Below are 52,542 nucleotides of genomic sequence, written 5' to 3'. Positions count from 1 at the left end.
GGCCAATGTGGAGCCAGCATCGTCTATGATCCCAACAAATTATTCGTTTTGATGCCATTTTGTGAAAATCAGTCGCTTCAAACTCTATTTGATGAGATTCTTGAAGGCCTTCCCAGTTGGACGGTCCTTCGAGCTGACAAAGATTTCAGAAAGCCCGAAATCTGGTGCAAAATATGTGCCAATATCCAAGAATCACGAGCCGTAATTGCCGATTTGTCTGGGCCAAATGCTAATGTGTTTCTAGAGACTGGTCTTGCTTGGGGGTTTGGAAGACCATTCATTTTGTTGGCGCAGGATCGTGGGAAGCTGCCTTTTGATACTAAGAGCTTTCATGTAATCAAATATGAACGAGACTCGTCAAATCCCGCTCAAGTAGCTAACCCGGACAAGCTAAAAGAAGATATTTTAGAAACCTTGAATGACATTCCCGAACTCCCGCCGCTTACACGTCAGCCACTTCAGACACCCGAGGGTTATCTCAACCAAAGAATTGCTCGTGCAAGAAGCAGGGTGGTAAGGAAGTTCTGGAAGCTAATAGAAGAAGAATGGAGGATTAGGGGCGTTGAGGATGGAGGACATAGGATAGTTCTAGCTCTTTTGAGGGCTTATCCCAATACAAGGACACAAAACGAGCTAGTTGAGGAAACGGAACTAAACCAAGGCACGGTGTCTCGTATATTGAGGGGTAGAATAGGAGATTTGGACGAATATTTCACCGAATCAGAAAATCAGTGGACATTTTCGGTGAAGGGAATTTATTGGATGCTCAATGAGGGGATTCCTGAAATCTTGTCCAAGTATTCGTAGTTATCTGGTTTATACTGTTCCGATGTTGGGCAGATTCAAAACTGGGCACCCCAGTTTATTCAAAATGGGAAGCAAGCCATAATGGAGAAAGAATCCAATTTTGCGGGTCTATCTGCACACGTAGCTGCAATAATCTATGGCTTCTCCATTTTAATCCTGTGAGCTTTGCTCTTTGGACAAAACCTACAGTAAAAGAAACATTCTTCATTCGTGGGTGCGGACGCACATAAAATCTCAGCTAAATCAAACCAATGACACTTAGAATTTTCGTGGAATGGTGTCGACATAAGGCATGCCTTTCCGAAGAATTCATAGGTTATCTTGTTTTTTAACATAATATTGAGGGTTCCCACTATGAGTGAAAAAATGCAGAGACGGATAAGTGTTAAGGAGAGTAATATTGAGATTTCAGTTCAAGGATTTTCTGATTGGATAGAAGCTCTCGAAGAAGTACGAATTGGTCGCATAAAGACTAGACTTTCTAGAATCATGGATTCAACTCGTCTCTATTCTATGCTCAACGAGCTTACATTTCCTTCATGGCTTTCTCGTGCAGTTGATTTGATCACGTTTGCGATGTTAGTAGAATTCCCAAATGGTTTGACCAAGAAGGAAGCGGCTTCAATAACCGGCATGAAGGAGGACTCAGTTGCTACATATCTTACGAGCAAGGAGATAGGCCTTGCTGAACATCTTACTAAGAATGATGAGGGAAAATATCTGCTGCGAGCAAGTAGTTTGGATTGGGCAATCAATCAACTTGAGAAGCTAAAAGAAAAATAGAGTGAGATTAGTCGGTCTTCGCAAACTAGAGAATATCACATGATGTTCAGTTCAAATCAAACATTGTCATGACTCTGTCTGAATCAGGTAGTTCATTGCTATACTGAAGCAGAGACCTCAAATATGATTTGACTAAAACAAACTGAGAAATGCTGAAGATGGAGAGAGATATCCGAGTGTGCTGTAGCAGCGAAAAAGCCACAGTGTACCAACTTAGAGTTTATGATAATCAAGAATTTCAACGCCAAATGTATTCTTGATTGTAGACGAATGGCAGAGAAAATGAGCATCATTTGTGAGAAGCAGAACTCGTTTCTCACCGTTATCATTACTGTCTTTGTTAACAATAGCTTGACCAAGTAGACTAATATCATTTTGCTCAGGGAAATAGGCCTTCTGTCTTAAACCATGTTTCTTGATGCAGTCAAGTGTTTGTAGATTTCTCCAGCTTTTGTATGCTTTTTGTATTCTCTCTAGAAGATCATGAAACTTGCTGGGTGATACTCTTACACAATTGTCAGACAAAGAGTAAAGTTTGTTTAGATAGTCTTGATCGTGGAGCTGATATTTGACAATATTTCGATTCCCGGGCACCTTGCTTGCAACAAAGGCAAGGGTCTTCTTCATCTCATTGTCGGATTCCTTTATTACAGCCTTTGGGATGCAGATTTTCCAACCATTCTTATTGGCTTTAGAAAGCCAGTTGCTTAAGCGATTCCCAATCCCCTGTTTTTTTCTAAGTTTTGCGAATTCATACAGACTTGAATCTAGAAACTCTCGAGGATAGGATTTCCTGAGATCTATGACAGCACATGTATCCAAGACAACTATGGTGTTGGACACTAAGGACACTCACCCTATAGTAGGCGTCTTAGTCCAGCTCTAACTTCCTCCATCTCTTCCTCACTTGTAATATCACTCATTTTCAAAGCCGATAGAGGTTTGACAACTTCTCGTTCCGAGAGATAAGACTGAATGAACTGGAATATTTCCCTGAACTCTGAGAGAACACTGCTCTGTACCCTATTCATACTATCGGTTCGGTGTTCAAAGCCATACTGCTCCAATACATTATGCAAATCACGAGCAGATCTAAGTAGGTCACTAACCGATTCAATGAATACTTGTTTCTCCAAATCATCTGAAAGGAGTTCGATTAAATCTAAGGTCCCAATGGTCCATTCGAGTGCGGCTTGAATTTCCCATGATACAGGATAGAAATCGGATTCGTTTTGATTCCAGTTACGTAGCATTCTTTTCCCAGATTGCTTTGCTTCCCTGATTCTGTCGTCCAGTTGAAGTTCAACGGGAAGATACTTCTCATATGTATATTGGAGAAGATCGTCTAGAGGAACATCCATGAGTTCATCAATTGCCTTCTCTAGCTTTTTTCGCATCTCTTTGATTTCCGGATGCTGTTCCAATTCTCGAACTTGCTCCGTTCCCTTGTCTGTTAGTATGTAGTCGTGCCTAACATCATATGGTTTTGAAAGCTGCGTTTCAACTTCGGTCACGAAGTCAAAAGCTTGGTAATTTTGCATAGAGCTTGCAAGCTCTGATGAATATGGCCCATGACGACATGTCGTAAAACTGTAAAACTCGCCTATATGTGTTTCAACACTGCCCAAAAATACAAGTTTTTGAAGACGCGTAGACCCAAGGACTTCTCCTGCTATGTCGATGACAGCAAGAGGTAACCATGCCCGAACAACGGATTTACGAATATTATTTGCCATCGAGCCCATTCCTTCTGCCAACTAATCGTGTGTTTAATTTGATATAAACAACACGGTGATATATCCTAGCTGTACAGCATGAACTACAGGCTTCGAAATAAATATGGTGGGACTAGTGTTCTTCTCCTACCCTTCCGAAAATATCACGCATATTCTTGTCCAAACGAAGGCTATGAAAGCAAACTAACTAACTGAGATATGCTGAGGATGGAAGTACGTGTTTCTTTCGAGGGCTAATGCTAAACTATGGCAACTCCAAATACTGCATAAATCATGAAAAACGAGACAATATGAGTGCTCATGACGGTATAGTATACAGCATAGGAAATTGAGATTCTTCGTCTTTTCTTGGGTATTATTGCTATTAATACCAAGTAGCTGAATTGGCCTAATTGACGAATGCTCTATTGCGAATGTTCCAGTCGTAGCTAAATGAAAATATTAAACATATGAATCCCAAAACCAAATGCTGAAGAGTGGAAACCCATACTTTATAAGAAGTCCAGGAGGATAAGATTCTACACAGCATTGCTGTGGTATTTATTGACTTAGGACTAGTTTGTTTTTTGGGCTACTATCTAGGGAGATCCCACTTTTATGTAAATCATGGAGCCGGGCTCCCCCGTGGCGACTGCGGGATAATCAGTCGCATTCACCAAGACAGAAAGAGGTGACAAGATATGACAGACTTTGATGAACTTACAGAGGAAGAAAAGAAATGGGGCGAATCATTCATGAGAGAAATGGAGGAAGTCGCTCCCGAATGGGTTTCTGGCGAATCTTGTGATTAGAGAATCCATGATTTTGAATTAAACAAACGGCCGCTCAATTTAGTACAAGAAAGCGGTAGAAAAGAGCAAGGAGGTGACATATCAGATGCCTGACGAGGAATACGATAAGTACAAACACAAGTATTCTGATAAAAAGGTCAGATACGCCCGAGAGTACTTCGCTGAAGATGGGGAAAAACCTCTATCTCGGCGTGAAGCTGTCGATGCTCTGGAAAAGGCGGGCGTGAAAGGGCTTGAAGAAGACGAATATTATCCCATAGAATAGCGCTTTCCGGTAGAGGCCAAGGATAATTGGTCTCTATCCGTTCTTTTTTGAATCGATGTGATGTGCTAGCGTCCAAGGGGCTATATAGTATTCAGGAGTGTTCACTTTCAAATAGGAATTAGTTCCTCAGTGTTCAAGTCTTTAGAAGTGAACTCCATTTCATGCTAGAGCCTTCTTCATATTTCTTCGATAGAAAGGGCCTATATACATTAATCTCTAAAAGCCATTATATTATTTAAAATGATAGTAATATATCTATACAAGTATCATGAATAAAAAGATGATGCCTAGGATGAAAAACAAGACAATACATTCATCCGATTTTCGCCGTGGCGGTGATTTTTGTCCAAAAACCCAAGCAATCATGACGATAATCATCCCTATAACAACAAAAAAGGCAAATAACAAAACCGAATCAAATGATTGCATCACAATGGCCCTCTGACTCATCTATTCAGCATTTTCCATTATATATAAAAATATCCTGATTCTCATATCTATTTGGATTCTGAGTAAAGAACACGAAGTGCCGGAATACGATATGGACCGCAATCATTAATGGTTAACCGAGCTGAAAATTATGCCAGATATATGTCACCAAACACCAGCTCTTCTCGAAAAAAACTCTCAAGAAACAAGTGGTTGAGAATGGAGGCACTGCTTCACTGAGATTCCGACTCAAATCTTGAAAACTCTAGGTGTCGCACAAGCTATATTTTCGGTCCGCTCGCCTCGGACAGTAGTAGCGGTGAGCTGAACACCTCCCCAGAATGGCTATTTGGAACGACCGGGTCATAGTCACCCTTCATCGTTATGAAACAAGAAAGACCTATTACAGGAGTTGCAATTCGCAAGGTGGGCAGTAGCATGACGAAAAATTCAGTTGGATCTGAGACTCCTAACAAATATTCCACAAAACAACGTTCGTTAAGCCCTAGGCGAAAACGGGCGACATATGGCGTCTTAGTTATTGTTGTAGCAATTACAGTAGCATTGGCAATTCAAGCAATGTTTCCTGCACAGAAAGAAGTCGAATGGTATGAACTTCCGGACCCAGATAATACAATCCTAACAGGAATGGAATGGCAAGATACGGATTATGCGGAATCCGAAATTTATTCAAGTAGTTACGATTATTTCTTTAGGTTCGACCCATGGAAAGGGGAATTCATTAACCGGACGGAGTTTAGAGACCCAGAGGGGTATGAGATATCGGCACATGATCTGACAGTGACATCATGGATGGGTGCTTACATTGTAACATTTGCCCCGGACGGAGGAGTTCAAGTCTATGATTACCAAACGGGGGGGATATACAATTACAGCATGAACAATGTCTCTGAAGATATCTGCTTCACGGAAATAGAGTCGTATGAGACAGCAGAGGGTGCTTTCTTCTATGCTGGAAATCAGGGGAATCCATATGGTATGACTGTCTGCCATATTCCATCGCATAATTTTACTATAGTTAATACCTCAAATGGACTGGTTTCGGATTATGTCTCATATTTGAAGGTGAGAGAGCCCTATATTCTGATAGGCACAAATCAGGGATTCAGCTTTTATGATGTAGAGCTGGAGAAGGTAGTTCTTAGTCAATCTAAGGACGATGTTAATTCAACATTCAAAGTTACGGCAATGGAATACTACCCTTTGACAAAGAGAATCTATGTAGGAACAGAAGATGGGATTCTCGTATACGAGATATCTGGGGGAGAAGCACAAATTGTACGATCTAGGATTACAGAGGTAGATGGGTTGCCAGACAATCGCATTAATGCTCTTGAACGCGATGAGGATAGAAAACGCATTTACATTGGTACTAGAGAAGGAATATGCTATTTCAGCTTGGACGAAGAAGAAACAATCATTGAGCAATTAGAGGAGGATATTAATCTTGAAGGTTATTCGGTGGAAGAGATTCTGATTTCAGAACGGGATTACCTCTATCTTGGTCTCTCATGCTTCAAATACGGCGGTAGTGGGGCTATAGTCAGGCTTCCTCTGGAAGTTGCCAGACCGCCCCCCTATGCAGGACTATTAATCACATTGGGATGGGTAGGTGCCGGAGCCACATCCTTCATTGCAATTCTTTGGGCTTTGTACCCGGATGTAAAGAGGAAATTCGGTAAATCATTAGAAAGTGGCTCAGTTGTAATAGAGCCAGGTGAGAAAGCCAAGGCAACTAGGCTGATTGATAGAATAATATCTCGGGCAGAAGACTATTTGAAAGTCCGCGACAACTATCCTTCAATAGAACTGGTACGTCATCTCATGGAAGCAGATAATGAGGTAAAAATTCAGTTCCTAACAGTTATTGAACCGGCAAAGAGAAAGCGGCACGGTGACTATCATGAATATGAGCTGCTATTGAACAGCTTATCGGAGGAAAAAGAGCAAAGGAGCAATTTCCACGTAAGGTTGACACACAAAGCGAAAAGCCATCAGCGTAATCTAATAAATGAAGAAGAATGCTGGACGGCGGATATTTCGTTTAAAGATTTAGGAAATCGTAAGATGGGAACACTATCTAAACAAACGGGTTCACAAAAAGCAAAAGTTGAGAAGGATTTTGACTTTCTTTGGGAAGGAGCGAAAGAATTTCACATAGAGGATTTTGCAGACAATAGAAAGTAGTTTTGGGGGCCGATAGAGAAAAAGGGCGATTACTATGACAGAGCTGAATGACGAAGGATACAGAACATTGTCGGAATTGGATAAGCTGATTCTTCAAGCCTCTACCGTAATCATTACCTGCCTTTCGGTCCTCTATTTTGTGTACTTCAATGATTTGTTCATAGCAATATATGGAATTGGATCCTTTTTACTCGCTATATTCATTATAGGTGAAGACCCACCATCACCAATCAGAAAGGATTCCGTCATTGAAGACCCTTTGGTCGAGAGTGCAATAGTATTACTGGTTTTCTTGGATTGGACTCTCTTAGTTGCACCGAGTTTCAATCTAGCGAATATAGCGATAGTAACAGGCTCGTTGATATTCGCTTTCGCTATACCTCTTCTGTTTATGGTGGTATTCAGAGAGAACAAAATCTCTTCACTGGGATTCAATTTGTCCGATATCGAAAAGTCCTCGCCACTTACCGTTTCAATTTTGGTGTCGCTAATTATTGGGTTTATTATCAGACTTCTTCTGGGGCAAAATTCACTAGAATTTTTCGGCTCTCAAGATATTCATAGAGAGCTGTTAAGCGGAATCATTACTATGGCTGTAATTCCGGCGCTGATTGAGGAATTTATCTTCCGAGGCATAATGCAAGACCGACTCAGTTATCGGATGAGAAGCAGAGTGGGTGGAATTGTCACAACTACGATGGTCTTTGCTGCTTTGCATCTGTTCACAGTTGCTTCAGGATTCGAGCTGTATCAGGGAGGTTTGGCTTATCCTCTACTTCATGCCCTACTGACACGTCTGCCGCTGGGCTTGATTCTTGGCATGATCTGGGATAAATCTAGGAGCTTGATTCCCGTCTTTCTGATTCATTTTACAAATAATGCCGTCTATTTAATCCTTCAAACAGCCGCAACGGTATGAAACAGACTTGAATTGAAATGTACAAGACATAATACTTATAGTGAAATTGAGATAGTCATTTTTCTGTACAGAGATAGTCTCTCTGTATTTTACTGTTATCGAACCAATCTGATTTTACTGGTACTAACCTAGGGATATCCCAATTTTATGTCACTCATGGAGCCAAGCTCCCCCGTTGCGACTGCGGGATTTCAGCCGCACAAGATGAAGGTGAATATAAATGATAAAGAACAAGAATAGAAAAGAGTGCATAGACGGAACACCGAATTGTAAGTTCTCACATAACGACGACACACCAAAATGCAATTCGGGTCTTCGAGCAGCTTTCAAAGCCAAGTTCATTGCTGCAAAGATGAAAGTCGAGGCACTCAAATCAAGACTTGGCTAGTAATTTTATGATGCAGTGATATTTTTTTGGTATTGGAGATGTTGATCTCCCCTTGGCGGCTGAGGAATTTTTTAGCAGCCGCACCCAATATTATACATGGAATCCGACTAGTGTTCTTGGGAAATTAATTGGGTAGAAATAGCTCTCTTCACTTCTAGAAGAACGAGTTTGTGAAATCAAAACTAACTGAAAATAGATGCTGAGGATGGAGGTACCGTTTCTCTGAGGTTACGCTCAAATCTTGACAACTCTAGGTGTTGCACGAGCTATATTTTCGGTCTGCTCGCCTCGGACATTAGTAGCGGTGAGCTGAACACCTCGCCGGAGCTCGGTGCTTACACCCCCGCCCTATTAACCTCGTCTTCTACGAGAGTCCTCGTTTCCAGACACGCGTCACTGTCACCAGCGCCACGCTGCTCTAAAGCAATTGTCTAGTAAGTGGATGTTTCTTTTTTGGTGGGGCTTCCAGCTTAGATGCATTCAGCTGTTATCCCGTGCAGCTTAGCTACCCCACGCTGCCCTTCCGGACAATGGGTACACCATAGGCTGCGACAATGCGTTCCTCTCGTACCGGCATCATCTTGCCATCAAACATCCAACAGCGCCAATAGATAGAAACCGACCTGTCTCGCAACGGTCTAAACCCAGCTCACGATCGGTTTTAATCGGTGAGCACCCGCACCCTTCGGGCCTTATGCAACCCGAGGATACCAAGAGCCGACATCGAGGAAGCAAGCCGCGGGGTCGATATGAACTCTTGCCCGCGACAACTCTGTTACCCCTGGGGTAAGTTTTTTGTCATTTCCAGCACTTACAATTGGCTATCAGGAAGTTCGATAGGCCAGGCTTTCGCCCCGGGATCCTTTGCGTGGCGGGATCCCATCAGCCAAGCTTATGCCCTTAATCTCAACGAGACGTTTCCATCGCCTCTGAGCTTAGCATTGGTCGCGGCTGATCTGATGTCAGCCGCGTGCCGCCCCAGCCCAACTGCCTACCTGAAAGTGTCCCTAGGCACGCTTGGCCTAGGTTAGCCACCCTCGTCTACATGGTCAGTGTTACATGGTTGCATCCTCCCAACCCAGGAGTTGGGATTCAACGCTCCTGACTACGCTTTGCACATAGGCAAAGATGGCAATAACAGGTTGCGTAGTAAACCTCCGCAGGGACTTCTCTTCCCATTGGCGCTACGTACACTATTCGGTACGGTGTAGGTTCACCCAGTTCCAGTTGGGGACAGTGGGGCCCTCATTAATCCCTTCATGCACGTCGGCATTTAACCGACAAGGCGTATGGCTACCTTAAGAGACTCATAGTTAGTCCCGGCGTTGACCAGTGCTTGGACCCCTTCCGGAGCTTTAACATACTGGCACAGACCAGGAGTCACTGACTGTACTAACGCTTACGCGCTCGCAGTCAGCTATGTTTTTATTAAACAGTTGGGACCCCCTAGTAACAATAGACCTGGAGGAGCGTGAACCCCTCTAGGCACAGCATATCCCGAAGTTACGCTGCTAATTGGCCGATTTCCCTCAACTGGAGTGAACTGGATACACCTTGGCCTTCTCAGCCAGGGAACCTGTGTCAGATCTGGGTACGGACTCGGAAGATCCTTCCGGACTCGTTTTTCAAGGTCACCGGGAATAAGCCAAACAGATGTCCGACCACCTGCTATTCCAAGTTTCTCCTACGTCTCACCATTACGGTACTCGGTAGGATTATCCTGTTAAATACAGCGAGTGCTGTACAAGGCCTATCCGGATGAGTTACAAGTCCGGCTTCGCGTTACCGCGTAGAGTACTTCCGAGGTTCAGGAATATTAACCTGATTCTCTTTCGTGACACTCGAATTACGATGCCACTTAGAACCGACTAAGCTTCGGCTGACGACGCATTGCCGAAGAACCCTTTCCCTTTCGGTGGCATGGATTCTCACCATGCTTCGCTGTTACTACTACCAGGATGATCAAAACTGACGGGTCCACAGGACCTCACGGCCCTACTTCTACCCCATCAGGTCGCTCCGCTACCCGATCACGCAGTGTTACCCGCGTGCGGTATGGTCTCGGTGGCCAGATTTAGCCCCGTCCATTTTAGAGGCCGAGAGCCTCGGTCTGTGAGCTGTTACGCTTTCGTTCGGGGATAGCTGCCTCTAAGCTCACCCCCAGACTGTCTTGGGCTCTCGACGCCCTTCATTATCGCACTTATCTGGCACTTAGGGACCTTAACCACACTCTCGGTTCTCCCCATCTCGGCCTGCCGGGCTTACCCCGGGTACCCGTCTCCTGCCGTCTACGATTCATGCAACTTCGGAGTTTTCAGGACGGTGAAATCCCGCGAGGGATCCCGAGTCGTCCGAAAGTGCTCTACACCACATGATATCTCAAGCAGAGCTTGGCTGCGACCAACTTCGCGGAGAACGAGCTATCACCAGTCTAGATAAGCATTTTACCCCTAGGCCCAGTTCAACGGAACGATTTGTATATCAGAACCCTATCGGGCCTCCACCGAGCTTTCGCCCGGCTTCACCCTGACCAAGCCTAGATCGACTGGTTTCTCGTGTCATAGCTGTGACTACACGCCCTTGTAGACGTCGCCCCTCACCGGATTGCCCGGTTGCGGGCTTGTTGGTTTCCCTTCGTTTACGGTTTTGACACCTTATCCTCGCCACTTCTATGAACTCCCTGGTCCGTGGTTCAAGACGGATGATGCTGATTCGATCCACTCAGGTCCTACTAAAGGGTCTCCCCTAGTTCGTTCCCCGAGTATCTCCTCTTTTAATCAGACATCCTTTGACTAGATTGCTGGTTTCAGGTACTTTTCACCCCGCTTCCGCGGTACTTTTCAACTTTCGCTCGCGCTACTAGTCTGCTATCGGTTTGACATAGTATTTAGGCTTCGCAGATTGTACCTGCGTAATTCACACGAGACAACCGACCCATGCTACTCTGGGATCCACAGACATGCCAACGTTTTACACCTACGGGGGTGTCACCCTCTTTGCCGCGTCGTTCCAGACGACTTTGATTTGGACGTTGAGGCACTTGTCCGTGGCCCTTACACCACATCCCCCAACACTTTTCGTCTTGGGGTTCAGTTTGGCCTTTTCCCCTTTCGCTCGCTGTTACTCAGGGAATCACGACTTGTTTTCTACTCCTGCTCATACTAAGATGCTTCAGTTCTGAGCGTTCCCCTTCCCGATGTGACTCGGGAATAGCACGAGGTAATAGCCCGTGCTTGGAGGTCCTATTCGGAATCCCGCGGATCAATGGCTTCATGCGCCTACCCACGGAATATCGCCGCTTGTCGCGTCCTTCTTCGGCATGTCAACCGAGTCATCCACCAACAACCGTACAGCGAATTGCAGTCCTAATCATATAACCGGTGCAGCATTACCTGCTGCCAAGGAGTTGAGTAAACCTCATTCGTACCTCCATCCTCTGCAATCAATCCATACACTTCTGCCACGAAACTGTGTGGCGGGAGTACGACTCCAAAGCATATGCATCGACGGTCCCCCACCGGGAATGACTCCATTCGCAACGTCTGGTCCCGATGAGTCCTGTCATCAAGCGCACACAACGTGCAGCTCTCGGGAGCCTCTCGCGAGGACTTTGGACCTGTAAACACACGCACAGTCTGAGGTGTGCGCGCTCAGCCAGTCAGTTACGCTGGCGATTTAAACATTGCTATACGTCAAGCTATCAGAACTACTTCACAGCGACCTTGCTATAGCCGCCGTATAATGCGTTCCCTACTCAACGTATGCAAGCAAGCCTTATCGGGAACAGTCTCCTCATAAACATTTGGTTTCAGATGCATTTAGCTGGTTCACTATATCGCGCGGAATAATCCACATAGGGGTACTAGTCAGGGCAGAGGCTGCGCTCCTGAAATTCCATCAGCTCTTCGCAGCCCTTTGCCGCCAGATCAAGCATGTCATCCATCTGGGTTCGGTCAAAAGTTTCTCCTTCGGCTGTCCCTTGTACCTCGACAAACTCTGCATCACGCATCACGATGTTCATGTCAACATCAGCGGTAGAATCCTCGATGTAGCAGAGATCGAGCAGACATTCGCCATTGACAACACCCACACTCACAGCAGCAACGGCACCCATAAGCGGGCTTTCTGAAAGCATATCCATAGCCAACATGTAATCTATGGCATCAACAAGCGCGATGTAACCGCCAGTAATCGATGCGGTCCGGGTACCTCCATCTGCCTGGATAACATCACAATCGATGCGCAGGGTATATTCCCCCAGGGATGTCAGATCGAGAGCTGCACGCAAGGAGCGACCAATCAATCGTTGAATCTCGTAAGTACGACCACTCCGTCGATACCGGTTGATGCGGTTATCAGTAGACCGTGGGAGCATGCCATACTCCCCAGTACACCAACCCTGTCCCTTACCGTTCAGCCAACCCGGTACACCGTCTTCCACAGTGGCGGTGCAAATCACTTTCGTCTCACCAGTTGCAATAAGGACTGATCCCTCAGGATGTTTGAGATAATCACGGGTAACTTCTACCGGACGCAGCTCATCATTTTCGCGGCCATCTGAACGAACCATGAAACCAACTCTGCTTCGAGGTGAGAAGTACCGGTATTAATGACTGTCGGATTCTTCAACCTAGAGCTGGCATAGTCTTTTATTTCAATGTGCATCACAATGTACAAGCCGCGTCACGCGGTGGGATTCAATCCATATCTTGGTGAGTTGTGATGATGGATATTCGAGCCAAATTCGAGCGAGCACTCCAGGACACTGTAGACGAATGGAAGAAACAAGAGCACGTTGAAGGAATGTTTGTCTACGGTTCCTATGTGAACAAAGCCCAAACTCCAGATTCAGACCTCGATGTCTGTATAGTCTGGGACCAAGATGAAGCACCAGTTCGCCTTCTATCACGACACAAAGGCGTCCGCATTGATATGACCTTCATCACGCCAAATACCATCCAGGAAGTACTGAACCGGGAAAGTAAAAGCCCACAGCAAATCGCACAGGTCATCGAACGGGTGAAAGATTCGAAGGTGGCATATGATAAATCAGGAAGACTTGAGGAATGGAGGGAGCTTGCTGAAGACTATGTGTGGCCAGAAGATGTGGTCATCGCGGTGAAGGAACGGACGGCCGCAGAGCTGAATCAAGCAAAGAATCTGCTCGAAAAAGACAGAGTCAGCTCTATTTGCGAGCTGCGAAATGCGCTTTTTAATCTCGCACGCACGATTTTGATGAGTGATAACAGATTCAGTATCATCAGAACCGCAGACGTCCTCTCAGAGGCGAGACTGCTTAATCCTCCAATGTACAGCCTATTCCTCAGAACCTTCAAGCTGCGAAGTATGAATGAAGAACAAATCATGAATGCTCTTGAAGATGTGAAAAGCTGGCTCCGGGAAGCAGAGGACCGGCTTGAGAAAAGCGACTTGGACACGGTGGTTATCCCCTTGCTCAATCGAGCACAACGTCACTACTTCGGGGCCCTATCCTTGACCATCAACACGTCATATGAACTGGCAGTGCTGGAGATGCGTCATGCAATATACATGATAGCTAATGCTCTGTTGGCCATGTACGGAATAGAAGAGCCAGATAGCCTCAAGTTCATCACTTCCTTGCGAGAAAAGGAGAATGAATTCTACGAGGATATGCTGCTCTCGCTCTGTGAGTTCGATCTGCAGCCAAAGGCTATCAAGCGGGCAATCGATGAATCCAAGTTCGTCCTTGCTAGGCTAGCCGTATAATGGCTTCGGACACATTCATTAGGAACAATTGGTACCCTTTCGGCAGTGGCTCAAATGTCTGCTAACGATGTTGAAATTCTCAAACTACTTAGTGTGCTTCTGACCCAGACCAAACAGGATCAACTGAAGGAGGAATTTGATAAATACACGGAAGCCACCAATTTCGTCCTCACCGAGATTCTCAAGCAACATCTCACCTCTGAGTCCCAAGCTATAGATGAATTGCGAGAGGAATTCACAGCCAAGTTCGATCCGCGGATTGCCTATCTGGAGGATGTTGTCAAAACGGCGAGGGTCAAGATTGGAGAGCACAGGGCTATGGCGCGATCGATGAGAAGCCTGCGTAACAAAACGCCCTACTTCGAAGAAGGGAAGATGATATTCTCTGAACCGATTATCAAAGTCAAACCATCGGCCACAATCCTCTTCACCGCAGATGATGAGGAAATACCCGTACCATACGATAAGCGCACTCGCAATCGTAACAAGGACATCCTTACAGAAATCGCATCCGGAAAACGTGACCACGAACGGGTACGCCTCACCTGGAAGAAAGCAGGCTACGTTGGAGTCGATATCAGAGTGGAAGGGGGTAGCCTTGGAAGACCGGAAGAAATCTAAAGTGTCCACGCCAGAAGCGATCCTGAAAAATCGGTTGTAAACAGCTGTTCACAGGTAGGACACCATTCGACAGAACTGACAGCACTCCAGAGTTTTGCCTGGTTCACCTCCTTCTCTCTGTCCAGCGACCACAATCTGATTGTGCGGTCCCAGCTGGATGATATCATCCGGTTATCAGGAAGAAGAGTGAAATCAGTTATACGGTCAGTGTGGCCCTCAAGAGCAAATGAAGTTGAAGGATCCTCAACGGGAAATACTCTGATATCACCAGTATGAAAACCAAGAAGCACATAGGCATCATCGGGAGTTGTCCCAAGACAACGAATCCGTTTCTTGTCCTCCCGAAGTGTAGAGAGCAGTTCGTAGTCCTTCAAATCCCAAATACGACAGCTGCCGTTCCACGAGACACTCAGAAGCTGGGAATCCCCATCAGCGAAATGAAGGCCAGAGACATTCAAATCATCGGTCTGCATATTCCGTATGCACTTCATGTGTTCTACTGAGAAGACCTTCACTTCGCCATCCCTGCCGCCAGCTGCACCTTTGCTTTCGTTATCTGCAATTGCCAGCGATTTGACCTCGGTGTGGTGTTTGAGTATGTTCGATTCCTTCTTATCCTTCTTGAGAGACCAGCGACGGGTTGTGCCGTCCCAAGAACTGGATAGGATGTATTTGCCTTTCTTGAGAAAACGTACCCGGGAGACAATGTCCTCATGCCCCCGGAGTGTCTTCAAAACAGTGCCCTCTTCTAGGTCAATAAGCAGAATTGGGCCCTCAGTAGTACCGCACGCAGCTCGTTTCCCGTCATGGTCAACTGTAAGGCAGGTCAATGGAACTGCATCAGCTGGTTCCGGCTGATAGATGAGCTGCTTCTCCAATGCTTTGCACCATCTTTGATTTGATATACGTCATATCACTAGGACTTCCGGTCTTAAAGCCTTGAGGTTCGTTTCTGCGCGTATACCAGAAATAGCTCATACCCACAACAGCAAAACCTGTAGCAACGAGTCCAATCTGGAGAAAGGGGAAAGCGTCAAGCTCAAAGATGGCATTGGAAGCCAAATCCTCGACGAGGAATACTTCCATAACCTCACCGACTATCGCCAAGCTTTCAGCACTACATTTGTCAGGTGTATCCTCAAGAGTGTGCCAGTAATCAGGAAATGGAGCATGTTCGATGATATCAAGCGCGGGAATACCAGCATCGAGGAACGGGCGATGATCATCCAGTATTCTTGCTCCTACTGTCGGCAAGAAGGTGTCATTCCTACCCATAGATTCAGCACGTTCCCAGACTGCATTCTGCAGAGTATCCGTGGAGGTGACTTCTTTTTCCAAGCGCAGCTCCTTATCACCAACCATATCGAGAAGAATCATCGCCGAAATCTGGTTTTTTCTTGTATCCGATAATGAATCAACGTAGTGTGTTGAACCAACAATCCAATCCCAGCCATTGATGTCGCCCGAGTCTTCGGCATCGAAGAAGACCAGCTCGATTCCTTGCTTGACTTCATCTGGTAGGACACGTGCAAGCTCAAGAAGCACAGCAACACCGCTTGCACCGTCGTTTGCACCCAGTATGGGTTCTGAACGATTTTCTGGATGAGGATCCTTGTCTGCTCTTGGGCGGGTATCATAATGGGCTCCGAGGATGAGTGAGGGGGCATGATTGCCGGGATAGGTAGCATGAATGTTCGAACAGAAGACATCCTGATAGGTGAAATTCTGAAATACAACGTCCCAGCCGTAGCCATCCAAAGCATCAGCCATATACGCCCTGCACGCATTCAAATTCTCCGACCCTGGTGGGCGTGGACCAAAGTCACATTGCTCGACCAGGTGGGTATATGCACGTGGTCCATCGAACACCGGTGTGTGAGCAGCGTCAACACCCAGGCCGCTACTGAGAAAGAAGCATACGATGGCAATGAGTGCCCACGTGGCATGCTTGGAAGACATGAAGGATATCACTACGGCATAACCTAAGAAGGTTTGGCAGTGGGCGTAAAGATGACAGATGCATACAGTAACCTAGGTGGTACTACAGGAATCTCCACCAGTTTGCGGCCGCAACCCAAGTCGGCGCATGAGCTTGCCACCAGGGACTTGTTCTTCCTCTGCCGGCTCACCAGATTTATCCACTTTGACTGGTCTCCTTCTGACTTCTTCAAAGCCGTATGCCATCACCAGCATCTTTGATGGATGGTTCTCCTCGAAAATTTCACAGTATATTTCCTCAATTCCTGCTTCAATGAAATATTCAGAGGCCCGTTGAATCATCGCTGTTGCAACACCCCGACGGCGACGTTCAGGTAACACGCCTATCCCGGTGATTTCACCATAGACCCCACGGTCATCTTCTTCCACAAAACAGGCAATGAATCCTGATAGCTCACCCCACAGTTCAGCCACGAAGATACCCTCTGTGTCGAGCTTCTCTGCTTCAGCTGGTGTTAAGGGACAGAAGGGGTCAGGAGAGGCTAGAAAACAACGATTGTAGAGGGCAACAAATTCCTCGGTTTCAGTTTCTTTTAATTGTCGTACTTCGATATAGCTCGGAATACTCTTGTCTTCCCACCAATCACGAGCGAGTCTCAGAGCCTCCTCTGCGTCAGCCTTCATAATCAGATAGTGGCTGACATTTGATTCGGACTCTTCCTGCGATGGCATGGTTGGTCTACCATATCCCGATTGATTCAAACGGTTAACAATCTATTGGCAGCATCACTCAGCATCAATCTGAATCAAGAGAGTCGATTGCTGCGATTGTAGCCTCGATTTCTTTCTCGACCGCCTCTTTGAGGAGTGGATCTTCCTCACCCGATTCCTCGGTGGCATCACTCAGTTCACCTTTCTGATCACCATGCAGGTTGCCATCACAGGCCAAAATAGATGCAGCGTCCAATCCCTTACTAGTGGCAAAAACAAACAGCAGGGAGGCCTCCATTTCTACACATTTCACATTTGCTCTCGTCCAGACATCTAAGGGGTTCCCCATCTCGGGATTGTTGTAGTATACATCTGTGGTCCAGCAGATACCGCGGTGAATACGATCCTCTGGGAATATGGCAGATATCTCGTCGAAAAGAGCCTTCTGCCAGACAGGAGAAGCAACAGCCGGATATTCTATGGGCGCATAGTTCAAGCCGGTTCGCTCATCCCGGACACATGCTGTGGGCACCACCACGTCTCCCGTTGTGACATCGCGAGATATGCCACCACAACTCCCCACTCTTATGATGACCTGAGCTCCGAGATTCGTCAGCTCCTCTATGCAGATATGCGTGGTTGGTGTACCCATGCCGGTGCCAGAAAGGGTTACCGGGACTCCGCCAGGGGTGTAGGCACGATAGGTTACCAAGCCACGATATCTGGCAACCTCCTCGGCATCATTCATCTGCGCAGCAATTTTCGGAATACGATCGGGATTGCCAGCTATTAGACAGATATCCTCAACATCGCCTTCACCAACTCGTAGATGGGGTTGAATACGCTTCTTCATGATTCTCACCGGTATGGTAAGTCGATAGCACCTGCTTGTGTTAAGCCAATTAGCAGGTAATCTATAGTATCTATCATATTGTTCACACAAATAGCTTCCTCAATAATGACAGCCAGAAAAAGTCGCAAGGAAATGTTATCAGGAAGAGTTGATATTTATTACATGTCTTTGAATAATATTACGGGTTGAGCGCAATGTCTATTGCTCGCATACTAGGAGTCCCCTTGTTGCTTATTCTCGTCATTCCTACACTCAGTAATGCAACTGACTTTTCTCCTTTGAGAAGAATAGATTGATGAACGGTGCTGTATCGTTGGATTGGTTCATTGAAGCAAGACCGATTGAACTCAGCAATGATAGAATGAAATAAGGCTCTCTTTCTGAGGAAAAAGTGTTGACACAAGAGACTTGACTTTCCCGGAAACTAGAAAGTCGATGTTCACCTTAGATAGTTCATCTATTCGATAGTCGCCCAGCACCAATCGAACAAAATCCATCGGAGGTGCTCTTACATCCGTTTTCTCTCCCACTTCTGACGGCCCAGAATCGGTTATTCCAACTATAGTCCCACCGACAATCTCGAGTTCATAGCAGTGTCTATAGGTATTCAAAGGCAGGGTGTAAGACAGACCTTCAAACATGGTTCCATTGAGTCGTGTCTCCAAAACTGGCTGTATCTTCCGCAAGAACCGCAGCATATCAGGAATGCGGATTTGGTACTTCCATCCTCGGCTCATTTCTCCGCCCATATCAAGTGCCAACCTTGTGAGGTTTGATAACCTACTTCCTGGCAACGTTATTCGATAGAGGCCTTTGGAAATCGCTTCCGTTCGAAGGAATTTCAACGTGGAAAGCACGCCCGAGAAGGACGCTATGCTGCTTTCGATGACATCAAGAGTAGCACCGCTCTCAGGCTTGGAGGCATCGCCACGGGAAACCAATCTGAAATATCCTTGGATGGTACCCCGTGTCGCTACCACCAGTGTTGTGAAATCAGCGGCATACTCCTTTTTATACCGCTCCTGAAGAGTCCATAGCTCCTGTGAACGGCGGGCCGTGACAAGGAATTTCTCTCTTTGTTGATCATACAGTTTCATGATGGCATCCAAATCGCTCTCTTGGGCCTCTCTGATGGAAACATCAGAAACTGTAGATGGGTACAACTCGTCTTTGGACGGTATCTGATCCACCCTGATGGAAACAGTTTTCGCGAGCGGGAGTATGAAATCATAACCGAAATTGCGATAGACATAAGGAATGCCTTGGATGGTGGAGATATCATACTCGCCGTCATGCAGGTGCTTCTCAAAGAGCTGGTAGAGTATTCGCATGAACCCCCTTCGACGATATCCTTCTAGCGTTCCCACATACCCAAGCTCGAGGTTCTTCAGCGGCACACCATCATAATCCCAAGTACTCGGAATCGCATTGAGAGAGGAAACAATCATGTCTTTGTCTGTATCGCGTATGTAGAAGTTCATCTCACGGGAGAAGCCAGGTAGATTGTTTATCAAATTTCTAAGCGCTGCAGCATCCCCGCGATTATGTACCTTAGTATTGAATTCGACAAGTTCGTCAACCGCCGTATCGGATTGGGCGATACCTATTTCGAAGCCATCTGGTACTTCAGGGAGGTCATTCTCTGGTAGTGCCACTTGTTAAATCTCCTAGCGATAGCTTTCCTAATCTGCTATGCCGTCGATTTTATGGGGATATCATCTTTATTTCAAGATGGCGATTGTATCTCTCATAGGACAAATACCCCTTCAATCGTATCAAGAATCGAGGCGGTAAACTATGTACAAAATAAGCGCAGGCATGACAACGAACATGAGGAAATCCGCAACAGACTGGATAGCTGGTCATGCACGCGAATTGGGACTGGATGGCATCTGGATCGGGGAGGATATAGGTATCGGTCAGGATGTTTTCGTATTGACAGCAGCAACACTAATGCAGTCGACAGGGGTCCGGGTGGGTAATGGTATCATACCGATTATAGTCCATAATATCAGTACAACTGCACGAGCTGCTTTCAGCCTCTATGATCTTGGAGGAGAACGCTATGTATTTGGGACAGGAATTGGGGGTCTACAGGATCTCAAGAAACAGGGTATCCATGTCAAGAAGCCGGTCACTGAACTTGAACGGGGAATCCATACACTCCGGAGCCTTTGGAACCAAGAAACGGTATCAATAGACAGCCAGCTGTTTCATCTTGAGAACTATGCTCTTGGGATAAAGAAACCAGTTACTATACCTGTATTCATGGGAGTCCGAGGTCCACAGATGCTTGATCTTGCAGGACAAATAGCGGACGGTGTCATCTTCTCCGGTCCCATTGAGTACCTCAAGTCAGCATTTGAAATCGTCGAGGATTCAGCATCCAGACATGGAAGACACCCGGAAGATATTGAGAAGGTCGTGTGGTTACCGACTATTATCCAAGAAGAACAGGGGACCAGCCACTTGGCCAAACGTGTAGTTGCGCTTGTAGCTTCAGATATGCCGTCATACGTTTTGGAAATGCTGGATGTTAATGAAGAAAAGCTGAGTCAGATCGTTGATACAGTTGCCAAAAAGGGTCCAAGTGCAGGAGCAGAGTATGTCCACGAAGAACTGATTGAAGCCTTCGCTATCTCAGGAACTCCTCAACAGATTGTGGGGCAGTTTGATATGCTTGGGGAACTGGGAGCCACAGAGATCATCCTAGGGCCTCCGTACTCCAAGGGTTGGAGAAAGCGAATGAGAACAGTCATGGATATTTTCGCAGAAAGGAGGGAAGAATAGTGGAATTTGGGCTAGCGGTGAATATTCGAGAACCGATTGAGGAGATACGAGAGATTGTCCAAACATGCATCAACAGCGACATCACGCAAGTATGGATAACTGACTATCCCGCCACCCGGTATTCACCGATTGTGGCCACTGCATTAGCCAAAGACATACAGAACATGCGGTTTGGCATAGGATTGCTGAGTCCACTGCTTCATCCCTTCAATCAAATAAAAAGAACGCTCAAATCACTCATTTCCCGATATGGAGAACGATTTGATGTCCTGATTGGACCAGGAGACAGGACTGCACTTGCAAGGGTCGGGGTTGACTATGGAGATGTCGATACGTTCGTTAGTCGTCTTGTTGAGGGCGCCGTTGAAATCAAGACGTACATTCTCGAGGAGGGGCTCGAAAGCAGGGTATTCTTGGCAGCACAGGGGCCCAAAATGATATCTGAATCGAAGAAAACGGACGGGGTACTTCTGAATTACACTTCGGCTGAGCAAACCCAGTGGGCGCAAGAGAAACTCGGAGATGTCACGTCGGAATTCGTTGTCAGCGTCTTTCCGCCCACATACATATCACGGAGTGACGTGTGTGACACCCCTTTTGAAATCAAACGCGCAGCCGCAATGGTCATTCTTGGACTGAGCCGATCCGCAATGGAGGGGTTGTCAATTGACCGAAGCGTTTCGGAAGCCAAAGCGTTACACGGAGAGAAGGGATACATCGACAAAGAAGTGATAGATGCGATAAACAGTGAAACATTGAAGCAGTTCTCAATTTGTGAAACAGAGAAAAATCTAGCGAGGTACGTGCAGAAGATGAAAGCCATCGGTACGGATATGATTGTATTTGGACCTCCTGGAGGGAAGGACAAGAGAACTGTTGAGAAGCTTGTATCTGCAGTAAGAAAAACCGGTCTATAAGCTGAGCCGCACTGCATCTAATAGAAATAATCCGCCAAATCAAGATCATGCGAAGGAACATGCCAAGTCCCGTCCGAATAATCCCACTCTCTTGTGATATCAAGCATGGTTCGAGAGCCCTTTTGAGCTATGGTCATTATCGGATTAACCGACCAAACCCCCTCATTCTGTTCCAAAGATCGAAATGCTTGGTAGTACTCAACCTGGTGCTTTGCAGGCACTTGTGCCCACACGATGACACCTTGTTCTGATTGGTAGTACATTGTCTGGGGTACCTCCGCAGCAGCATAAACCAACCTGTTTCTCCATTCAGATGTACAAAGAATCTCAAAGCAGAAACTGGCTGATAATCGCAATCCACCAACCGTCAGATAGGGAAGAACGAGCTCTTCCTCATGAATTCGCCTCATGAGGTATCCCACTTGGCGTGACGTCAAGTCCCACCCTAAGCGCTGCAAGCGTGTATGTACTCTACTTGGAGATGCGCGAGCATCCTGTGTGAGCTGTGAAATTATCGCGTACTCTTTGAACTGTGCCGATTTCGTCTTTCCCTTATTCCGAAGCAAGGGAGGCATTGATTCGATTTCAACATCGGGATCGAGTTTATGTTCAAATGTTTCTGGAAATTGCCATTCCTCATCTGAAAAAAGTGAGAAGTTGGATGTTGCTCCCGCCGCCTGCTGTTCGTGGTAGCCCATGTAGCTAAACATCGTGTTCGAAAGCTTGTCCAAGCTTGCCTGGAAAATTCGTCTGTTTTCATCAGTTGTGGGATATAGGACCGAGAAGTACCCCAGTGGGGACATAGTGGTTTTGAGTATGGCTTTCGTGAAGGGGAATGCAGACAATGCAGCTTCAACTGATTCCCATTCAACATCATCTCGTAGCTTGAAGAACACGATGGCTGAAGTAATGCCAAATGCAGACTGATCGACGATACAGCTAAATCGCATCGAATTCCGCTCGCGCAGTCGTTTCAGTGACCGCGAGACTGTTCGAGAAGTATAGCCCAGTTCATCAGCACAATCGACCAATGTAGCAGTAGGTCGCTCAGCAAAGAAAACCAGTACTTCAGAGTCGGTAGGACTTATGGGAGCGTCCTGATTAAGAAATGCAAAGCTGTACGCAGATCTGATGGAGTCAGCAGTGCACATCTTGTACTTCCGTACCGTTTCTAGATTGTCAAGCAGGCGCTCCTTGAGTCGGTCATTCACAGGAAGTACTGTTGGGTCAGTGGGGGATTTAGCAAATTCGGGATTATCTTTGAGTTCCTCAACGGCATCGATTGCCTTCTCGAAACTTACCGTTCCAGCACAGATTCCCAAATAGACCCGAATCACTTCAAGATAGAATTTAGCAGAAGGTTCATCCGAAGAAGGAATCATATCATCATATGGGGTGTGTATAGTAGATAGCACCGCCTTGCCTGATTCCATTTCATCACTCTCCTTCTGTAGACCAGAGCGGTGTTCTTCCATTTACTTCATCACCTCTGAAAAAGCCATTCATGAAGATTCCTCAGGGCTTCTTGGATAGAATGGCCTCTAGTCCATTCTTTCTTTTCTCACGTTCAGTTAAGAATGTGCATATTTCAGCGGTATGGTGTCCAAGTGCAGCAAGGGACTTCGAAAATGAAATCCAGTCGAAGCCGGTAGGTACTTGTATTCGCATGACTGCAAACGAATCACCAGAAATGACTTTTGTTTTTGGGAAAGACCTTCCTTGAGCGTGCAACAATCGCGAAAAAGTCTGCTCCTCACTTAACTCCCGTACACATACAACTATTTGTTGATCGAGTCCAAGATTTGAGAGTGCCACATAGGGGAGTGCCATGTCGTCTCGGACTTGACTCAATCGTCGCCTAAGCGTTCTCTTGGTTGGAACTTCCAGGCCAATCCTTCTGAGTGTTTCTGCCAAATCAGTTGAGGATGCATAGTAATCGGTTTCAACTACACTCGCTGCAGCCATGTGTTTCCAGTCGATTTCGCCCACATTGCTTTGCTGAGTATGAGCACTTACTGGAAGCACATCTGCGTATTCCTTTGCTGCGTCCATACTAGCTTCCATTCGGAAACTGTAATCGAACTCCCAGTTCTTACCATCAAAGAGGCCAACATTCAGATGATTCGAAACACGACGAACAAATCCTGTGATTACTTCGAGGTTGTATGGCTTCTTCTGAAAGCGGCGTATTTGATTTTTGAACCAGTTGTATCTTCTGCCTGCTGGTAGAAGAGCTTCGAAGTAAACGCGCACATCCATAGCGGAGGTCATGGCAGATTCGGTAGCTAGAGTCGAATACGGATAAGTATCCAACCAGGCCCAGAATCTATCTAGATTTGGATTGCCCTGATTTGCTCGTGCCCAACCAAAAACATAGTGAAGCCCCAGTTGCCCATAATCGATATTGCCCCTAATCTGTAATCCAAACTCTTCTTCCAATCGCTGCCAAACTTGGTTGACAGCCGAGCGAGTCACATTAAGATCACTAGCAATAGCTGCTTGTCGCATATGAGGATCTATTGCAATACGATTCAACAATCTTTGTTCAGCGGGGCCTAACGTTCGCAATAAGGAGACCTCCACAGCAGTCATCCCGTCGTGGAATGGGATGCCAATTTGGTATTGTGTCCGATTGTTTAGAGCAGAGGGTAATAAACTGTCCCTTTTGTAAACATCATTTTACCATTTGGAAATATCTATTCTGAAATGGGTATATATGAGCCGTAGAGACTCCATATCTTGATTCTATGGCGAGGTTCTTCTTAATATAGTGTGAGGAGTTGTATAACGTTGAGTTGCGTTCGAGACAGCTCCCACATTGTGGACCATCGACTGTATGTATGGTGTTTGCAGGTAGTGGGGGCTCCTCTAGCGTAGCTAAGTATGACAATCAGAAATCAAGGAGGTGTAACCAATTTCAGCCGAATCACTGCGGACAGTCTATGAAAGCATGACGAACAACCGCACAGTACTCGAATTGCTGTCCATCGGTATTAGCGACGTATCTACTGTTGTCCAAGTACCCTGCGAAGACCCAACGCCATTCTAAATTTTGCAACTCAAACGATAGTTGGTTCTCTGCATGAACAGTAGATGTGCATGTTGCTATCTCAGCTCTAGGTTGAGATTGTCATACGGCAGATTGCAAGGAAGGAATCGAAGGAGGAGAATAAACAATGGATCCGGTACCAGGCGGCCCAGACCCAACACCTTGGTAAATACACGAAAACACAGAACAGTAAAAGAAACAATGGAGAATTAAAAAGAAATGTTGAGAACAGAAGCAACAGAAATAGCATTCAGCGATGATCTGACCCCAGAAGAAGGCAGAGAGGTTGACCCTCTCACCGATCCCGAAACGGTCAGACTGGTTGCGCTCAATCTTGAACTCGCAGTCAAGAACCTGATGAGTTCAGCGAGTGCACCAGAGTGCTTGGTTCTCACAGCAGACATATGCAGTCATCGATTGGTGGCAAGACCAGCTGGCAATGGCGTTCAGGTGCAGGTCTTTGAGCTGTGAGAGACAAGACAAGACTGAATACGGAATGTGTGGGGGGCTCTAGCCCTCCCATACAGCCTACAGACAATATGCCAAAAATAGAAGATAAGTGTAGTTCAAATATCAAAATCAAGAGCTAGCTTGAAGCAAAGGCGTATCGAACCTATACGCACTAAGCATGAGCTTAGACAATCGTAGGGAGAGATGCTTTTGCTGATATCGAAATGAGGCTAGCAAAATGTGTGCATATATGCAGGGGCAGGAAGAGAAAGTGGCTGAAGAGGGGCAGAACGGGAAAAAGGCAGCACACACAGACATGCAAGAAGAAGCAGAAGGCGACGAAGGTATCAGAAAATCCTTGCACAATATATTCCAGTGGAAAAACTATCGGATTTATCTGGCCACCTATACGGTCTTTTCTGCATTCGGCATCCTTAGTAGATTTACGAATTTGTATCTACGGGAGATTGGATGGAGCTTCATTCTTCTAGGAATTGTCATAACTATCACATCCACGGTTGCAACTCTATCCCGGTTCATAGGCGGATACATAGGCGACATTATGGATCGAAAGAATCTAGCAGTTATTGCAGCCGCCATGTTATCTGTCTATTATCTATTGATTGGAATCTCAACCGAGTTCATCGTGATTCTCGTTGGACTGCTCATCTATTCACTTGTGGACCTGGCTAGGGGAGGATCATCTGCGTACATAATGGATAATATGCCAGAGGATAATAGTGGTTTGGCTTTGTCGCTTTTCACGGCATTGCAGGTTGTTGGTGTTGGCACCCTTGTTGTTCTGTCTTTTCTGGTTTCAGAGATTGGTTTTGGTAACAGCATGAGGAGGTTATTTGCTGCAGCAGGAATCGGGTTATTTGTCTCAGCTCTAGTGCGTGCAAAATACCTAGAGAGTAGCGGTCACAAACAAACCAGTGAACATAGCTCACTCATTAAGGGATTTATCAAAGATAACAAACGAGCTGCAAAACTTGTTGTCATAACATTGCCGGCAGTACTAGTCATCACAGTTCTCGATTCGTTTAGTGATTCCCTTTTCAACTTCGGGGCGTTAATCTATACCAATGAATGGCTTGGGGTATCCATTCAGGGGATTAGCATCATGCTTATTGTCCAACTTCTTGTCAGCGTACCGTTACTGCTCAAGATGGGGCAAGTAGCAGATCGTTCACTTAAGAAAGCAGCCATTGGCGTTTATTCACTCATGCCAATTTCGGTGCTACTGCTCTTACTCTCAGAGGTAATTCCCTATTGGGCCCCAACGAATGTCATCTCCTCTGTTTCTTCCATTCTTCCAGTATTCCAAGTCGTATTCAGTACGCCATTTCTAGCAATCGTACTGAAGTATGTCAGCGATGCCGTCTGGGGACTCATGCTTATGACGATTATTCAGAAGCTCATGCCCAGAAAGGACACCTCCAAAGTGCTTGGTGTGTTCTGGACAATTGTGTACGTCAGCAATTCACTTGGCCCATTACTTGGAGGTTTTCTTTTTACCTATCTTCACCCGACGATTCTGTTCATTCTCGTTTTAGTCCTGAATATAGGAATCCTAGCTTCGATTTCACGCAATGGACTTTTCGTGAAGCGGGGAGTAACAAAACAGTAATACCATAAGTTGCTATTGGCAACATTCTTGTTATATACAGCTACTGCACAATCGGTTATGGAGAGTGGTCCCTTGAAGGATGAGAGGAAACGAGCCAAGGAGATAATTGAGATACTCCAAGGAGCCTACCCTGACGCTCCAGAGACATATCTAAAGTGGAGTAATCCGTTCGAGCTGACAATAGCAACGATTCTATCTGCAAATACCACAGATGCCTCAGTCAATAACGTAACCCCCGAACTGTTTGAAAAATATCCTGATGCAGAATCGATGAGGGAAGCTAATATTGACGAACTCAAAGATATCATCCGGTCAGTGGGACTCTATAACAGAAAATCAGATTACATTCGAGAGTCTGCGAAAACTATAGTTGAAGACTTTGATGGAGAAGTCCCTTCAAATATGAAAGACCTCACCAAACTGAAAGGAGTAAGCAGGAAAACCGCCAATGTCATTCTTAGTACAGCATTTGACAAGAATGAGGGTGTTGTAGTGGACACGCATGTCATGCGGGTTACAAAGCGCCTTGAGCTCACCAATGAGAAAAAGCGTGGCAAAATTGAGAAGTCTCTCATGAACCTGCTTCCTCAAAGCATGTGGGACGAGTATGCTCGGGTAATTGGGGCTCATGGTAGACAGATTTGTGAATCACGAAATCCAAAATGCTCGGAATGCCCTATCAATCATCTATGTCCCTATCCAGACAAGGATGAGGACTAAACTACAGGCAAACAGTACGAAATCTGCCATTACCACCAACTACTACTTGGATTACATACCACCTTTGAGACTCATTTCCACCGCTTGATCAATAGATGCCTGAAGTTCATCTGGAAGATCAGGAATATCGAGGTGAACAAATCCACTTACGATAAGAGAGGTGGCGGTTTCTTCATCGAGCCCTCTACTCATGAGGTAACTGAGTTGTTCCTCCCCGACCTTACCAACCGTTGCTTCATGGCTGAGTTCTGACCCTTCCGCCCGTGCTTGTAGTTGTGGAACAGCCTTGATCGATGCCTCATCACTCAGCAGCAACCCATCACACTCAAGCCGGGCTTTTGTCCCATCTGATAAACCAATTAAATCTCCTCTGGCGGTAACGTGAGACTGTTCAGTTGCAATCGACCGGGAGAGGACTTTACCATTCGCTCTTGGTGCTTCAAGGCTCAAAGCCCCACCAACATCATAGTGGGAGTTTTTGGTTCCGTAAACAACCGAGTTCAAGTCAGCCTTTGCATGGACTCCGTTCAACCGAACTTTCGGAAATGTCTGAATCGATTTGAGGGGGCTAAGAATAGCATAATTCGATAGGAATACTCCATGTTTTTCTACAAGGGCTGCAGAACGAGGGCGGACATCAGTTTGCTCGCTCCATTTGTGCACCATCGTAAAACTGAGTTTGGCATGTGGTTTCACGTAGAACTCCGATATCCCAAGATGGAGGGAACGTTCGGTATTCGTTGGTGTAGCACATCCTGTCACGATATGCATTTCGGAACCTTCCTCAGCAATGATAATATTGTGCACATTTTGGATGGAGCGATTCCGCTTCAAAACCAAGCAGGTTTGAACGGGCATCTGTATGTTAGCCCCAGGTTCTGCCCTGATGAAGTATCCGTCATATGATTTCAACGCACTTTCTGCAGTATACTTGTCAGTTTCAATGTCAACCAAATTCCATAGATAATCGGACAGCCAATCATATCGCTCCAGAGCTTTGGAGATAGGAAGTACTTCGAGTCCTTCCTGATCCATCATCACGTCAGCAAGAATGCTTTCGTTATCCATCTGGAGATAACTACCTGAAACCTGCCGTTCGGATGGGTCGAAACCGACTTCTCGAACCAAGTTACGGTCATCCTCTGAAAGTGCATCTAGGTTCTCAAGCTCGCCCTTCCCACGATCCTCGAATTCATACTCATCTAGTTCCAAATCAGGGCCGTATTTCGCTCGTTTTTCCTTCGCTGTTTCTGCTCGCTTTTCAATATCTTTGTTACTCGCCATTTCCGATACATCCTCCCTTTTGGTCTAGCTGGCAACCTCCGCCAAGAAGCGATCATAGCCCTTCTGTTCTAGGATGGGTATGTCTTCCATGCCTCCAACATACGCAAGCCTCCCCTCTTCGAGAATGTACACCGTGTCAACTTCAAGGTACTCGAGTACGTACCGGTGGTGGCTGATGATCACCATCGTCGACGTGCCCTTGTCTCGCATTGCTTTCAGCTCTCGGCCCACCGTCTTCAGTGAATCATAATCAAGACCGCTATCCGGTTCATCAAGAAACATTATTTTCGGATTGAGAGAAAGCACTTGAAACAGCTCACTACGTTTCAGTTCTCCACCAGAGAAGTTGGTGTTCAAATCACGATTTGCAAGATTCTCTATGCCAAGACGTTCAAAATCGTCATGGAGCTCCTGTCGTGCTGCGCATGAGCTGCCCATGAGATGATCCTGAGGTTCCTTGCAGCTATAATCGGGACATACACGGCAGATGAAATCCTCGAGCTTGACCCCGGGGATACTGGGAGGATTCTGAAAAGCATAAGCGATGCCCATGTTGGCACGCTCATCTATACCCTTGTCAAGTATTGACTCACCATGCATCAGTATATCGCCACCAGTAACTTCGTAACTTGGTAAACCCATGACGGTCTTGGCGAGCGTGGATTTTCCAGAAGCGTTCGGACCCAGAATGGCATAAACGCCATCCTCTCCAAATTCCAAGTCAAGCCCTTTCAGAATCGGTATTCCTTCAACTTCGACCCGTAAATCCCGTACTTCCAGTAAGTTGGCTTCTGACATGATGTAATATCCTCTACCTATAGTGAGTGCAATTGAATGAAAGACCTAACCTGAATGGCTAATTAAGAATTGGGAAGCAGTTCATCCCTATGCGGAGTACGTCCCCATAATCTGGGCCTTCTCGACCATATGCTTCTCACACAAATCCCGGAAATTCCCCTTGCTCGGTCGCTTCAGTTCCGGAACGTCTAGAGCATACAAAGTGAAGAAGTACCGGTGTGTACCTGAAGGGGGTGCAGGACCGCCATATGCTGCTTCACCATAATCGTTTTCGACTTCCTTGCCCGGGACCGGGGCGCCTGATGCAATGCTCCGTATATCCGACGGTATGGCATGAACTAACCAATGCTGCCAATTGCCAACCGGAGCGTCGGGATCATTGCAAATTAAAGCAAAGCTTTCCGTTCCCTCTGGAACATCCTTCCATGCCAAGTGAGGGCTGAGGTTCTCTTTCTTGTATGCGCATTTATCCGGAATGGCTTCGCCTTCCTTGAAATCATCACTCCATAGTTCCATCTCATCACAGTCTCCCAAAACAATCTCTTGCGAATACAATAGAAACGGATGTTATTTTGTCTTTTCATTTGTTAACTAATAACCCTGAAGTAGAATACCAACCAGAAAGCCTGGTTTACTGGTTCAAATAGTCCTTGAGCCATTCGAAGACCCACTGCACATATTCTTCACAGTGAAATTCTCCCTCATTTTTTTCACCACGCTGGGTTCCAGCTGGTTCTCGCTTCCCCTTGTCCATTGCTCTGAGATATCTGCAGGTTGTTGTTCCCCACGCAGTGGCAAAATCCTCCAGAAAACGACCAATAATATTCCGTGCCTGATTCCGTTTTCGGTTGAATTCTGCAGGAATTTCTGTCCCCGTGGTTCCAAGTAGCACCCCCAGGCACATAACGCCTCCTGTTACTGCTCCACAGACCCGTCCACTACCAGCAATTCCCCCACCAAGAACTGACGCGACCTGCATACAGGACGTATCGATTTCGTCTAATTGTAAATCGCGCCTTGTTTTTATAATCACACTCTCTGCACAATTAAAGGATAATTCGCCGTCGGTCTCCATGAAAAGTGCCCCGCTTCATTCACCGGGTGCCACACCAAAAAGGTTCAGATGACGGAACGGATGAGAGAAGTGGCTGACATGCCATTATGCTTAAAACACGAATGCTCTCTCTGAAAAGTGGGGAACTGTAGTGAGTGTCCAAGAAGCCTTCAGGAAGATGATTAATCTAGCCATTGAGCGAGAAGAAGAAGCCTACGATTTCTACATGGAAGGAGCAGAGAATGCTGAGAACCCAGCATCAAAGAAACTGCTCGAGGAACTTGCGGAACAAGAAGAAGATCACAAGGAGAAGCTGGAAAAGGCACTCGAAGATGGTGTATGTGAAACGTTCGCCTGCACGATAGAGGAAATTGAGAAGAGAGAACTGGAAGATTACCTGATAGAAGTGCCCTTGAATCCCTCATCCCCACCTCAAGATGTACTCATTGTGGCAATGAAACGAGAGAAAGCATCCTTTGAGTTCTACTCAGCTCTTGCCGAGCTGACTGAGGATCCGGCCAGTAAATCGGTTTTCCGAACTCTGGCAAAAGAAGAGGAAAATCACAAGAACAAGCTTCAGCAAATGTACGATGAGAACATTGCTCCGTGGATGTAGCGAACCGCTCAGCAAAAAAGATACTGAGCGATTCTCATCCACCGCATTATTTGTGATGCAGGTTCCGGGCTGCTATGAAACTAAGGCCATTTTCTGTTAGAACCTGAGCTGTTCGATTGAGGGCATCATGCTTATCCAGATAGTTCGTCAGGAGTTCTGGCATCAGACCCTTCTCCTCAATTTCCTCCTTGCTGAGGAAATACTCCAATATGTTACTGGGATGATCTCGTGCGGCGTCCACTTCTGGAATTCCGCCCTCGTGCTTTGCACTGATGTTCTTGACATGGTCGGCGAGTTCGACCAGTTCGTCTAGGCGATCGTAGGGCTGCCGGACAATGCCTTTGTAAGTCTCTGTGATGTGATGCTCGATACGGACAACATCGGTAAAACCGAGATGCTTTCGAATCATTGACGCAAGCTCGATAGTTTCATTGTTGACACTATTGCTCAGATTGAATCCTATCAGCGGAGTTGTTCCGTCATCCCGACTGAACAGCTTGGCTGTGAGCAATGTCCACAGACAAGCATAGGGGTTATCATTTCCCATGTAAACGCTAATCTTGAATTCCATGTCGATACCGAGCTTATGCATCATATAGCCAACGAGGACACTTCCGGGGTTAATATTGAGAACCTGTTTGATGCCATATTCAGTATAGTAGTGCAGAAACTCATCGGCCCATTTCAAAGCAAAATCGTTGGGCATACCCACTCCACCGAAATAGCCTGTCAAAGTTTCAGGACCACCTAGATGGATATTCGCAGGCTGGCCATTGGGACCTGGGAGTGTTCCTTTGGTATCAAGGGTCTCAACGTATGAAGCACCAACAATCTGCATCGCAGCAGCAAAGGCAAGGACATGATCGTCCAAAACCTGTTCTTCCATTGATCGGACCCGGATAAATCTGCCAGGCATCACTTCCTGGTGCTCGATTGCCTTTCTTGCTTCACGAATAACCCATGGGAAGAACTGACACGCACTAATTTCCAGAGTAACCGGATGTTCTTCGTCGAATGACATGTGTTCATATCTGTCACCAAGCACCTTGCGTCTGTAGGCTGGAATGGAGATGAACTCTTCATCATCTCGTGCCTTCTGTAACCATTCTAGGTCTTCCACAAAGGGGGAGTCTTTGTCCCGTAGCCGAGACATCAGATTATCCAGTTCTCTGGCTTCCCGCGCCTTTGCATTTATCTCTTCAACACCACCATGTTTCTCAATGACCTCCAGTAGGTCATTCACAAGGGGGTTGTCTTCACTGACCAGCAGGTCGTTTATTTCAGCCAGTCTCTCAGGGTCGATTTTCAACTTCTGCATGTCCATAGATGATACTTCCAGAGGTTTGTAGTTTGTACCAACTCAGGTTAATTACATAACCATTTCTTACTTTGAAGGCTTCTTAAAAGAGGTTATGCCGGGTCACAGATGAGGCACCAAGAGCACGAACCGTAGGTGTGCTCATCCGAGGCAAGATTTCGATATCACCATATATCATTTACAAGTCTTCGTTTTGTCTTCTCCAAGACATCACGTAGGTTGATATCTCCCCCAAGTTGATTCGTGACAAACTCGTCCAGCCGAGATGCAATGTTGAGGCACCGTTCTTGACCTTGGATGGTATCATCAGAATGATCCATATAGTTCATCATCCCAAGAACCCCGTAATCAATAGTCAAATTGCTGATTTCACGTACGAGTTTCGAAGCAAAAAGCTCAACTCGCAATGCCAGCCAACCTGAATCCTCAGCGGCGAGAGTATCAATCACCCGGAGAAGCGAAAAATGGAATTGGTGCTTCAGCTCTCTCAATTTTGTTCTCATAGCTTTGGTCTCTTCAGAAAGCCGCTCCTCTTCCGTCTCTGCAGGTGTCTTTGTTAGGATGTTCACGCGATCCCAGGTTGAAATGTCCTCTTTCACATCTTTGAGCCTACGTTGAGTTTCCCTCAATTCGCGCTCAGTATATCGGATATCACTGACAGTGCTGCTTACCTGTTCATCATTTCGAGCTGCAGAAACGAGTTCGTTGACATATTGCTCAACCGCTCCACCCACAGTCATTGTAATCGGTTGTGCTTGCAGGTGATCCAACTATATATTTTGTGAGTCGCCGCCAAATCGGTTTACCAGCTAATCTCAAGTCTGCCTACTTCTTGACGGATATAGCTTCTGACAATGGGGCCAACAATAGCTGCAACTATTGCGCCTACTGTTACTTGGATGAGATTGAGAAAAACCAGTTCGAGAAGCGCCGCCATCCAAGTTATTCCGATTATGAAAACTTCACCGAGGAGATAGCCAATCAGCATAACAAGGGCACCAGCTGCAAGGGCGACTATATCCAAAACACGAATACTATCACCGCCATTCCGATAGCGAGATATGAGACTCACAGTCATTGCTTCACTGCCTTTGACCACAAAGGTGATAGGAACAAATGGCATGTAACCCAGTACCGCATCTGCAGTAGCAGAACCAACACCACCTGCAAAGAATGCCCCAACAGGACCAAGGATAATACCACTTGTCATGACAAGAATGTCACCGAAGTTGAGATATCCTGTTGAAGTGGGAAATGGAACTGATACCATGGCTGTTGCAACCGTGGTGAGGGCGGTCAGTATGGCCATGATTGCGAGATAGATCGTCTTGCTAGCGCTTTCAAACTCATTGGATTCCAGGAATGGTTCTACCTGTTCAGAACGTTGATGGTGTCCAATAGTTGGATCGGAAGCAGCGTCAGCAGCGGAATTATTGCGAGGGGTCATACGAACACAATATGACAGACCAACAGAACAATATATAAGTTTCTACCTATATATAGACCATAATCAAGGGTGACGGTGGATGTCGTTTGTCTCTCAAATGGTATGCACAGAGTGTGGAAATGAGCTCGACAGGAAATCCACACGCACTCGATGTGATAGATGCGGCGGAGTTCTTCAAGCAAAATACAACTTGAATCATATCCAGAAGGCCATATCGAAAGCGGATTTGGAATGTCGGCCTACAACTCTTTGGAAATACAAAGAGTTCCTCCCTGTAACCGCCGAGATGGAGACTATCACCTTGGGGGAAGGAGGAACCCCACTTCATATCTCTGAGAGGCTAGTCAGCACCATTGGTTGTGCAAAGTTGTACCTGAAAGATGAAACTCCAAATCCGACTGGTTCCTTCATAGATAGAGGAACAGCAGTTGAGATATCGGTAGCTCGGAACATAGGAAGCGCATCGATTCATTGTGCTTCCAGCGGAAATCTCGCAGCATCACTAGTAGCCTATGCTGCACGCGCTGCAATCCGTCCAACAATTCATCTTCCCCGCAACAGAAAGATGGACATGGGCAAGTTGTATCAGATTGTAGCTTTTGGCGCAGAAGTGGAAGTTTCAAGAAATCACCAAGAAGCCATGAGGGAGGCCAAAGAGAGCGAAGATCATAGTCGCATTCTAGAAGCAGACAATCCGTGGTTTCTTGAGGGGCTCAAAACGACTGCGTATGAAATCTGCGACCAGCTTGATTGGTCTGTTCCGGACTGGCTAATAGTTCCGGTGGGAAGTGGCGGGCATCTATCGATGATCTGGAAAGGTTTGAAAGAGCTACATACACTTGGGTTCATCGATAGGCTTCCGCGACTTGTGGGCACCCAAGCTGAAGAGTGTGCACCGATTGTTGATGCGTTTAACAAGGGTTCAGAGGTGATTGAGGCCCCAACCGGCGTATCAGAAGTAGCAATGGATATCAGTATGAGAAACCCTTCGTGTGGAAAGCTGGCCCTTCATGCGCTCAACGAGTCGAATGGGCTGGCTCTATCTGTGCCTGACGACGACATGCTTGCTGCAGTGGGAGAGCTAGCGAAGAAAGAGGGGGTGTTTGCGGAACCTGCTTCTGCAACAACGCTTGTGGCATTACGGCAACTCTGTGAAGAGGGAACCATAGCTCCAGACTCAACCGTAGTCTGTGTCATTACAGGCATGGGGCTGAAATACCCAGAAGTGGCCCGCGAACTGGTGAAGGGAGAACGAAAGCTTCGTAATATCCTCAACCAAGTTGAACATCGAAAATTCACCACCAAGCTTGGTCGATCGAAAATCTCCATACTCAAGCTCATTGCTGAAGGCGAGTCATATGGGTACCAGATCTGGAAAGACCTTGCAGAACAGTTTGGAATCGAGATACGGGTTGCAACAGTCTATCAACATCTGAAAGAACTCGAGGGGGAAGGACTTCTTACATCAACGAAGATAGAGCAGGCCCCTCGAAAAACCAAGTACTATCGTCTCACGGAAAACGGGAAATGGTCGCTGCAAAAACTCGGAGAGTTCGGAGGGGCAAGAAGAGCATAGCACAGTGAAAGGTCCGATGAGTGTTTGTTGAAACTAGGGGTCACCGTGATAAGGCAAGGATTTTAACAATTTACCGCTAAGTGTTTACGTTGGTCATGACATCGTAGTTGTGACCCACCTTGAGGTTGAGACAAGATGGATAAGAAATGGCTACAAACAGCGGACTGGAAGAATGAGAAGCATGTACCCGTGATCGATGCTCCGGATAAGGTGAAAAAGGGGGAAGTCGTCAAGGTTACGCTCCAAGTGGGCAAGGAGATACCACACCCGAACACGACTGCACATCACATAAAGTGGGCAGATCTCTTTTTCTGGCCTGAGGGAGAGAAGTTCCCATATGAGATTGGCTATATTTCATTTGATGCACACGGGGCATCAGTAAAGGGAGCTGACACAAGTACTGTGTACTGTGAACCATATGCTACGTTCGCATTCAAGACAGAGAAATCTGGAAAGCTTCTTTCGACCAGTTACTGTAACATTCACGGCCTCTGGAAAGACGAGAAAGAGCTCAAAGTGGAATAGACAAGACGAAGTGGCCTGTGGTATACGGGCCACCTCTCATTTTATTTTGGAACATAAACGAAACAGAATCAGTACTATTTCTTAGGTGGTAGGTTCGACTAGGCACGTTTCACCCAACTAACAAGCTCGGCATTCATCGCGTTCTCCTTCACGAATCCCTCGCGGTATTCATCGTTTTTCATTTGAATCCATACATTCTGAGCAGCCGAATCAAAACCAACTATTCGAAGAGATTTCTGTAATTTGTTCATACCAAATGCGAATGGAATAGCCAGTATTGTCGCAGTAAAGAATAGTCCCGCCCCCAATATCCAGAATTGAATAGCTGATCCATTCGTCAAAGCATTTGCGAAGTTCAACCACGCGAACAAAAGCAGGGAGAAACTGATGCCGTTCGCAAGCACACAGATTGTCTTTAGGCGCCAATCGGCATCACCTGTGTAATAATGGGCTTCACAAACTGGGACTAGGAACGTCCGAGTTTCAGGAGTTGGAAGCCCTAAACGCCGTCGTGCACTTGGAGTGTGGCCCGGGTTCCAGCCAGGGCGCAAATACCCCTTCTTGTCAGGATAAGCTACAACCCGTACTCTATCTGTAGCTTCTGATGTGCAGACTGGACAGATATCTGGAAAGCTCACCCTCTCAGCAGGAACTTTCACAATAGGTGGATCAAATTCCTCCTTGTAGGGGCTCATGGATATCTCACTTCAATGAATATGAAAGGGTCTTAGCATTTACGCAAGAAGAGTTTATCGACATGTACTTCATTCTGGTACAAGGAAGCCTTCTTTCAGCAACTCAGATACTATGGGTCTGAAGCCCGGACAGGTACGCCACTCCATGTTGTATTCGCATCTCTCACACGTTTCTGTCGTCTCAAGTACCCGTTTGATGCTCAAAGCTGCAACAACAAGAAGATAGAGGAGGAAGATTAGAGTGAATTTCGCGTTAATCATGGATAGGAGGCCGTTGGCCAAAAGAAGCGACCATACAACAGCTGCAAATGAGCTGCCAAGAACGAACTTCGAGAGGATCTTTCTCCGTGTCGTTTCAGTTAGATGAGCGACACTAACCAGTAGGTAAATCAAAACGCCGGCCACACCACCCCAGAATAGAAAGAAGCGATTGAAGGAAACAATCGGAGTCACCCAGAGAAAGAGCAGAACCGCAATACTAGCTACAAATGAAAGCGTATTGAAGAAGCAGCCGAGACACCAGTGGCGTCCCTTGAATTCGAAGGTATGTAATGAGAATTCAGAGCACACCGGATGGTGAGACGTGAGAAAGGGAGAAGCAATCTGCAAAAAGCGAATGGGGTGACGTAGAATCTCTCGATAATCGGGTCTCAGCGATTCACCACTATCCATGCCGGAAGGGGAATCCGGTGGAACCGCGTTTGGATCTCCACCGTTTTCCATGTAGAGAACCCTTCCGACTAGCGCGGATATCTTATGGCCATTCTAGCGATGTTATGGGCTAATCGGTATCAATGACCACAGGACGCTCAGGCCGCCAAGGAATAGTATGGCAACAACAGCAAAGACAACGATTTCAATTACAAACGTCATAATCCAAGCCGTAATCGCCTTGCCCCAGCCAATTTCATGGCGTGACTTGATAACCCACCACTGAAGAATGCATCCAATGCAGGGAATAAGAATGACAATTGCCATGAAAAGCGCGGTTACAAATGTGTCTCCTAAATCTCTATTCTTGCCGTCCACAAAGCCAAGTGCTATACCTAGAAAAATACCGTTTATGACCAGCGAAATAACAGCCAGAACAACGAGATAGATTAAACCTTCTGAGATATTGATTGGTAGATTGAATTGAAGTAGCATGGTACAGGTCTCCTCAAGCGATACCGTTTGTCCTTGCTGGCGAATCCATAATTTAAAAGCCTAGCGCTAGCCATTGAAGAGAAGGAGGCAGCGGAGTTTCTGGGAACTGTCAGCCGTACGGATATTTCAAAGCAGCACAGGCGCGCTGAATTTGGAATTGCCATCCATAATCCCCAAAAACATGGCAGGGGATACGGTACCGATGCAACACGTGTCATGCTGTGGATCGGATTTCATGCACTTGATCTCAACAGTATTTTCTTGCTTACATTGGCACACAACAATCGTGCAATCAGAGCCTATGAAAAAGCCGGCTTCAAGAAATGCGGGACATTCAGAAAAGCCGCTTATACAGAGGGGGAATTCCATGATTTCGTTGCAATGGATATCCTGAAGGATGAGTTCATGGAAGAATATCCTCCAGGCACAAATATTGGGGAGTAGCCTTCGAGAACAAAAATAATGGATTGCCGTATAGCACGGCGCCAATTGCAAAGGATATCAGGCAAAAATGTGGACTAGATAAGACCTTTATCACCGGGTGTTCTGAGAAACACGAAGATACTCCCAACTAGGCCATCAGAAAATCGCAACAACCAAAAGCAAGGAACTAGAGTTGCCCAATACAGAATCTCAAATTGTGCTTGAGCATCACATGATTCACTAATAGAGAGGAGATTTGACAGATGCCAGAGTCAGAATCCATTCATGAAAAAGCCATCAATACGATTCGTTTTCTATCCGCGGATGCTGTTCAACGGGCAAATTCCGGCCATCCGGGAATGCCAATGGGCAGTGCCACGATTGCCTATACCCTCTGGAGACGGCATCTCAGGTATAATCCAAAAAATCCTGAGTGGCCAGATCGAGATCGATTCATACTCTCGGGAGGGCACGGATCCATGCTACTATACTCATTGCTCCACCTTACGGGATACGACTTGAGTTTGGAAGATATCAAGAATTTCAGACAGTGGGGAAGTCCAACTCCAGGTCATCCGGAGTGTCATGAGACTCCAGGTGTAGAAGTGACAACGGGGCCACTCGGGCAGGGATTCGGTAACGCTGTTGGTATGGCCATTGCGGAGAAACATCTAGCTGCAGTATTCAACAAAGATGACCATGATATTGTCGACCATTATACCTATGTTCTCGCCACCGATGGCGATATGATGGAGGGTATTAGCTCCGAAGGAGGTTCCTTGGCGGGTCACCTTAAACTGGGTAAGCTAATAGTTTTGTATGATGATAATGAGATTTCTATCGATGGGAGCACAGATATTACATTTACAGAGGACGTACAGAAACGCTTTGAGGCCTTTGGCTGGCACATACAGACCGTTGAGAATGGCAATGACATCGAATCTATTGATACTGCAATAAAGAAAGCCAAAGAGGATCAAAGGCCTTCACTAATAGCGTGTCAAACCCATATCGGATACGGTATGCCAAACAAACAGGATACCGCCAAGGCTCATGGAGAACCACCAGGGGAAGATGAACTGGAGGGTGCAAAAAAGAACCTTGGATGGCCGCTTGAACCTCGCTTCTACATTCCCGAAGAGGTGCTTGAACATTTCAGAGAAGCTGTCCCCCGGGGGGAGAGGCTAGAGAAGGAATGGAAGGCACAAATCGATGAATATGCACACGAACATCCTGAACTAGCTGAACAATTCAATCGGCGTATGAAAGGGGAACTGCCTGACAGATGGGATGCTGATCTTCCAAGCTATTCTGAAGATGATGGAAAGCTTGCGACGAGGGTTCCATCTGGTCACGTTATCAATGCTCTTGCTCAACACGTTCCCGAACTGATTGGTGGGTCAGCAGATCTAACGCCATCCAATAAAACATGGATAGACGAAAGCACATCTTTGCAGGCAGATAATCCAGGAGGGCGAAACATCCATTTCGGGGTGCGAGAGCATATTATGGCAGCCATAGTCAATGGAATGGCAGCTCATGGCGGTATCAAACCGTACGGAGCTACGTTCCTCATTTTCTCCGATTACATGCGACCAGCAATCAGAATGTCAGCACTTTCTCGTCATAACAGCCTGTGGGTGTTCACCCATGACAGTATTGGATTAGGCGAAGATGGACCAACTCACCAGCCTATAGAGCAATTGGCTTCTCTTCGAGCTATTCCCAATCTGATGGTAATTCGCCCGTGTGATGCAAATGAGGTCGTAGAGGGGTGGAAGGTTGGAATGAAGCGAACAGAAGGACCAACCGCATTCGCGTTTACTCGTCAAAAAGTCCCGATTCTTGATCGTAATGAATATGGCAAAGCAGAAGGCCTCCAGAAGGGAGCATATGTCCTTGCAGACCTTGGCAATGAGGACCCTCAGCTGCTACTGATGGCTTCGGGATCCGAGGTGCATCTTATTGTGGAAGCGGGAAAGAAGCTCGCAGAAGAAGGAATCAGCGTTAGACTGGTTTCGTTCCCAAGCTGGGAATTGTTCCAACAACAGGCCGAAGAGTATCGCAAATCTGTTCTTCCACCGAACATAACAGCAAGACTAGCAGTTGAAGCAGGTGTGCCACAAGGTTGGGAACGCTGGGTAGGAGAAGATGGAGACATAATTGGTGTTGAGAGGTTTGGATCTTCTGCACCCTACAATGTCATTTTTGAGAAGTATGGATTTACGGTTGATAATGTCATCAACAGAGCAAAAGCATTGCTAGAGAAGTAGCAGGCTCGATTCATCGTCCATCTGATACAGCCCTCTTCGTAACAGCATGGCCAAGGTCATTCAGAACTCCTGTCGCCAGCTGTTTAGCTTCCGAATCTCGATGCAGTAGAGCAGCAGCGAAACTGTCGAGTGAACGAGGGTGGGATTTCTTGGCCTCCTCCAAAGCATTCTCAAAATGAACACCGCGATCATTCTCTAGAACGTTGAGAAGATGCGGAATTGCCTTCTCTCCGAATTCAGCGATAGTGTTTGCTGCCTTCTCTCGTACACTCGATTCCAAATCATAAAGGCACTCTACCAGTACAGGAATACTTGATGGCAGACGAATGCGCCCAAGAGCCACTATTGCTGCCTTCTTCACCCAAGGATACTTGTCTTCAGTAGCCGCACATAGATATGGTTCTGCACGAGGATCACCGATTACCCCTAGAGATTTGGCAGCCTTGGCTCGTTCACCTGAGTTATTCCCAGTAAGACGAAGTATTTCATAGAGTATCTCGTCCATTTTATCGGAAACGTTGTCGAATCTTACGCTTTCGATTTCAAAATCGAAGTCGGCAGGGCGTATCTCAGATGATACAACAACTCCTAGCCCCTTGAGACATTTAATGAGTTTCTCACCAAAGCCGTTATTTCGAACTCCCGAAGTTGCGAGTTTGAAACCGTAATAGGTCTGTACAAACCGTGTAGAATTGAATCTCCCTCGGCAGACAGAACGTAAACGCTCGATACGTGTTGAAGCTATTTGGGGAATGAGGATTGCGGCCTGTGTCTCTGCAAGCTCGTCCACATCGATGAAGAAAGTGTTGCCAATCTCCACCTGTTTTCTGAAATTCTTCAGCGCTACTTCTTCAATATAGTTGAAGAAACCATGGTCATCAGTACGAAATGCAGATGTGAGTATGTCAATTGGATCTGTATCGATGCAAGCAAGATGTGAAATTTTGAGGGCTTCAAAAAGCGTCCGCCTTGGGTAGCCCCAGCTGTCGCTGAAATCCTCCTCAGAAAGAATCTCCAATGCATCGATGATTTCTTGGCCTCTTTTATCACTACATGCGGTGATGATGCATTCTCTAAGGCAGTCAGAACACAAAGAAGCGATATCGTGCTTCAATTCAGAGAGGAGGTATGGATTAGGCAAGATTGACGACCAGGACCAAGTTAAAGAATCATGAATTGCAGTACTAGTATGTAGGAAGAAGAGGTTTCCCCTCTTCTTGAGAGGGGGGTGTTATTCCAACCCCAGCTCTTCTATTTCCTCTTCTACTTCTTCTATGCCCTCGGCATAGAAATCCTGTTCGTCGGGTTCAAGATGGTAAAGCAGGCGGAGGAATTCACCGGCATGGACCCGTTCCTCATCAGCAATATCAATCAATACCTCCTTTGCGAGTTCATTATCAGTTGATTCTGCAAGTTGCATGTAGAGCTGTATAGCTTCGTATTCTGCAGCAATCATGTAACGAATTGCACGTACAAGTTCAGAATGCGTAATCTTACGGTCATTGGCTAATCCAGAAAAGGCATCTGCAAATTCGGGCATGTTAATCACGTCATCATTCTTCTAAGAAGCAGGCGCGGTCTTATGACGCTTTGGTTTACCTCGTTGTCAGTTCTTACTGTTTCAGAGCGGTCATGATAAGCCGTTCAGCGTTTGCATCATACTCAGTGCCCTTGAAACTGCCGTAGGTTTTCATACCCGAGAAATCACATTCTTCCAGCATATCCTCAAGTTCGCCAGCGGAATACAAGTTTTGGACAGAAACCCATTCATGCCAGATACCGTTCCTGTCAAGTAGCTTCCAAGAGGTTCTCAGCTTTGTTTCATTTTCGATGACGTTGCTTTCAATAACATAAAGGCCACGTCCTGACTCCATCTCGCTTCTTTGCGGGAACAATTGCAGAACAATTTTTTTGGCCCACAGATCGATGAGCAGCTTCCCCGGACTTTTCAATGATTTGTAGATATTTTTGAGTACAAGTATCTCATCGCGGTAATCGGCAAAATAACCAAAAGAACCATACATATTGATTGCCACGTCGAATGAGTCAGGCTCGCAGAATTTACGCATGTCTCCTATTCGAAACTCGGCTGGCAAATTCTCCTCTGAAGCAGCTTTCCTGGCCTGTTCAATGAAATAATCATTGATATCCACACCAACGACATCGTAACCACGACTAGACATCTCTAGAGTATGTCTTCCATATCCACAACACAAATCCAAGACCCGGTCTGTTGGATTCAAATCTAGTAGATCAATCAAACCCTTTACATCAGATTCAGTTGTATCAAGCAATCCAGGAGGGAATACTACAGGTGCCATCAGCTGCCACATGTCTTTCATTTCATGCCACTGTAAAACGTCAGTGCCTGATTCTTTTCCCGTCTTGTTCGGACCCAATCCAGAACACCATCTTGTTTTCTTTCACTTATTGATATTAGATTGCTCACATTAAGGTACTGTGGAGCGCAACATAGCAGAGCTCAGTTCATTGCACCTAACGTCGTATTGCTAATCTAAGAGCATTGGCTATGACTGCCAAGGTTATCCCCATGTCACCGAGACCAATTGCAATCCAAAGGCTAACAAAACCCGGAATAGCCAGCACCCCGAGAATAGCTTTCGTTCCAATTGAGAGTATCACGTTATTCCGAACGATACCCATTGTCTTCTTCGCACGTTGCAGAAGCTCAGGTACTCTAGAGAGATCATCCTCCATAAGTGCGATGTCTGACGTTTCGAGGGCAATATCACTTGATATGACTCCCATTGAGATACCAGCATCTGCTGCAGCCATAGCGGGAGCATCATTGACTCCATCACCTACCATGATAATGGGTCCCTCTTTGCCGATCTCTTTCACAGCTTCAACCTTCTCGTGAGGGAGCAACTCTGATCGCCATTCATCGATTCCTAGTTCAGTTGCTATCTCACGTGCGACTGAATCGTGGTCCCCAGTTAGCATAACAGTTCTGATTCCTTTTTGCTTTAATGCATCAATAGTAGCTTTGCTCTCGGGCCGCAATACATCTGCAAGAACCAGCGTTCCTATGTGCTTTGACTGTTTGGCAACGTATACGGGGGTCCCGGCATGCACAGCATCCGCCCCCTCCTCGGATATGGAGATGGCGTTCTCCTCCATCAGTCTGCGGTTTCCAACCAGGTAGGCGGAGCCATCGATTTCGGCACGAATGCCCCGTCCTGGCAGGGAGCGAAAATTGTATGCTGTTCTAAGAGGTAATTCTTGGTTCTTAGATTCCTGAACAATAGCCTCCGCAATAGGATGTTCCGACATGTGTTCCAATGAGGCTGCGATTTCAAGAATCTCCTCTTGACTAACATCAATCGCATGGATGTCTTTGACTTTCAATTTGGCTTGAGTAAGCGTTCCAGTCTTATCAAAAGCCATAGTCTTGACCTTGCTTAGTTGCTCAATATACTTCGAGCCTTTCACAAGAACCCCATCTCTTGCGGAACCAGTTATGGATGATACCATACTGACCGGAATAGAGATTGCAAAAGCACAAGGACACGAGATAACGAGTAACGACAAACCGCGATAGATTGCCTCGGGAAGAGATAGCCCCAGCAAGAAGGTGATTACGGTAAGAGCGAGGGAAAAACCAACAACAGCTGGGGTGTAGATATGAGAAAACCTAGTCACTGTCCGTTCAGCCGGTGCCTTTTCCTTCCTTGCCTGTTCAACATAATCAATAATCTTGGATAATACAGTATCACCAGATTCCTTTGTAACTTCGATTTCCAGATACCCCTTCTCGTTGATGGTGCCAGCATACACCTCATCGCCGACTTCCTTGGGTACTGGCATGGATTCGCCTGTAATTGGCGCCTGGTTTACCGTGGAGGATCCCTGAACCACGTGACCATCTAGTCCTATCTTGTCTCCTGGCCTAACAGCTATGATTTCTCCAACTTCAACATCTTCAGGAGTTTTGCACTGCTCGCCCATAGGAGTTTTCACAGTGATGCTAGGTGTTTTCAATTCAAGTAAGCCTTCAATTTCAGTTCGCACCCGTTCACTGGATTTCTCTTCAAGGAGCTCAGCTATGAAAAACAGGAGCATAACGGATGCGCCCTCTGCAGGAGCACCAATGAACATCGCCCCCATAGCTGCAAATGTCATAAGGAAATTGATGTCCAGATGCGCCCGTGCCGCACCTCGTAATCCAGCAGGAATCACCCAACGACCAGCAGAAAGCATGGAAAAGAGGTATGCAGCATAGTAGAAATATACTGGAAACGAAGCAAATTCCAATACTAAACCTGCAGTAAGTGCTATTGCCGAAACAGCAACAATGGGGTATTTCTGCTTGAGATTCGACGGGGTATGTTTTGCCTCATTCGCAGCGCAGTAGGAACAATAGGCATCAGAGTCCGCAGACATGATCTCTGGCCCGCCAAAGGATATCACGCACACATTCGTCGTCTAGGTGATAGTAGACCTCTTTCCCATCCTTCTCATAACTGACGAAGCCAAGATCTTCAAGCTTGCCCAAATGATGACTTACATTGCTAACTGACATGTCTAGCTGATCTGCAATATCAGATACGCAAAGACGCCGATCCGCAGCCAAGTTGTTGATAATTTTCAACCTCGATTTATCAGCTAGTGCCTTGAAAATCTTGACAATGTCTGCGATTTCTTCAGGTTCCAGCTGAGGCGTAGCAGTTATTGATTCTGTTCTGGCTTCCATTGTACTCAACAACATGTTCCTATACTTGAGTAAGTATTAAAATGTGTTAAAAGCGGCATTGGTGAAGCGGAGCAAAATAACAGGAACGGGGGGTTCCTAGAGGATAACGGTGAGAAAGTGTGATAAGCTGTAGGTAATTACTGCCGTGTACATCAAGCAATTCATGGATGCTGATTCAGATGCCGTTTACACCGTTTCATTTCGGTCCCGCGATGCTGTTTGCCTTTCTTTTGTTCCCATTCTTTGATGTTGCGGCCCTACTGCTTTCCAGCGTGATAATAGATGTAGAGCCGTTCGGAGTGTTATTCCTTGGTTTCCCTGGACCTTTGCACGGATTTTTTCATACGTTTGCAGGAGCGACAATTACGGGGATAGTAGCCTCATTTTTGGTATACATATTACAATTACCGCTTCAACAAATCCTTGTTCTTTTCAAGATAAAACAGGAGACGAAAGTGAGCAGAATCGTTTACACTAGCCTATTTGGTACCTACTTGCATGTACTATTGGACTCGTTTCTATATGCTGAGATGAATCCATTCTTCCCTTTTCTTGGAAATCCTCTATATGCTCTTATACCCGGGCCCTGGATCTATATGTTCTGTATGTTAGGATTCCTCATTGGATCTCTTCTTTATCTCTTCAGACTGGTTATATTGGCAAATGATACGGTATAGCAAACCCAACTGGAAAAACATTGCGCAGTTCTCCACGTTTTTCGAAGTATTGTCAGATTCTATGTTACTCGTAGTTGGTGAAAATTTACAATGGAAACGAAGTGGCGTGAATTGCCCAAACCCAGTTTTTCTGGCAACATGTCTATTGAGGAAGTCCTTGCGTCAAGACGAACGATTCGAAATTTTGCTGAAGGGCATATTGAACTGAAAACCGTGTCGCAATTGCTATGGGCGCTACAAGGAATAACTCAGAAGAGAAATGCTGAGAGAGAAGAGGATTCATTTCGAACAGCGCCCTCAGCAGGCAGAAGCTATCCCCTAGTTGTTTACCTTCTATATGGCGATTTATGGATATATCAACCGGAAGAACATGCCTTAACCCTACACAAACGTGAAGATCTGAGAAAAACCCTAGCAGAAGCTGTCTTAACCAGAATGAATCGAGAAGCAATCGAGGTGGCCCCACTAACAGTAGTAGTAGCTTCGGATAACAAGTCCATAGTAGAGCTAACACCGAGGGTGGAAGATGCTCTTTGTTTCACGTATTTAGAAGCGGGACATGCCACTCAGAATCTCATATTGCAGGCCCGGGCGCTTGGTCTTGGAGCGTGTACAATAACCAGCTACAAGACCGCTAAGGCACAGAGATTACTTGCATTGCCACTACATCATCGGCCGATTTATCTGATACCTGTGGGCATCTCCAATAATCAAACTAGTGCGAGTAATGAATTGTAGCGGGGCAGCCTTTACAGCCAACTTCTTCCATCTGTGGACATTTTGCGCAATTAGTGCCACAGGGCGATATTTCCCCCAGTTCATCAGGTAAGCGCAATTGGAATTTCTCGGGATACGTTATCTGATTAGCGAGAGTAATACTTACCTTATCTGCCCCAAGTAAATCGGGCCGTTCTTCAGGAAGCGCAAACCACCATTCCATGTTCCTCGGCGCTATGAACACGCCCAAGAAAACATTTGAATGGATTCCAGAGGCTAACAGACGGGGGCAATTCTTCATTGACTCTGTGTTCTCAACAGCTTTCTCAGCTGTAGGCATTTTGGCAACCATTACGCCCAGAATACGCTCATCTGTAGATGAATCGTTGTCATCTTTGTGATGCTTCTTCAATAGGTTCAACTCTTTGACTTAAGGGCTTCTTCAGTCAGTCTGTGTCTTCAGCTACATCTCATATGAGAGTTGATGTTGAAGCAGTTGAAATGATACGGTATGGCACCTACCACTAGTCTATTATTGCAGTAGGGACCGCCTGATATAGGAGACAATTCCTGTCGAAGATCCCGCCTCATGAGATAGACTAAGGTGTGCATGAGAAAATGGATGATGAGCCACTGTATATGGATGCAAATATCAGGGTTGTATATGGCATCACTCTCATGGCCGTCTTGGGGGTATCAAGCATCTCTCCTGCACTTCCGCAGATATCCCGTGTATTTGAAATAGGACCAGAGCAGGTGGGACTCCTAATCACGGTCTTCACGTTACCTGGAATCTTTCTGACATTCGGATTGGGGATACTGGCAGATCGATTTGGGAGGAAAAGGATACTTGTTCCATCGCTCTTGCTTTTCGGTTTTGCGGGAACTGCTTGTGCATTTGCCGATTCATTTCTGATGCTTATGATACTTAGATTCTGGCAAGGTGTGGGAGCCGCAGCTCTTGGCTCCCTGACCATTACGCTTCTCGGAGATCTGTATGCAGGTGCTCGACAGAAGAAGGCCATGCTCTATAACGCAGGAGTGCTGAGCATCGGTACCGCTTCCTATCCATCCATAGGAGGTGCCCTTGCGTCCCTCGACTGGCACTTTCCATTTCTTCTAGCATTCTTTGCCATCCCCATAGCTGGCCTAGTGACATTCAAATTAGAAACTATTGAACCCGAGGGGGCACCAGATTTCGGCGGATATTTGAGAACTGCGTGGAATGGTATCAAAAATGTGGAAGTCATTGTCATGTTATTCGTCAGCGTCATGACCTTCATTCTCCTATATGGGGCACACCAGACCTATGTGCCTATTCTGTTAGATAAGGAATATGGCTCATCATCCTTAATCATCGGTATCGTTATGTCTAGCGTATCAGTAGCAACCGGACTCACGTCGTGGTTTCTAGCCAAATATGGGCACAGCTACGATGGGGTTAAGCTATTACAGGCAGCCTTTCTCGTCTATTGTCTCGTGATGTTTGTAATCCCTCTTGTGAACAGCTTGTGGTTGATGCTAATTCCACTTACGCTGTTTGGTGCTGCACAGGGCATGAATATTCCAACAAGACAAAATCTTCTTGCCGAGGTTTCATCAGAAGAATACAGGGCTGCGGTCATGTCACTCAACGGCATGGCTCTGAGAGGAGGGCAAACGCTGGGTCCGACCATTATGGGAATGGCATTCCTAATAGGAGGTTTGAATTTGCCATTCCTTTTGGGGGCTGTATTTGCCCTATTCACATTCTTAGTTTTGACAGTCACTCTACGAAAATGAAGATATTAGCAATATCCACTTTCTGACGAGAGAAATCCAATCATTCAACAGATTCATTGAAGTAAGTATGTCTAATGCTCAAATCGATTATCTGCTGTTTTGACAGTATTCTCATCATCAAGAAACTGAGAAAGCCAGCCAGATGTAGCATGCGGCCGATGATCGAACTCAGGTACGAAGGGCTTGATATCCAGCAGGGGAGTATTATCCAACATGTCTGCACCGCGGAAAACTATTCTATGGTTCTCCATTTTCACAACCTCAACCACAGAGATGCCTATCGGATTAGGTCTAGCTGGGGCCCTAGTGGAGAAAAGGCCCCGTACTTCATTTCCTAAATAGGGGCGGACTAACATCTGTGGATCTTTTGATTGATGGAACCAATAGAGGAGTATTATGTGGGAGAACTGATTAAGAGAATGAAGGCCAGAAGCATATTCGGAGTGAAGTACGACCTCTCCAAGTTCATCCGACATATGTGCTTGAATCGTAATGCCTTCACTGGACGTAAAAGGTGTTCGTATCACACCGATTGGTTTTATGTTCATATTCAAATTCTGATTCCATCCAGTAAAATGTCTGCCGTGTTAGAGCATTAGCAATTCATAGATTGTGTTGACCTTTTAGTTGTTGCACATATGATTCTATTATTCGATTCTCAGCCCGTCTCAGACGTTCCTGCATGGCAACCCTACTGATGCCAAGTTCACTAGCAAGCTCCCTTACCGTAATAGAGTGAGGAATCTCATAATATCCTGCCCGGTATGCCGCAAGAATGGCTTTCTCTTGTTTTTCGGTTAGAAGTGACTCAAACAGGCTTAGGGGATTGGAGTTCAGCAATCGAATCTTGGCGGTAGTGAAGCGCCTTCTGAGAATTTTCAAAAGTGTTCCAAGGTGCGCTCTTGATGGAGATAGTACTGAATGCTTCTGAATACCATCTTGGATTATAATCGGAAGTTTGGTCATGCTACCGCATTCAAGTATCGTCTCATGAATCGAGGGGAAGTCTAGCTGATGTGTTACCCGGGTCCAATAAACTCTGGGCGACTTGTAAGTCACAGATACCTCCACGACACTATCGGAAGCACGGAGGGCATCTATGTATTCTTCAATGAATCTTCCACTATCATTAAGACTCTCAACAATCCCAAAACCAGTGGGGCCACTAATTGTCACAATCAAAACCCGAACGGGTATCTTTCGAGTAAGCTCACAAGAGTAGTAATCTCTCGCACTAATTTCAAAGGTGCTCTGAATCATTTTAAACACCCGTCGTATGACGGGTAAACCTTCATTCCAGTGATAACTGTTCGTACTGGCAGAAAGGAGGTCCCAAACTGTCGAATCTTCTTGTAAACACTGATGCCAAGTTGTCCAAGGAACACCTAATGGCGTCCCTCGAAGCACTAGTCGTTACAATACTCTGGTCTTCATCATATGTCATCATCAAACTCGGTCTTGAAGAAGTACCACCCCTCCTTTTCTCAGGACTTCGGTATTCGGTTGCATCAGTTGTGCTCATTGGTTTCGTTTTGTCTCAAGGACGCTATAGAAAACAGATTGTTAGCAAGGAGAAAACATGGTGGGGGATTATTGCGGTGTACGGAGTTATATTCGTGGCATTTACTCAAGGAGCTCATTACGTTGCATTATCCCTTCTTCCTGCTATCACGGAGTCTATGCTACTCAATCTGACGCCTGTAATTGTACTCCTCATGGGGATCATTTTTCTAGATGAAACACCAACGAAAGGACAGTTGCTTCTTATTTTCATTGGATTAGTCGGCATTCTAATCTATTTCTTTCCATTGAACTTGCCATTGGTGCAGGTTATCGGGCTGTTTGTTGCGATAGGCGAATTAGTGGCTAACGCATTGTCATCTCTGCTGGGGAGAAAAATTAACAGAGATTGCATCGACCATCCCGTAGTGATTACTAGTCTCAGTATGGGTATTGGTTCAGTTGTTCTCCTACTCTCAGGCATAATCTTGGAAGGAATGGTCCCTATATCGCCAATTAGTCTGGTATATATTCTCTGGCTAGCAATCATAAATACCGCCTTTGCCTTCACCCTATGGAACAGAGCCATGCGGGTATTGAGGGCAGTTGATGTGTCTCTCATAAATAGCACAATGCTCCCCCAAATCGTAGTCTTGTCCGTTCTTTTCCTAGGAGAAATGCCCGACATTCTTGACTGGGTTGGGCTTGTACTGTTCGCTCTAAGCATCGCGCTTATTCAGATCAGCCAAGCGAAAAGAAAGGGAGCTGTTAAAGATTGAATTTTTCACAAAATTTCATTGCTCCGCAGAGATTCGCATAGCTGATGAAAATTTAGTACACGTGTTCCAATTTTCGGTGTTAGAATGCTGAATAAACTAGCTGTATAGAAACAGTCGGCGGTCATAGCCCAAAGCATAAATGTAATTAACAATAGTTATCTTTGTTTCATATACTCTTGTCGACGGAAAGTGAAATACATGATAGCTGCTCTCATAATTGCTCTAAGAGAGGGATTGGAAATAGCACTAGTGGTAGTTATCATGCTAGCCTATCTTCGGAAATCGAATCAATCAGCGATGAATGGGTACGTTTTTTCGGGCCTTGCCCTAGCAGGAATCACGAGCCTCTTGATTGGAGGAGGAATAGTGGCAATCTGGGGAAGTGTAGAGGAAGTGGTACTGGAAATCTTTGAGGGTGTGCTTGTTATCATTGCATCTCTTCTACTGACGACCATGATTGTTTGGATGAAGAGAAAAGGAAAAGAAATTTCATCAGACATTGAAGCATCAACAGAAGGTAAACTGCAGACCGAAGGGAGATGGGGACTCGCACTGTTGAGCTTCGCTCTGGTCCTCCGAGAAGGGGTAGAAATCGTGCTGTTCACAGCAGCATTGGTAATTCGCGAAGGGTATCAGACGTACATTGGCCTCACTCTTGGGCTTGTTCTTGCTGCAGGCGTCGGTATAGGAATCTATCAAGGTTCTCTCGAAATAAGGTTCAGAACGTTTTTCAAATGGACATCTGCGTTCCTCATCCTATTTGCAGCAGGAATGCTTGCATATGGCATACATGAATTGCAGGAAGCAGGTTTTCTTCTTATTGGTCCTCTCGAGATATGGAACATAAATCCGCCCGCGTTACCAGGAGGGGCAGTCCACCCATTACATGAAGATGGTTTTATCGGGGGTCTGGCAAGGAGCCTTTTTGGATACAACGGGAATCCATCTGCTTTGGAAGTTGAATCGTATCTGTCCTATCTCCTTGTTATGGGGATCTATTTCTTCAAAAAGAGAGAAAAGAATTCGGTTCCATCAGTCTCCAAGGATTTGAAGGATGAAACCCCTTCCAAGCGCCTCTAATGATTCTACTATCGGCGCTGAGGATGATACCTCAAATGCATCCCGCCGTCAATGAGTTTCATATTGAATGGGAATAGGCCAATCCGATCACCGTCTTCTATTGGGTCAGATAGTCTTGCGAGTTTTCCATTGATGAAACAATCGCCTATCTCACTCGCATCCAAATCCAATTTCAACAGGAGATCCCCAAATGTCTCGCCAGGTTTGACTTCTTTTTCTAGTACGGTGTTTTCATTTGCCTTACTTCCAGATACTCAGGACTCGCACTGTTATGAAAATTGGTATTCACATAGAACCTCATGTCGGATACTCGTATGACGAAATAGTTGCACTGACCACGAAAGCAGAAAAAGAAGGATTCCATCAATTCTCTGTATCAGACCAT

50 protein-coding genes, 1 rRNA gene and 1 other annotated feature are annotated in these 52,542 nt (G+C 46.0%); of the genes, 21 read left to right on the top strand and 30 right to left on the bottom strand.

What is annotated here, in order from left to right:
* The first annotated feature begins 1,161 nt into the window (after positions 1–1,161).
* A complete protein-coding gene (locus GF309_01770; GenBank protein MBD3157492.1) occupies positions 1,162–1,590 on the top strand; it encodes a hypothetical protein in 429 nt (142 codons plus the stop codon).
* A 213-nt stretch (positions 1,591–1,803) separates the two neighbouring features.
* Here GF309_01770 and GF309_01765 read toward each other — a convergent pair whose 3' ends face one another.
* Positions 1,804–2,433, bottom strand: a complete 630-nt coding sequence (locus GF309_01765; GenBank protein ID MBD3157491.1) for a hypothetical protein — start codon at positions 2,431–2,433, stop codon at positions 1,804–1,806.
* Positions 2,434–2,447: 14 nt separating this feature from the next.
* Entirely contained in the window at positions 2,448–3,326 is an 879-nt protein-coding gene (locus tag GF309_01760; protein ID MBD3157490.1) for a hypothetical protein, read from the bottom strand.
* A gap of 876 nt (positions 3,327–4,202) precedes the next feature.
* Between GF309_01760 and GF309_01755 the strand changes: the two genes are divergently transcribed.
* The 4 genes from GF309_01755 to GF309_01740 all read left to right on the top strand — a co-directional run bounded on the left by GF309_01755 (position 4,203) and on the right by GF309_01740 (position 8,326).
* Entirely contained in the window at positions 4,203–4,382 is a 180-nt protein-coding gene (locus tag GF309_01755; protein MBD3157489.1) for a hypothetical protein, read from the top strand.
* 867 nt (positions 4,383–5,249) lie between these two features.
* On the top strand, positions 5,250–7,019 hold the full coding sequence (locus GF309_01750; protein MBD3157488.1) for a hypothetical protein: 1,770 nt from the start codon (positions 5,250–5,252) through the stop codon (positions 7,017–7,019).
* 34 nt (positions 7,020–7,053) lie between these two features.
* Complete coding sequence (locus GF309_01745) at positions 7,054–7,938, top strand: CPBP family intramembrane metalloprotease (GenBank protein ID MBD3157487.1); 885 nt, start codon at positions 7,054–7,056, stop codon at positions 7,936–7,938.
* A 220-nt stretch (positions 7,939–8,158) separates the two neighbouring features.
* The gene (locus GF309_01740) at positions 8,159–8,326 is read left to right on the top strand and encodes a hypothetical protein (protein ID MBD3157486.1); all 168 of its coding nucleotides are present in this window, start codon (positions 8,159–8,161) and stop codon (positions 8,324–8,326) included.
* A gap of 285 nt (positions 8,327–8,611) precedes the next feature.
* Positions 8,612–8,692: a sequence feature (possible 23S ribosomal RNA but 16S or 23S rRNA prediction is too short), on the bottom strand.
* A gap of 70 nt (positions 8,693–8,762) precedes the next feature.
* On the opposite strand, the gene GF309_01735 is transcribed toward GF309_01740, so the two are convergent.
* Both GF309_01735 and GF309_01730 read right to left on the bottom strand, forming a co-directional pair.
* Positions 8,763–11,668, bottom strand: a 23S ribosomal RNA gene (locus tag GF309_01735).
* A gap of 520 nt (positions 11,669–12,188) precedes the next feature.
* On the bottom strand, positions 12,189–12,896 hold the full coding sequence (locus GF309_01730) for a ribonuclease PH (protein ID MBD3157485.1): 708 nt from the start codon (positions 12,894–12,896) through the stop codon (positions 12,189–12,191).
* 152 nt (positions 12,897–13,048) lie between these two features.
* Here GF309_01730 and GF309_01725 point away from each other — a divergent pair, with 152 nt between their 5' ends.
* Both GF309_01725 and GF309_01720 read left to right on the top strand, forming a co-directional pair.
* A complete protein-coding gene (locus GF309_01725; GenBank protein MBD3157484.1) occupies positions 13,049–14,074 on the top strand; it encodes a hypothetical protein in 1,026 nt (341 codons plus the stop codon).
* A 54-nt stretch (positions 14,075–14,128) separates the two neighbouring features.
* Complete coding sequence (locus GF309_01720) at positions 14,129–14,695, top strand: hypothetical protein (GenBank protein ID MBD3157483.1); 567 nt, start codon at positions 14,129–14,131, stop codon at positions 14,693–14,695.
* Here GF309_01720 and GF309_01715 read toward each other — a convergent pair.
* The 5 genes from GF309_01715 to GF309_01695 all read right to left on the bottom strand — a co-directional run bounded on the left by GF309_01715 (position 14,692) and on the right by GF309_01695 (position 19,852).
* Positions 14,692–15,573, bottom strand: coding sequence for a hypothetical protein (locus GF309_01715; GenBank protein ID MBD3157482.1), 882 nt, complete (start codon positions 15,571–15,573; stop codon positions 14,692–14,694). The genes GF309_01720 and GF309_01715 overlap by 4 nt on opposite strands.
* Complete coding sequence (locus GF309_01710) at positions 15,536–16,654, bottom strand: M28 family peptidase (protein ID MBD3157481.1); 1,119 nt, start codon at positions 16,652–16,654, stop codon at positions 15,536–15,538. Before GF309_01710 ends, GF309_01715 begins: the two co-directional genes overlap by 38 nt.
* Positions 16,655–16,726: 72 nt before the next feature.
* Positions 16,727–17,365, bottom strand: a complete 639-nt coding sequence (locus GF309_01705; GenBank protein ID MBD3157480.1) for a GNAT family N-acetyltransferase — start codon at positions 17,363–17,365, stop codon at positions 16,727–16,729.
* A gap of 64 nt (positions 17,366–17,429) precedes the next feature.
* Positions 17,430–18,197 (bottom strand): nucleoside phosphorylase, encoded by a 768-nt coding sequence (locus tag GF309_01700; protein ID MBD3157479.1) that lies wholly within the window; start codon positions 18,195–18,197, stop codon positions 17,430–17,432.
* Positions 18,198–18,544: 347 nt separating this feature from the next.
* Positions 18,545–19,852 carry a GNAT family N-acetyltransferase gene (locus tag GF309_01695; protein MBD3157478.1) on the bottom strand — a complete coding sequence of 436 codons (1,308 nt, stop codon included), beginning with the start codon at positions 19,850–19,852 and terminating at the stop codon, positions 18,545–18,547.
* A gap of 142 nt (positions 19,853–19,994) precedes the next feature.
* Between GF309_01695 and GF309_01690 the strand changes: the two genes are divergently transcribed.
* Together GF309_01690 and GF309_01685 are read left to right on the top strand one after the other, a co-directional pair.
* Positions 19,995–20,987: an LLM class flavin-dependent oxidoreductase gene (locus GF309_01690; GenBank protein MBD3157477.1), complete on the top strand. Its 993-nt coding sequence runs from the start codon at positions 19,995–19,997 to the stop codon at positions 20,985–20,987.
* On the top strand, positions 20,987–21,904 hold the full coding sequence (locus GF309_01685; protein MBD3157476.1) for a hypothetical protein: 918 nt from the start codon (positions 20,987–20,989) through the stop codon (positions 21,902–21,904). The genes GF309_01690 and GF309_01685 overlap by 1 nt, the downstream gene beginning before the upstream one ends.
* A gap of 17 nt (positions 21,905–21,921) precedes the next feature.
* Here GF309_01685 and GF309_01680 read toward each other — a convergent pair whose 3' ends face one another.
* Positions 21,922–23,379 carry a hypothetical protein gene (locus tag GF309_01680; GenBank protein ID MBD3157475.1) on the bottom strand — a complete coding sequence of 486 codons (1,458 nt, stop codon included), beginning with the start codon at positions 23,377–23,379 and terminating at the stop codon, positions 21,922–21,924.
* A gap of 40 nt (positions 23,380–23,419) precedes the next feature.
* On the bottom strand, positions 23,420–24,472 hold the full coding sequence (locus GF309_01675) for a hypothetical protein (GenBank protein MBD3157474.1): 1,053 nt from the start codon (positions 24,470–24,472) through the stop codon (positions 23,420–23,422).
* Positions 24,473–25,172: 700 nt separating this feature from the next.
* On the opposite strand from GF309_01675, the gene GF309_01670 reads away from it, so the two are divergent.
* From GF309_01670 to nth, 3 genes are all read left to right on the top strand, one after another.
* Positions 25,173–25,424 carry a hypothetical protein gene (locus GF309_01670; protein MBD3157473.1) on the top strand — a complete coding sequence of 84 codons (252 nt, stop codon included), beginning with the start codon at positions 25,173–25,175 and terminating at the stop codon, positions 25,422–25,424.
* A gap of 217 nt (positions 25,425–25,641) precedes the next feature.
* A complete protein-coding gene (locus GF309_01665; protein MBD3157472.1) occupies positions 25,642–27,033 on the top strand; it encodes an MFS transporter in 1,392 nt (463 codons plus the stop codon).
* A 57-nt stretch (positions 27,034–27,090) separates the two neighbouring features.
* The gene (gene nth / locus GF309_01660) at positions 27,091–27,753 is read left to right on the top strand and encodes an endonuclease III (GenBank protein ID MBD3157471.1); all 663 of its coding nucleotides are present in this window, start codon (positions 27,091–27,093) and stop codon (positions 27,751–27,753) included.
* Positions 27,754–27,804: 51 nt separating this feature from the next.
* On the opposite strand, the gene GF309_01655 is transcribed toward nth, so the two are convergent.
* From GF309_01655 to GF309_01640, 4 genes are all read right to left on the bottom strand, one after another.
* A complete protein-coding gene (locus GF309_01655; GenBank protein ID MBD3157470.1) occupies positions 27,805–29,037 on the bottom strand; it encodes a SufD family Fe-S cluster assembly protein in 1,233 nt (410 codons plus the stop codon).
* Positions 29,038–29,061: 24 nt separating this feature from the next.
* A complete protein-coding gene (sufC, locus tag GF309_01650; GenBank protein MBD3157469.1) occupies positions 29,062–29,835 on the bottom strand; it encodes a Fe-S cluster assembly ATPase SufC in 774 nt (257 codons plus the stop codon).
* An 87-nt stretch (positions 29,836–29,922) separates the two neighbouring features.
* Complete coding sequence (locus GF309_01645; protein MBD3157468.1) at positions 29,923–30,351, bottom strand: YbhB/YbcL family Raf kinase inhibitor-like protein; 429 nt, start codon at positions 30,349–30,351, stop codon at positions 29,923–29,925.
* A 115-nt stretch (positions 30,352–30,466) separates the two neighbouring features.
* Positions 30,467–30,910, bottom strand: a complete 444-nt coding sequence (locus GF309_01640; protein MBD3157467.1) for a hypothetical protein — start codon at positions 30,908–30,910, stop codon at positions 30,467–30,469.
* A 130-nt stretch (positions 30,911–31,040) separates the two neighbouring features.
* On the opposite strand from GF309_01640, the gene GF309_01635 reads away from it, so the two are divergent.
* Positions 31,041–31,505: a hypothetical protein gene (locus GF309_01635; GenBank protein ID MBD3157466.1), complete on the top strand. Its 465-nt coding sequence runs from the start codon at positions 31,041–31,043 to the stop codon at positions 31,503–31,505.
* Between the two features lie 46 nt (positions 31,506–31,551).
* Here the strand turns inward: GF309_01635 and GF309_01630 are convergent, their stop codons facing one another.
* From GF309_01630 to GF309_01620, 3 genes are all read right to left on the bottom strand, one after another.
* Positions 31,552–32,829, bottom strand: a complete 1,278-nt coding sequence (locus GF309_01630) for a hypothetical protein (GenBank protein ID MBD3157465.1) — start codon at positions 32,827–32,829, stop codon at positions 31,552–31,554.
* Between the two features lie 158 nt (positions 32,830–32,987).
* On the bottom strand, positions 32,988–33,593 hold the full coding sequence (locus tag GF309_01625; protein MBD3157464.1) for a hypothetical protein: 606 nt from the start codon (positions 33,591–33,593) through the stop codon (positions 32,988–32,990).
* Between the two features lie 32 nt (positions 33,594–33,625).
* Positions 33,626–34,270, bottom strand: a complete 645-nt coding sequence (locus GF309_01620; protein ID MBD3157463.1) for an ECF transporter S component — start codon at positions 34,268–34,270, stop codon at positions 33,626–33,628.
* 79 nt (positions 34,271–34,349) lie between these two features.
* On the opposite strand from GF309_01620, the gene GF309_01615 reads away from it, so the two are divergent.
* Positions 34,350–35,846, top strand: coding sequence for a threonine synthase (locus GF309_01615; GenBank protein MBD3157462.1), 1,497 nt, complete (start codon positions 34,350–34,352; stop codon positions 35,844–35,846).
* Positions 35,847–35,981: 135 nt separating this feature from the next.
* Positions 35,982–36,371 carry a hypothetical protein gene (locus GF309_01610; protein MBD3157461.1) on the top strand — a complete coding sequence of 130 codons (390 nt, stop codon included), beginning with the start codon at positions 35,982–35,984 and terminating at the stop codon, positions 36,369–36,371.
* A gap of 98 nt (positions 36,372–36,469) precedes the next feature.
* Here GF309_01610 and GF309_01605 read toward each other — a convergent pair whose 3' ends face one another.
* The 3 genes from GF309_01605 to GF309_01595 form a co-directional block, all read right to left on the bottom strand.
* Positions 36,470–37,066, bottom strand: coding sequence for a hypothetical protein (locus GF309_01605; GenBank protein MBD3157460.1), 597 nt, complete (start codon positions 37,064–37,066; stop codon positions 36,470–36,472).
* A 69-nt stretch (positions 37,067–37,135) separates the two neighbouring features.
* Positions 37,136–37,789 carry a hypothetical protein gene (locus GF309_01600; GenBank protein MBD3157459.1) on the bottom strand — a complete coding sequence of 218 codons (654 nt, stop codon included), beginning with the start codon at positions 37,787–37,789 and terminating at the stop codon, positions 37,136–37,138.
* Positions 37,790–37,840: 51 nt separating this feature from the next.
* Positions 37,841–38,212 (bottom strand): hypothetical protein, encoded by a 372-nt coding sequence (locus tag GF309_01595; protein MBD3157458.1) that lies wholly within the window; start codon positions 38,210–38,212, stop codon positions 37,841–37,843.
* A 72-nt stretch (positions 38,213–38,284) separates the two neighbouring features.
* Between GF309_01595 and GF309_01590 the strand changes: the two genes are divergently transcribed.
* Positions 38,285–38,656, top strand: a complete 372-nt coding sequence (locus tag GF309_01590) for a GNAT family N-acetyltransferase (protein MBD3157457.1) — start codon at positions 38,285–38,287, stop codon at positions 38,654–38,656.
* 242 nt (positions 38,657–38,898) lie between these two features.
* Positions 38,899–40,908 carry a transketolase gene (gene tkt, locus GF309_01585; GenBank protein ID MBD3157456.1) on the top strand — a complete coding sequence of 670 codons (2,010 nt, stop codon included), beginning with the start codon at positions 38,899–38,901 and terminating at the stop codon, positions 40,906–40,908.
* Between the two features lie 10 nt (positions 40,909–40,918).
* On the opposite strand, the gene GF309_01580 is transcribed toward tkt, so the two are convergent.
* The 5 genes from GF309_01580 to GF309_01560 form a co-directional block, all read right to left on the bottom strand.
* The gene (locus tag GF309_01580; GenBank protein MBD3157455.1) at positions 40,919–42,049 is read right to left on the bottom strand and encodes a hypothetical protein; all 1,131 of its coding nucleotides are present in this window, start codon (positions 42,047–42,049) and stop codon (positions 40,919–40,921) included.
* 90 nt (positions 42,050–42,139) lie between these two features.
* The gene (locus GF309_01575; protein ID MBD3157454.1) at positions 42,140–42,448 is read right to left on the bottom strand and encodes a rubrerythrin; all 309 of its coding nucleotides are present in this window, start codon (positions 42,446–42,448) and stop codon (positions 42,140–42,142) included.
* 73 nt (positions 42,449–42,521) lie between these two features.
* Positions 42,522–43,307, bottom strand: coding sequence for a methyltransferase domain-containing protein (locus tag GF309_01570; GenBank protein MBD3157453.1), 786 nt, complete (start codon positions 43,305–43,307; stop codon positions 42,522–42,524).
* A 97-nt stretch (positions 43,308–43,404) separates the two neighbouring features.
* Complete coding sequence (gene cadA, locus GF309_01565) at positions 43,405–45,312, bottom strand: cadmium-translocating P-type ATPase (GenBank protein MBD3157452.1); 1,908 nt, start codon at positions 45,310–45,312, stop codon at positions 43,405–43,407.
* Complete coding sequence (locus GF309_01560; protein ID MBD3157451.1) at positions 45,296–45,637, bottom strand: metalloregulator ArsR/SmtB family transcription factor; 342 nt, start codon at positions 45,635–45,637, stop codon at positions 45,296–45,298. Before GF309_01560 ends, cadA begins: the two co-directional genes overlap by 17 nt.
* A 752-nt stretch (positions 45,638–46,389) precedes the next feature.
* Between GF309_01560 and GF309_01555 the strand changes: the two genes are divergently transcribed.
* Positions 46,390–47,037, top strand: coding sequence for a SagB/ThcOx family dehydrogenase (locus GF309_01555; GenBank protein ID MBD3157450.1), 648 nt, complete (start codon positions 46,390–46,392; stop codon positions 47,035–47,037).
* Here the strand turns inward: GF309_01555 and GF309_01550 are convergent.
* Positions 47,015–47,428, bottom strand: coding sequence for a hypothetical protein (locus GF309_01550; GenBank protein MBD3157449.1), 414 nt, complete (start codon positions 47,426–47,428; stop codon positions 47,015–47,017). The genes GF309_01555 and GF309_01550 overlap by 23 nt on opposite strands.
* A 206-nt stretch (positions 47,429–47,634) precedes the next feature.
* Between GF309_01550 and GF309_01545 the strand changes: the two genes are divergently transcribed.
* A complete protein-coding gene (locus tag GF309_01545; GenBank protein ID MBD3157448.1) occupies positions 47,635–48,798 on the top strand; it encodes an MFS transporter in 1,164 nt (387 codons plus the stop codon).
* A 71-nt stretch (positions 48,799–48,869) separates the two neighbouring features.
* On the opposite strand, the gene tsaA is transcribed toward GF309_01545, so the two are convergent.
* Both tsaA and GF309_01535 read right to left on the bottom strand, forming a co-directional pair.
* On the bottom strand, positions 48,870–49,352 hold the full coding sequence (gene tsaA / locus GF309_01540) for a tRNA (N6-threonylcarbamoyladenosine(37)-N6)-methyltransferase TrmO (protein ID MBD3157447.1): 483 nt from the start codon (positions 49,350–49,352) through the stop codon (positions 48,870–48,872).
* A gap of 49 nt (positions 49,353–49,401) precedes the next feature.
* On the bottom strand, positions 49,402–50,058 hold the full coding sequence (locus GF309_01535; protein MBD3157446.1) for a hypothetical protein: 657 nt from the start codon (positions 50,056–50,058) through the stop codon (positions 49,402–49,404).
* Between the two features lie 128 nt (positions 50,059–50,186).
* Here GF309_01535 and GF309_01530 point away from each other — a divergent pair, with 128 nt between their 5' ends.
* Together GF309_01530 and GF309_01525 are read left to right on the top strand one after the other, a co-directional pair.
* Positions 50,187–51,077, top strand: a complete 891-nt coding sequence (locus GF309_01530; protein ID MBD3157445.1) for an EamA family transporter — start codon at positions 50,187–50,189, stop codon at positions 51,075–51,077.
* A gap of 198 nt (positions 51,078–51,275) precedes the next feature.
* Positions 51,276–52,157 (top strand): high-affinity iron transporter, encoded by an 882-nt coding sequence (locus GF309_01525; protein ID MBD3157444.1) that lies wholly within the window; start codon positions 51,276–51,278, stop codon positions 52,155–52,157.
* A gap of 8 nt (positions 52,158–52,165) precedes the next feature.
* Here the strand turns inward: GF309_01525 and GF309_01520 are convergent, their stop codons facing one another.
* Complete coding sequence (locus GF309_01520) at positions 52,166–52,333, bottom strand: hypothetical protein (GenBank protein ID MBD3157443.1); 168 nt, start codon at positions 52,331–52,333, stop codon at positions 52,166–52,168.
* Positions 52,334–52,542 lie beyond the last annotated feature (209 nt).

The sequence above is a fragment of the Candidatus Lokiarchaeota archaeon genome (assembly GCA_014730275.1).
Taxonomy (GTDB): domain Archaea; phylum Asgardarchaeota; class Thorarchaeia; order Thorarchaeales; family Thorarchaeaceae; genus WJIL01.
The sequence above is the reverse complement of the archived record's forward strand: the minus strand, read 5'-3'. Positions and strand labels throughout refer to the sequence as shown.

What these genes read in the sequence shown, in the direction of transcription:
- GF309_01770 (MBD3157492.1), top strand. Translation starts at nt 1,162, where the DNA reads ATGAGTGAAAAAATGCAGAGACGGATAAGTGTTAAGGAGAGTAATATT.
- GF309_01760 (MBD3157490.1), bottom strand. Translation starts at nt 3,326, where the DNA reads ATGGCAAATAATATTCGTAAATCCGTTGTTCGGGCATGGTTACCTCTT.
- GF309_01755 (MBD3157489.1), top strand. Translation starts at nt 4,203, where the DNA reads ATGCCTGACGAGGAATACGATAAGTACAAACACAAGTATTCTGATAAA.
- GF309_01750 (MBD3157488.1), top strand. Translation starts at nt 5,250, where the DNA reads ATGACGAAAAATTCAGTTGGATCTGAGACTCCTAACAAATATTCCACA.
- GF309_01745 (MBD3157487.1), top strand. Translation starts at nt 7,054, where the DNA reads ATGACAGAGCTGAATGACGAAGGATACAGAACATTGTCGGAATTGGAT.
- GF309_01740 (MBD3157486.1), top strand. Translation starts at nt 8,159, where the DNA reads ATGATAAAGAACAAGAATAGAAAAGAGTGCATAGACGGAACACCGAAT.
- GF309_01730 (MBD3157485.1), bottom strand. Translation starts at nt 12,896, where the DNA reads ATGGTTCGTTCAGATGGCCGCGAAAATGATGAGCTGCGTCCGGTAGAA.
- GF309_01725 (MBD3157484.1), top strand. Translation starts at nt 13,049, where the DNA reads ATGATGGATATTCGAGCCAAATTCGAGCGAGCACTCCAGGACACTGTA.
- GF309_01720 (MBD3157483.1), top strand. Translation starts at nt 14,129, where the DNA reads ATGTCTGCTAACGATGTTGAAATTCTCAAACTACTTAGTGTGCTTCTG.
- GF309_01710 (MBD3157481.1), bottom strand. Translation starts at nt 16,654, where the DNA reads ATGTCTTCCAAGCATGCCACGTGGGCACTCATTGCCATCGTATGCTTC.
- GF309_01705 (MBD3157480.1), bottom strand. Translation starts at nt 17,365, where the DNA reads ATGCCATCGCAGGAAGAGTCCGAATCAAATGTCAGCCACTATCTGATT.
- GF309_01700 (MBD3157479.1), bottom strand. Translation starts at nt 18,197, where the DNA reads ATGAAGAAGCGTATTCAACCCCATCTACGAGTTGGTGAAGGCGATGTT.
- GF309_01690 (MBD3157477.1), top strand. Translation starts at nt 19,995, where the DNA reads ATGTACAAAATAAGCGCAGGCATGACAACGAACATGAGGAAATCCGCA.
- GF309_01680 (MBD3157475.1), bottom strand. Translation starts at nt 23,379, where the DNA reads ATGGAAGAACACCGCTCTGGTCTACAGAAGGAGAGTGATGAAATGGAA.
- GF309_01670 (MBD3157473.1), top strand. Translation starts at nt 25,173, where the DNA reads ATGTTGAGAACAGAAGCAACAGAAATAGCATTCAGCGATGATCTGACC.
- GF309_01665 (MBD3157472.1), top strand. Translation starts at nt 25,642, where the DNA reads ATGTGTGCATATATGCAGGGGCAGGAAGAGAAAGTGGCTGAAGAGGGG.
- nth (MBD3157471.1), top strand. Translation starts at nt 27,091, where the DNA reads ATGGAGAGTGGTCCCTTGAAGGATGAGAGGAAACGAGCCAAGGAGATA.
- GF309_01655 (MBD3157470.1), bottom strand. Translation starts at nt 29,037, where the DNA reads ATGGCGAGTAACAAAGATATTGAAAAGCGAGCAGAAACAGCGAAGGAA.
- sufC (MBD3157469.1), bottom strand. Translation starts at nt 29,835, where the DNA reads ATGTCAGAAGCCAACTTACTGGAAGTACGGGATTTACGGGTCGAAGTT.
- GF309_01645 (MBD3157468.1), bottom strand. Translation starts at nt 30,351, where the DNA reads ATGGAACTATGGAGTGATGATTTCAAGGAAGGCGAAGCCATTCCGGAT.
- GF309_01640 (MBD3157467.1), bottom strand. Translation starts at nt 30,910, where the DNA reads ATGGAGACCGACGGCGAATTATCCTTTAATTGTGCAGAGAGTGTGATT.
- GF309_01630 (MBD3157465.1), bottom strand. Translation starts at nt 32,829, where the DNA reads ATGGACATGCAGAAGTTGAAAATCGACCCTGAGAGACTGGCTGAAATA.
- GF309_01620 (MBD3157463.1), bottom strand. Translation starts at nt 34,270, where the DNA reads ATGACCCCTCGCAATAATTCCGCTGCTGACGCTGCTTCCGATCCAACT.
- GF309_01615 (MBD3157462.1), top strand. Translation starts at nt 34,350, where the DNA reads ATGTCGTTTGTCTCTCAAATGGTATGCACAGAGTGTGGAAATGAGCTC.
- GF309_01610 (MBD3157461.1), top strand. Translation starts at nt 35,982, where the DNA reads ATGGATAAGAAATGGCTACAAACAGCGGACTGGAAGAATGAGAAGCAT.
- GF309_01605 (MBD3157460.1), bottom strand. Translation starts at nt 37,066, where the DNA reads ATGAGCCCCTACAAGGAGGAATTTGATCCACCTATTGTGAAAGTTCCT.
- GF309_01600 (MBD3157459.1), bottom strand. Translation starts at nt 37,789, where the DNA reads ATGGAAAACGGTGGAGATCCAAACGCGGTTCCACCGGATTCCCCTTCC.
- GF309_01595 (MBD3157458.1), bottom strand. Translation starts at nt 38,212, where the DNA reads ATGCTACTTCAATTCAATCTACCAATCAATATCTCAGAAGGTTTAATC.
- tkt (MBD3157456.1), top strand. Translation starts at nt 38,899, where the DNA reads ATGCCAGAGTCAGAATCCATTCATGAAAAAGCCATCAATACGATTCGT.
- GF309_01575 (MBD3157454.1), bottom strand. Translation starts at nt 42,448, where the DNA reads ATGCCCGAATTTGCAGATGCCTTTTCTGGATTAGCCAATGACCGTAAG.
- cadA (MBD3157452.1), bottom strand. Translation starts at nt 45,312, where the DNA reads ATGTCTGCGGACTCTGATGCCTATTGTTCCTACTGCGCTGCGAATGAG.
- GF309_01560 (MBD3157451.1), bottom strand. Translation starts at nt 45,637, where the DNA reads ATGTTGTTGAGTACAATGGAAGCCAGAACAGAATCAATAACTGCTACG.
- GF309_01555 (MBD3157450.1), top strand. Translation starts at nt 46,390, where the DNA reads ATGGAAACGAAGTGGCGTGAATTGCCCAAACCCAGTTTTTCTGGCAAC.
- GF309_01545 (MBD3157448.1), top strand. Translation starts at nt 47,635, where the DNA reads ATGGATGATGAGCCACTGTATATGGATGCAAATATCAGGGTTGTATAT.
- GF309_01535 (MBD3157446.1), bottom strand. Translation starts at nt 50,058, where the DNA reads ATGATTCAGAGCACCTTTGAAATTAGTGCGAGAGATTACTACTCTTGT.
- GF309_01530 (MBD3157445.1), top strand. Translation starts at nt 50,187, where the DNA reads ATGGCGTCCCTCGAAGCACTAGTCGTTACAATACTCTGGTCTTCATCA.
- GF309_01525 (MBD3157444.1), top strand. Translation starts at nt 51,276, where the DNA reads ATGATAGCTGCTCTCATAATTGCTCTAAGAGAGGGATTGGAAATAGCA.